Here is a 54,809-nt window from a genome sequence, read left to right on the forward strand (position 1 = left end):
GAGGGCTTCTGCGGAAGCGGTTGCGGTGCGGAGGTGTCCGGTTGCGGAGGCGGTTGCGGATGCGGTGCGGAGGTGTCCGCACGAGCGGAGCGAGTGCGGTTCACCGCTCGCGCGGTTTGCGAGCGGGAGTTTTTGATCCACCTTTTTGCAAGCGGGGGTTGCCGGAGGCAACCCCCCGCAGTAAAAAGGTGGGGCGGAAGGAATTTGGTGGTCGGCTTCACACCCCAACTCGAATGAGACTGTTCGGGTCGAGTGGGATACGGGGGACCGCGAACGAGGAGGTGACGCCGGAGTTCAGCCTCCGAGTCGCGATGGCGGTCGGCACGGTGGTCGGTGGGGAACGGGTGGCGCTCGGGCGGGACACACGCGCGAGCGGGCCGATGCTCGCGGATGCAGCAGCGAGCGGGCTGGTGAGCGTCGGCTGTGACGTCGAGCGGTTGGGCGCGTTGCCCACACCCGCCGTCCAGTGTTACGCCGAGCAGGAAGGGGTGCCGGCGGTGGTGATCACCGCCTCGCACAACCCGCCGACGGACAACGGGATCAAGCTCGTCGGCCCCGACGGGATCGAGTTCCCGATCGAGCGCCTCGAACGCGTCGAGGACGTGCTGGCGGCCGAGGAGTTCGAGCGCGTCCCGTGGAACGAGACCGGCGACTCGCGTCGGATCGAGGGTGCGCGGCGGCGCTACGTCGAGGAAGTCGTGGACGCCGTGGCCCGCGAGCGGATCGCGGCGGCGGACCTGACGGTGGCGCTCGACCCCGGCCACGGTGCGGGGGCGCTGACGAGCCCGGACATCTTCCGCGCGCTCGGCTGTCGGGTCGTCACCGTCAACGCCCAGCCCGAGGGCACGTTTCCGGGTCGGGATCCGGAACCGGTTCCCGAGAACCTCGGAGACCTGCGGCGATTGGTGCGCACCACGGATGCCGATATCGGGATCGCTCACGACGGCGACGCCGACCGTGCGGTGTTCGTCGACGAACACGGCGAGACGATCACCGGCGACGCAAGCCTCGCGGCGCTCGCGGCTGGCGCGCTCGGACCCGGCGACAGGACCGTCTCGGCGGTGACGGTCTCCCAGCGGCTCGTGGACGTGGCCGAACACGCCGAGGCCGACCTCGAACTCACGCCCGTCGGGAGCACCCGGATCATCTCGCGGATCCGCGACCTCCAGCACGAAGGGATTTCAGTACCCGTCGCCGGCGAGGGCAACGGCGGCGTGTTGTTCCCGGGATACCGTCTGGCGCGCGACGGCGCGTACACCGCCGCACGCTTTCTCGAGCTCGTGGCCGAGCGCCCCGCGAGCGCGGTGGTCGACGACGTCGGCGGCTACTACAACCGACGAACGGCGGTCGAGTACGACGGCGACACCGAACGCGAGACCCTACTGGATGCGGCGGCGACCTACGCCAACGACAGCGCCGGCGACCTCGATGTCACTGACGGCTACCGGTTGAGCTTCGGGGACGCGTGGGTACTCGTTCGCGAGAGCGGGACCGAGCCCAAGGTTCGGATCTACGCCGAGGCTAGTGAGGACGACCGGGCCGAGCAGCTCGCGACGGACGTTCGGGAGGCGCTCGAAACCGCGACGGCGAAGTGTTGAGTCAGGGGCCGGGGTGCGCCGCGAGCGCCTCGTCGAGCCGGTCGCGTTCGGCGCGGGCGGCCTCGAGGTCGCTTTCGACCGTACCCTCGGCGAGTCGGGTTCGTTCGGCCTGCGTGAGGCTTTCGCGGGCGGCGGCGGCGCGCCGAAGCCGTTCGTAGCGGTCCGTCTCGCTTGTCTCACGGAGCGAGCGGAGCCGTGCGACCGTCGATTCGGGGGCGAACCGACCGACGACGGCGACCAGTTCGCGGATCCGGTAGCGGAGCACCCCGGCGGTCGGCGGCGGCCACGACACCGTGAGCGGCTCGGCGTCGAGGCCGTCGAGGTAGCTCCGGTTGACGACGACGTGGCGTCGGAACTCGTCCGGGTTCTCGACGTAGTGGTCGAGCTTCGAGGCCGAGTAGTCCGCGTACTCGGTGAGGGTGGCGAGCGGTTCGGCTCCGACGGGACTCGATTCGACGTAGTCCCGGAGGTCGGTCGGCGGCGGGCGGAACGACACCAGCGGGTAGTGGCGGGTCGTGCCGACGAACTCGAGGAGCTGGCGGGCGCTCGCTTCGTGTCGAAACGCGTCGAAAGCCTCGCGAACGCGGTCGTTGTAGGCCTCGATCGGCTCACGGAGGTCGCCGGTCGGCGCGTCGAGGTCGACCGCCGCGAGGTCGGAGAGCCGTTTGAGGTCCGCGACCTCGCGTTCGAGTTCGTCGCGCCGGTTCGCCACCCGCCGTCGTGCCTCACGGTAGCGCTCGCGTTCGGCGTCGCGGTCGTCGAGCACGCCCACGAGCTCCTCGACCGGCGCGAGCGCGTCACGGGCGGCGGCGAAGTCGCCCGTCGAGAGTCGTCGTTTGTCGAAACGGTCGTTCGCGGTCTCGAACGCCTCGCGGCGCGGAAGGTCGTCGTCGAGACCCTCGACGAGCGAATCGAACGACTCCCGGAACTCGATGAAGCCCTCGAAGTCGCCGGTGCCCGTGGCCCGGTCCTCGTACTTGTCGAGCAGCGTCGTCGCACGGTCGTAGGCGTCGGCGACCGCCCGGAGGTCGGCCTCGCCGTGGTCGGTGACCCGCTCGACGGCCGCGTCGTACGCCTCGTGGGCCGCCGTCAGGGTCGCCGTCGGGTCGCGGTGGGTCGTCTCACTCATAGACGGCGTCGGGGTCGAAGACGCGTTCGGCGACCACCTCGCCGTCGAGCGTGCGATAGAAGCAGCTCTCGTAGCCCACGTGGCACGCCCCGCCCTCCTGGTCGACGAGGTAGAGCACGGCGTCGCCGTCGCAGTCGACGCGGATCTCCTCGATATGCTGGACGTGGCCGCTCGATTGGCCCTTCTGCCAGAGTTCGTCGCGGCTCCGCGAGTAGTAGTGACCCAGCCCCGTCTCGCGGGTGCGTTCGATCGCGTCCGCGGAGGCGTGAGCCACCATCAGGACCTCGCGGGTCTCGGCGTCCTGGGCGACCACCGTGAGGAGCCCGTCGGGGCCGAACTCGAGGTCGGGCGTGGTGACCGAATCCGTTCGGCTCATGCTCCGATCTTCGGTCTCGCGCTCATAGGCTTTTTGCGTTCGTGAACGCCGTTCAGCCGACCGACAAGGGTTTTCGTTCTCGGGTGTACCGGGTAGTACATGATATTTCGACGACCGGTCGTCGGTGCGAGACGGGACCCGCCGGGCGGCACGGGACGCGCGCAGTGCGGGGAACGAGGATGACCGTCGGGGTCGTCCTCCAGAGCTCGACGTCGCTGGCCGTGGTCGGGGTGGCGGTGCTCGCGAGCTTCGGGATGGCGTGGGCGCTCGGCGCGTCCTCGAACTCGCCGCCGTTCGCGCCGGCGGTGGGGGCGAACGCGCTCCCGACGATGCGCGCGGCCTTCTTCATCGGGGTGTTCGCGGCGCTCGGGGCGGTCGCCCAGGGTGGCAGCATCTCGCGAACGGTCGGACAGGACCTCATCGACGGCGTCTCGATCACGCCGCTCGCGGCCGCCGCGGCGCTGTTGACCGCGGCGGCGTTCATCGCGATAGGGGTGAGGACCGGCTACCCGATCCCGGCGGCGTTCGCCACCACCGGTGCGGTCGTCGGGGCGGGGCTGAGCCTCGGCGGTGCCCCGGCGTTCGACACCTACACGCGGCTGGCGTCGTTCTGGGTTGCGGTGCCGTTCGTCTCGGCGACGATCGCCTACGGTACCGCGACCCTCCTCCGGCGGGACGACGTTCCCGAGACGGTCAGCGTCCCGGCGCTCGCGGGCCTCGTGGGCGCGATCCTCGCCAACGTCCGGCTGGCGATCTTCCCCGGTCCCGACGGTCAAGGCACCCTCGCGGAGTTCGTCTCACGACGTGTGGGTAGCGGCCCGGAACTCGTCGCGGGCTACGACCTGGTCAGCGTGGTCGTGAGCCTCGCGTTCGGCGCGGTCGTCTTCCTAGCCCTCCGCCGCCGGATGCAGGCGTCGGTCGATGCCGGTATTCGAGGGTTCCTGGTCGGTCTCGGGGCGGTCGTGGCGTTCTCGAGCGGCGGGAGCCAGGTCGGGCTCGCGACGGGGCCGATCGAACCCCTGTTCGACTCGCTCGGCACGCCCGCGGTTCTGCTGCTCGGCCTCGGCGCGGTCGGCATCCTGCTCGGGGCGTGGATGGGCTCGCCGCGACTGCTCCAAGCCGTCGCCCGGGAGTACTCACAACTCGGCGTCCGGCGGTCGATCGCCGCGCTGATCCCGGGGTTCATCATCGCCCAGGTCGCCATCGCGCTCGGGATCCCGATCTCCTTCAACAACATCATCATCTCCAGCGTGATCGGGAGCGGGCTCGCCGCGGGCTCGGCGGGCACCTCGATGCGGAAGATCGGTTTCACCCTCGTCGCGTGGCTCGTCTCGCTCGTCGGCGCGGGGCTGGTGGGATACGGGCTCTATCAGCTACTGGCGTTCCTCACCGGCGCGTAGCGACACGGCGAGTTTCCGAGCGAACGACACGAAGGTCGAGAAGTGGGGATTGCACGCAAACAGTCGCGGAACAGAGCTAAGTCCGCGGGGTCGTGAATCCGAACGATGGCCACCGACGGCGACATTCGAGTCCTGGTCGCGATCGACCTCGTGCTCTCGGCGATATTCTCGACCCTCGTGGTCTGGGGGCTCTCGTTCGTCGGGAGTCTCACGTTCTCGTGGGTCACCGTCGGCCTCGCCACCCTCCTGCTCGCGCTCGTGACCTACCTCGCGGTGCTCCGGTAACCCATCCCGAAGGCGCGCCGGACGGGTGAATTTATACCCGCTCGGATGGCGCATCAATTCATGCCCATCGTCGAACGCGACTCCGCCTCGCTCATTACCCACGCGCTCGCGCGCGACACGCTCTCGCGCCTCCGGAGCGTCGAAACCGAACAGGTCGCCTTCCGCAAAGGATTGGTGAAACTCGGCCGGATCTGTGGCTACGAAGTCATCGACGGCGCGATGGAGACCGAGTACGTCTCGATCACCACACCCCTCGAAGAGACCACCGGCGAGCGCGTGAAGGGTCTCGACGACGTCGTGATCATCAACGTCCTCCGGGCGGCGACGCCGTTCGTCGAGGGCCTGCTGAAGGCGTTCCCGCGGGCGAAACAGGGCGTGATCTCCGCCGGTCGCGACGAAAGTGCCGGAATGAACGACGAGGGCGAGTTCCCGATCACCATCGACTACACCAAGCTCCCCGAGATCACCGAGAAGGACACCGTGATCGTCGCCGACCCGATGCTCGCCACGGGTTCGACGATGTGTACGGTCCTCGACCACGTCCTCTCCGACGCCGACCCCGAGCGCCTCATCGTGCTCTCGGCGGTCAGCGCACCGCCGGGCCTCCTCCGAGTGGGGGACGCCTACCCCGAGGCCGACCTCCTGACGGTGAGCATCGACGACCACCTCGACGAGAACGGGTTCATCGTTCCCGGCCTCGGCGACGCCGGCGACCGCGCCTTCCGCACCAAGTAATCCGCTTCGACGCACGTCGAACCCCTTGGTTTCGTCTGGAGATACGGCCCGAAGAGCGACTGCGTCGGGCGTTCTCGCCGGCCCGTGTCAGGCGTTTCCACGACAAATTCTGGGACGAATTCGACCGACGGCGCGGGGGTTGGGGTGCGGGTGCTGTGGCGCGTAGGCCGTGTGCTCGGATGGGTGATGGGCGGGTGCTGTGGCGCGTAGGCCGTGTGCTCGGATGGGTGATGTGGGTAGCGTGGATAGGGTCGAAGTCGTATCGGACCCACCCCTGCCATCGGGTTCGTCTCCGACGGTATCGAACGGTTTGAATCGATAGCGGTCGTCGTCCCCGTCGTGAACGTGGTCTTCCACCACTCGAACGACGACCCCGAGCTGCACGACCGCGTGACGAACAACGTCGCGAACCTCCTCGACGACGCCACGGTCGAGACGGACGAGGTCACACTGGTCGCCAACAGCGGCGGGCTCCAGTTGCTCGTCGCGGACTCGCCACAGCGCGAGGCGGTCGAAACCCTCCAAGAACGCGGTGTCGTCTTCAAGCAGTGTCGGAACACCTTCGCGGGAACCGAGGTCGGGGAGGCCGACCTCATCGACGGCGTCGAGGTGGTTCCCTCGGGCGTCGGCGAGCTCGCGCGCCTCCAGGAAGCGGGCTACACCTACCTCAAGCCCTGATCAGAGGAAGAGCGCCGGGACCGTCTTCCGGAGGATGTTGAGCGCGATCACGACGAGCAGCGCGACCACGAACCAGTTGAACTTGGTCTCGTCGACCTCCAATCGGCGGAGGTAGGTGCCGAGGAGGAGGCCGACGATGGTGACGACAGCGATGGCACAGCCGAGCCAGAGCCGATAGGGCGTCATCAGTCCATCGAAGAGCATCACGACGATCCGAACGGTGAAGATCGTCCCGAGCACCATCGAGAGACCCCCGATGTAGCGTTCGGTGTCGCGCTCGAAGGTGTGGAAGTAGGCGGGCAGGAGCGGGCCGAGGTTCGAGACGGCGAGCAGGAACCCCTCCAGCGCGCCGGCGGTCCCGAGCGCGACCGGGTGGTGGGCCTCCTCGACTCTGAGGAACCCGCCGAAGATCTCGAAGAGCGCGTAGCCGAGGATGACCAGCGCGATGACGAACGGGACGATCGGGCCGGCGCTGTAGGTGCTGAGGGCGACCACCCCGACGACCGCGCCGAGCACCGCGAGCACCATCAGCACCCACTCCTCGCGAACGAATTCGAGGCCGGTGTCGGTCTCGCCGACCTGGAAGACGTTGATCATCCACGGCGGGATGGCGAGCACGACGACCGCGAGGGTGGGGTCGACGACGCTCGCGAAAACGGGGGTCGCGATCAGCGCGTAGCCGAACCCGAGCATCCCCTTGATCGCGCCTGCAGCGATCGCGACCACGAGGAAGAGCACTAGGAGACCGGGCGAGACGTCCGCCTGGATCCCTTGGGTGACGTTCTCCATGCCGGGGAAGAACACGACCGCCCCGGCGAGAACCGCGAGGGTCGCGAGCGTCATCGTGACCTCACGGTACCGCAGCGCGGTTAGGTTCTTCAGGAACTGTTCGACGTCGACGGTTGATCCGGTGGTAGCCATTTGGTGAATCACTCAGGTGAACCGGCGACCGCCGCCGGCGTGCCGCACTGGTGTCCGATAGGGTTCGGAGAGGGATAATGCGGGCGTCGTCGGTGAGCCCTGCAGCTATGCGTTTCGTCGGCGATCGATGGTATCCAGTGGCTGCCGGTGGATTGGGGCCCGAAGCGGTCGTTCGGCCGGAACACACGCGTCGCAAAACGAGACAAAGATCGCCGGTTCGTGGTCGTCGCTCGCGACGTGAGTGGCTGAGAGGAGTACGCCCCCTTCTGTTCGTCCCGGCATTCGGCTGTGCGTCCGCGCCCCTGCCGGGCTACCGTGCGGCGTGTGCCGCGTGGCGCGGACTTGCACCGGCGAGGTTTCGCCGTTCCATCCGTTCTCCACCGTCGTCCCTCGATCGGTTAGCTCCCCGTTGCTTTCTCGGGTTTGAGCCCTTCTGCGCAGGGTTCGCGCGCTCGCTTCGGGGCGCGATGCGCCCCGTGCCGCTCGCGCCAAGGCGGTGGTGAAACCACCGCCCGCATCTCATCGGTCGGGTGGAGGGGTCTCGTTGCTGTTCCAGAGCCGACGGTCTCCCGCCCCGGGGTCGCCCCGGTCGCCTGCCCGGCGGTGGGGGGACGTTCCTCGCGTGTGGGCCGGCGCGACGAATCCGCGCCGGCCCGCCGCGGTGGCCGGGCTCTCTCTGCCAGTTGAAGATTCTCGGCGGGCGAATAAAACCGTTCGGACGCGGACTGCCAGCCGACCACTACCGGCCTACAGACACTTAGTTGATAACAAGTAGCGGTGAATCGATGAGGATGTCGGAAACGAGGTCGGGTCGTGGGCTGACGGGTCTGCGGGTCGTCGCCGCAGTTCTCGCGGTTCTAACGGTCCAGATCGGGCAGGTCAGCGGACGGCTGTTGACTTCACTCGTCGGCATCGTCGTTCTCGTCGCCGCCCTGCTCTCGCTTGCTGGCGTAATCACCGTCTCACGACGCCGCACGGTCCGGGTTGCCGTAGCTGTTCTGTTGGTCGTTTTGATGGGATACAACATCGTGTTCTCGACCGTCCCGATCGGTAATCCCCCAGGCAGATAGCCCCTCAGTCGTCGGTCCCGAAGTCCACGAGTTCCGCGTCCGCTCTCGCTCGTTCGGCCGCCGCGTCGAGGTCGAACTCCCGGATGACCTCACCGTCGCGGATCAGTGGCTCCAACAGTGGCTCGCCCTCGGCGTCGTGGTCGGCGAGCGCGACGTGGTGACCGCCCGTGGACGTTCGATAGACCTGCTTCCTTCCCGAGAGCTTCCCGCGTTTCGAGACGGGTTCGCCGTCGATCTCGACGATATCGAGCGCGAAGTCGACGGGGTCGGCGTTCGAGACGTAGCTCCCGACGCCGAAGCCGTCCGCGACGTCCCGGAGGTCCCGAAGCGTCTCGGGGCCGAGCCCGCCGCTGGCGAAGAGGCCGACGTCCTCGCGGCCCCGCGCGTCGAGCGCCCAGCGCACCTCGCGCAGGATGTGCCGGAAGTCCCCGCGGCGCGAGCCCGTGGTGTCGATCCGGACGCTGTCGAGGTCCTCGCCGAGCGCGTCGGCCGCCCGGAGGGTCTCGTCGACCTCGTCGGTGTAGGTGTCACACAGCGCGATCCGCGGGACGGACTCGGGCGCGGCCTCGTCGAAGGCGACCCACGCGTCCTCCTGGTTTCCCTTCCCGAAACAGATCACGAGCGCGTGGGGCATCGTGCCGCTGGCCTCCCGGTCGAGGAGGTCGCCCGCGGCGACGTGCGAGAAGCCGTCGAAACCCGCCACCAGCGCGCTCCGCTCGACGACCGCCGCGATCGAGGGGTGGACGTGGCGCGCGCCGAAGCTCAACAGCGATGAATCGGGGGCGGCCAGCCGCGCCCGGAGCGCGCTCGTCGCCATCCCGGAGGGGTGCGAGAGAAACCCCAAGAGCGCGGTTTCGAACCGAGCGAACTCGAGGTATCGTCCCTCGATCCGGAGCACCGGCCCGCCGTCGAACAGCTGTCCCTCGCGGAGGGCGTCGGCGTCGACATCTAGCCCACGAAGGAGGTGGGCGGCGTCCTCGATCCCGGCGAAGACCTCGAACTCCCCAGTCGAGAACTGGTCGGCGGTGACCTCGGCGACGACTCGTGGATTCTTCCCGACGTAGTCGAGCGTCTCGACGGTCCGTTCGAAGTAGGCGTCGGTGGCGCGGCCCTCGCGGATGACGGCGGGCGAGACGATATCGAACTCGGGGTCGGGCATGTACGACCTCCTCGGGGAGGGTGGAAAAGCGTGTTCGTCAGCCGCCCGCGTGGACGTCGTTCAGGTCGCCGGTCTCGGGTGCGTTGACGATGGTGACGGTGTTCCCATCCCGTGTGATCCGGAAGGCGTCGCTGTAGGGGCTGTCGTCACGGACCACCCAGACGTCCCCGCTTCCCGATTCGGGCTCGCCGCCCCAGTGCGAGAGGAGGTCGTGGTAGCCGTCGACGAACTCGCGGGCCTCGGCGGGCGAATCCCACGCGAGCTTCCAGACGTAGCCCGTCTCGTTGCCCTTCCGATAGACCGCCATCCGGTCGCCGTCCCAGCCGTTGGTGTAGTTGAAGCCGTAGTTGAACGGGTCGCTGGTGTTGACGCTCCCGGCTTCGAGGTTGAGGAACGCTCCCGGCGCGACGACCGAGGTGTCGTTGTAGTCGTCGTAGAGCGTCGCGCCGAAGGTCGCCGCGAGCGCCGACTGGCCGAGCACGGCGTAGTCGGGCCGGCCCGGCGGGCGCACCCGCTCCCAGCCGTTCGCGGTGCTGTTCGCGACCGTGAGGTTGGTGGGGGGGTCGGAGCCGTATTTCTCGGGGTGGATGACCTGCTCGGCGCTCGCCGGGAGGTCGTCGTAGGCCGCGTTCACCCGGTCCCAGCCGCCGTGCGAACGGAGATAGCTGACGAACGCGGGGCCGTCGGCGTACGGGAAGTACGAGAGGATGTAGACCCCGAGGTCGAGGCTACTGGTGCTGTCGCCGTCCCCGCCGCTGGCGGTGCCAGCGCTCCCGGCCGCGGCCTCGGTGCACTGCCACTCGGCCTCACAGGCCGCGTCGTACTGGTCCTCGATGTAGTTGGCGTCGCCCTCGACCAGCCCGTTCCGGGCGTTGTAAGCGTCGCGCGTCGCGGGGTTCGACGACGAGAGGTCGAAGTGCTGGTCCTGGAGCGCGTGGGTCAGCTCGTGGGCCAGCGTCGAGGGGTCGACGTCGGGGGTGGCCGTCGGCGAGACCACCACGATCGAGTCGTTCGCCGGGCTGTAGTAGCCGAGGACGTTCTGGCCGCGGTTCGACTGCTGAACCGCGAGCGAGTTGCGGTCCTCGCCGACCAGGAACATCCCTTCGAACTTCGCGTTGTCGAACGTCCGGAAGGCCGGCGACCGGCCCCCGCCGTCGCCGGTCGACCGGCTGTAGTCGGCACGGGAGATGACCTCCACCGGCACCGACTGCGTGAACTCGAGCCCCCGGATCCGCTCGACGCGCGCCATCGTGACGTTGACGAGCGCGGCGCGCTCGCTGGCGTTGTAGCCGTCGCCGGTCGTGACCGCTATCGATTCGTTGTACCAGTAGCCGCCCTCCCACCCGAGCGCGTCGTTCGCGGGGTCCGGGGGGATCGTGCCCGCACTGGCCGCGCCCGTGCCGTCACTAGAACCGCCCGTGTCCCCCTTGGCCGCTCCGCCTCCCTCCGTCGTCCCGCTCGAACCCGAGGTGGGAGCGGAGGCGTTGGGACCGCTACCGAGAAACGGGACGCTACAGCCGGCGAGAACCACCAGCGCGACCACGGAAAGAACGGCGACGGCTCGCATACGATGGCGATGTGACCCGCGGGCAAAAAACGTCCGACTGCGGCGACGGGCGGGAACACCCCGAACCGGCGCGAAAAGAGCTTTGCCCGCGTCGTGGGTAGCGGACACATGGAGTTCGACCCCGACCGGACCGCCGTCGTCGTCGTGGACATGCAAAACGGGTTCTGTCACCCGGAGGGGAGCCTCTCCGCCCCCGCCAGCGAGGACGTGATCGACCCTATCGCCGACCTCGTCACGGACGCCCGGGCGGCGGGTGTGAAGACGGTATTCACGCGCGATGTCCACCCGCCGGAGCAGTTCGCGGGGAACCACTACTACGACGAGTTCGAGCGCTGGGGCGAGCACGTCGTCGAGGGGTCGTGGGAAGCCGAAGTCGTCGACGAACTCGCTGGCAAGGCCGACCACGTCGTCGAGAAACACACCTACGACGCCTTCCACGACACCGAGCTGGAGGGGTGGCTGCGGGCGCGCGGGGTCGACGACCTCCTCATCTGTGGGACGCTCGCGAACGTCTGCGTGCTCCACACCGCGGGCAGCGCCGGCCTCCGGGATTTCAGACCCGTCCTCGTCCCGGACGCCATCGGAGCCATCGAGGACGCCCACCACGAGTACGCGCTCGACCACGCCGACTGGTTGTTCGGGGAAGTCACAGAACGCGCCAATATCACGTTCGGAAGCGAACAGTAGCGTCGGAAATCCGCCTCGAATTTCATAAACAAGCAGTTAACTACCGTACTCCGAAACGTATACGGTATTCGACGTCGGTTGTCGGGACGAATGTCCGTCGAGACCGCCGTCCACGACCCCACGGACCGTGTCGGGTTCGTACCCACGGATGCCGATGCCCGTTCGCGCGAGCGCACGACGTTGCTGGTTCGACCCCAATATTTCGGGGTGAGCTACCGTATCAACCCCTACATGCGTCCCGAGGCCGGAGCCGACGCCGCGCGGGCACGCGAGCAGTGGGACGACCTCCGTGGGGTCTACGACGACCTCCCGGCACGGACCACGGTGCTCGACCCGGACGAGGCCGTGGTGGGTGCACGCGACCGTCGCCCGGCGGTCCGAGGTCCGACGCAGCTTCCCGACATGGTGTTCTGTGCGAACCACGGGCTCGCGCTCCCCGACGAGCGTGGGGTCGTGCTCTCGCGGATGGCGACCAGCGAGCGCGCCGACGAGGTCGACTACTTCGCGGCGTGGTGTGAGGACCAGGACTACACCGTCCACACCGTCGAGAGCGGCCCGTTCGAGGGCACCGGCGACGCGATCTGGCATCCCGGTCGACGGCTGCTCTGGGGTGGCTACGGTATCCGAACCAGCAGAGCGGTCTACGACGAGCTCGCCGATCTCCTCGGGGTTCCTATCCTGGGACTCGAACTCGTCGACGAACGTTACTACCACCTCGACGTCTGTTTCGCGCCGCTCGACGAATCCACGGTCCTGGTCGAGCCGGCGGCGTTCACCGACGCGAGCCGCGAGCGTATCGAGGGCTGTTTCGATCGGGTGATCGAGGCCGGACCGGGCGAGTCCGAGCGCGGGCTGGCCTGCAACTGCCACCCTATCGACGGCGAGCACGTCGTGATGGGCGCGGGCAACCCCGAGACGGCCGCACGGGTCGAGAGTGCAGGATTCGAGGTCCACGAGGTTCCGACGGACGAGTTCCAGAAGGCGGGTGGGTCGGTGCGGTGTCTCACGCTCTCGCTCGGGTAGCGCTACCGAAACAGCCGGTAGGCACCCTGGCCCGTCGCCACGGGTTTGGACTCGCCGTCGGGGGCCTCGCTCTCGACCGTGACGGTGGAGACGCCGACGCTCGATCCTGCTCTGACGACCTCCGCGGTGGCGGTGAGGTCGCCGCCGGCAGGCCGGAGGTAGTTGACGTTGAGGTTGATGGTCGCCACGCCGCCGTTGAGCGGGTCGTCGAGGTGGGGCCGGAGCGCGATCCCACCCGCGGTGTCGATGAGGGTCGCGGCGATGCCGCCGTGGACCTGGGCCGGGTCGTCGCCGTCGCCCGGCCGGGAGTTCGAGAGCTTCTCGTCGAAGGGGACCGACAGCACGAGCGTGTCGTGGGTCATCGATTCGACGGTCGTCCCGAGCCACGAGAGGTAGCCGTGGTCGTCGATGAACTCCTGGAGCAGGTCGGTCATCCCGTCCGGAACGTCGGCGTCGCTCATACCGCCACATCACCGGCGAGCGGTTTGTAGCCACCGATGACCGCAAGCGACACCGTGAGGCGTGGTCGGTGCCGAGCGCGGGCATGTCCGATGGCCCGGAGTACGACATCGACTTTCGCGAGCACCCGGAGGAGTACGAGGTCGGCCGCGGCGAGGAGGGCGTGTTCAAGGTCGAACCGTACAAGAGCGAACTTCTCGACTACTGGGGCTACGCCGACCGCGAGACCGCCGACGAGGCCGGGGCGGCCATCTACGCGAAGTATCGGGAGTACCGCGACGAGGGCGACTTCCCGGGGATGGACATGGCGCGGAAATATTTGCAGATGGGCTACACCCGGGCGATGCGCTACGCGCGCTGTCCTGGTGGACAGAAGTACGTAGATGGGGAAGAACGCGACCCCGAGAAGTGGGTCGACCACGACAAACGCGAGGCCGCGCTGATTTATGAGGTCTGGTGGGAGCGAGTGGAGAACGACAAGGTGTATCAGCAGGCGAAATCGGCGCATCGAGAAGGTGGGTGAATCGATCGGTCTGAGCGGGAACCGATGGATGACGAGGTCGAATAGCGTCTGAGAACCGGACGCGCCTACCACTTCTCTGCGACCCGCAGTACACGTCGCGTCGAACAGCGGCTAAGAACCGCACTCACCCGATACAAGTGAGAACCGCAGACCGCCTCTCGACAGCCACGAGCCTCCCCAGCCGACTGCGCTCCTCGCTCGTTTCACTCGCTCCGGTGCTCATCCCTCGCACAATGTCCGCGGTCGGTGTTCGCTATCGCTCACACACGACCGCGAGCGCGCGCTACAGCATCCGAACCACCTCCGCATCGCGAACGGAACGCACCGCAGCCGGTGTCAGCCCAGCCGAATCGGGTCGTCCGTGGGGCGAAGGTCGACCTCGATACGGTCGTCGACGGCGAACGCGTGGCTGGGACAGACGAGCTTCGCGCCGAAGGCGGGGTCGCGAGCACAGCACAGCGATAGCCCGGTGATCGGCTCGTCGTTGGCGAGGATTTCGAGCGGTTCCCACGTCACGTTTCGGCCCGCAGTGGTTCCGATTCGCTGACCGAACAGCGAAACCGATTCTGCAGAGGTGCCGAGCGCGCCGCCGCCCGCGTAGTGGACGAGCCCCCCGTCGAGCACCCGTCCCTCGTCGCTCGCGATGCCAACGAATCGCTCGCCCGGCGCGGGGTTGGCGGGCGCGTCGAGGACCACGTAGGTCTCGCCCGTCTCGACCACACGGCCCGACCCGTTCCAGTCGAGCGCCTCGACCTCGACGTCGGGATCGAGCGCCAGCGACCCGCTCGCGCGGTAGGGGTTCTGATCGGGAGCCCGGAGTTCGAGGTGGACGTGGTTGTCGACCCACGGCGCGAAGAAGCCCGCGCGGACGAGGCTGCCGAGCGGGTCGCCGACGTCGATGGTGTCCCCGGGGTCGACGCCTGGGTCGACGTGGAGGATCCGAGCGACGTGCGGGCCGGTGTCGACGAGGATCAGATGATCGTGGTCGGGCGCGTAGGGTTTCGGCGGTGCGCGAACGGTTCGGGTTTCGAGCACCTCGCCCGCGACGGGCGACGGCGCGACGGACGACTCTTCGGCGGGCCCGAGCCCCGAATCGGGATAGAGATCCACCGCGTGGCCGCGGTCGTGGGAGGTGTACGGCGAGTTGTAGAGCGAGAAGCGCTGGTACCGAGAGAGGACGTCGGCACCGAGTGGGACGGCCATCGACGATCGGAGGACCCGCGGGCGTTTAGCCCTCCCGTCCGTAGGACCGACATGCGAATCGTCGAGGGCCGGGCCGAGGACATCGAGGCCGACAGGGCCCGAACCCGGGAGCTGTTCGAGCACACCGAGGAGACCGGCGAGCCGGCGGTCCGGGTCTGGACGCCCCACCGCCAGGTCGCCTTCGGGCGGCGCGACTCTCAGGAGAACGGCTACGAGGAGGCCAAACGCGCCGCCGAGGACCACGACTTCCCGGTCGTCGAACGGGAGGTCGGCGGTCGCGCGGTGGCCTACACCGGGACCACGGTGACCTTCGCGCGCGCCGAACCCGTCAATGAAGGAATCACCGAACGCTATGACCGTGCGACCGACGACCTCCTGACCGCATTCGAGGAACTCGGGGTCGACGCCCGCCCCGGCGAGCCGCCCGACTCGTTCTGTCCGGGATCGCACTCGCTCCAGGCGAACGGAAAGATCGCGGGCCTCGCCCAGCGCGTCACCGGCGAGGCCGCGCTCGTCGCGGGCATCGTCCTCACCCGCGACGCGGCGGAGATAGTGACCGCGCTTGACCCCGTCTACGCCGCGCTCGACGTGCCGTTCGACCCGGAATCGGTGGGGAGCGTCGAGCGGGCGGGCGGGGAGAGCGAGCCGGAAGCCGTCGTGCGGGCGGTCGAGACGGCGCTGGTCGAGGGCGACGATGAAGCGGCCGACGACCGGGAGGCTTAGGCCCGCGGACGCGGTGGCTGCGGTATGCTCATCACGAACGCGCGGCTCGCCGACGGCCGCCGGCGCGACGTCCGCGTCGACGGCGAGCGGATCGCCGCCGTCGAGGCCGACCTCGACCCGCACGCCGACGAACGCGTCCTCGACACCGACGACGACCTCCTCCTCCCAGGGATGATCGACACACACGTCCACTTCCGGGAGCCGGGGTTCCCCGAGAAGGAGACCTGGGCCACGGGCAGCCGGTCGGCGGCGGCGGGCGGGGTCACCACGGTCGTCGACCAGCCGAACACGGAGCCGCCAACGGTCACGGGCGACGCCTTCGACGACAAGGCCGACCTGGCGACCGACTCGATCGTGGATTTCGGGATCAACGGCGGCGTCACGCCCGAGTGGGACCCCGAGGAACTGTTCGACCGCCCGCTGTTCGCGCTCGGCGAGGTGTTCCTCGCGGACTCAACGGGCGAGATGGGTATCGACGCCGACCTGTTCGCGACGGCCGCCCGCGAGGCCGCCGACCACGGGGTCCCCGTGACCGTCCACGCCGAGGACGCGACGCTGTTCGACGAAGGTGCGAGAAACCGCGACGACGCGGACGCCTGGAGCGCCTACCGAACCGCCGAAGCCGAGGCCGTCGCCGTCGAGCGCGCGTGCGAGGTCGGTCGAGAGGTTGGGTCAGGGGTACACATCGCCCACACCAGCACGCCCGAGGGCGTCGATGCCGCGAACGAGGCAGGGATGACCTGCGAGGTCACGCCCCACCACCTCCTCCTCTCGCGCGACGATCTCGACGACCTGGGGACCCTCGGCCGGATGAATCCCCCACTCCGGAGCGAGGAACGGCGGGCCGCGGTCTACGACCGCGTCGCGAACGGAACGGTCGACGTGATCGCGACCGACCACGCGCCCCACACCCGCGCCGAGAAGGACGCGGGCATCTGGGACGCCCCGAGCGGCGTTCCGGGCGTCGAGACCGCGCTCCCGCTCCTGCTGGAGGAAGCGCGTCAGGGACGGCTGGGCTACGAGCGCGTCCGCGACCTCACGGCCGCGAACCCCGCCGCCGTCTTCGACCGCCCGCGGAAGGGCCGGGTCGAGGCGGGTCGGGACGCCGACCTCGTGCTGGTCGACCCCGACTCGCCGCGCGAGATCCGTGGCGAGGGGCTCCACTCGAAGGCGGGCTGGACGCCGTTCGAGGGCTGGAACGGCGTCTTCCCGGAACTGACGATGGTTCGCGGGGAGACGGTCTACGAACGGAACGAGGACGGCGAGCGCTTCGGCGAGGTGGGCGGCGAGAACGTTCGTCTCAGTCGGTGAGGGACGAGACGAGGAGCACCAGCCCGACGAGAACGAGGACGGCACCGTTGAGGCGCGCCGTCGCGGTGCCGAACGTGCCCGGCACCGACGCGCCGGCGAGCGAGCCAACGTCCCGGTGCCGGTCCCCGGTGGCGGGCCGAACGAGGAGCGCCACCCCGACGGCGACCGACACCACACCGGCACCGAGGAGTATCTGACGGCTCATCGGTCGAGGGAGGAACGCCCACCGGATAACGGTTCGTCGGGGCGGGTGTTCTGCTTACCCAATGGCGACCGTCGCCAGAACGACCCCGACCATCACGCCCGCACCGAACCCCAAAACCCGTGTCATGGCGCGCCGGGAGTCCGCCTCGGTCCAGTCGGTGCCGGCGTCGAGATACGTCTGAAGCGACTCGATACCGCGGCCCGCGAGCACCGACCCCGACCAACCGAGCACGCCGAAACCGAGCACGAGCGCGCCGACCGCGAACGTCTGCGTGCTGGCGAAGTCGAGGTTTCGGAGGACCGAGAGACCGAGCACAGCGAGGCCGCCGGCGACGACACCGACCGCCGCGGCGGTGCCGAGAAGGCGGGTTCGAACGAGGAGCCATTCCTGGGGGCCCATCCCTCAGTCGATGGCCTCGCGCATCCGGGGGTCGAGCGCGTCTCGCATCCCGTCCCCGAGCAGGTTGAACCCGAGCACCGTGAGCGCGAGCAGGAGGCCGGGGAAGAACGACCACCACCACTGCCCGGTGAGCAGCCCCTGGTCCACGCCGTTCGAGAGCATCAGCCCCCACGAGGGCGTGCCGGTGGCCGCGCCGAACCCGAGGAAGGAGAGCGCGGCGAGGTCGATGATCGCCAGCCCGAAGTTGAGGGTGCTCTGGACGGTGATGGGCGCGAGACAGTTCGGCAGGATGTGCCGGACGATGATCCGGGGGCTCGTCGCGCCGAGCGACTCGGTGGCGTCGACGTACTCGTCTTCGAGCACCGCGAGCGCCGCCCCGCGGATCACGCGGGCGAACCGCGGGGTGTAGACCAGCGTGAGCGCCGCGACCGCCCGCCAGAGCCCGAGGTCGTCGGGGAAGATGGCGACCAGCGCGAGCGCGAGCAGGAGCGAGGGGAACGCGAGCAGAACGTCCATCGTCCGCATCACGACGTTGTCGGTGACGTCACCGAAGTAGGCCGCGACGATCCCGAGTCCCACGCCGGCGACCGTCGAGATCCCCACCGTGATCGTGCCGTAGAGCATGGCGTACCACGCGCCGTAGAGCACGCGTGGGAAGATGTCGCGGGCCTGGCCGTCGGTGCCGAACGGGTAGTCCAGGAAACCGACGGGCTGGAGGGTCGCACTCGGATTTCCGAAGAGGTGGACCCACCAGCCGGGTGCCTGCCGCGGCGGGTTCTGACCGAACTGGGTGAGCGAGATGGCTTCGAGGTCGACGAACAGCTTGGCGTAGAGCGCGACCACGACCATCACGACGATGATGGTGAGCCCCGCGAGCGCCAGCCGGTTCGAGAGGAGGTCCGAGAGGAACGGCGACGCCCGAAGGCGGTCGAAGAGCCCCCGGGACCGGGTGGCCCCCATTTCGGTTTCGGTGCTCACCGCGTCGCCTCCGTTTCGGTGGGGACGTTCATTGCTGGATCCTCGGGTCGAGCACGGAGTAGGTGATGTCGACGCCGAGGTTCACGAGCGTGAAGAGGAACGCGAACACCAGCACCGTGCCCTGCACCACGGGGTAGTCGCCCACCTCGATCGCTCGCACGAGGAGGGTACCGATGCCGCCGATCCCGAACACCGTCTCGGTGAGCACCGCACCGCCGAGCAGCGAGCCGAACTGGATCCCGATCACGGTGATGACGGGGATCAGCGCGTTCCGGAGCCCGTGTTTCATGATCGTGATCTTCGCACCCTGGCCCTTCGCGCGAGCGGTACGCATGTAGTCCTGCCTGATGACTTCGAGCATCGAGGAGCGCATCATCCGCGAGATCAGCGCCATCGAGTAGATCCCGATGGTGAGCGCCGGCAGGATCATGTGATTGACCGCCGAGATAAACGGTGCGAAGTTCGCGGGGTCGAAGCCCGAGGTGAGGCTCTGTTGGATACCCTGGACGAACGTATCGAGTGTGATCAGCCCCGTGATGGGCTCGATCGAGTAGGCCTGGGAGTCGATCCGGCCGCTGGTCGGCACCCAGCCGAGTATCTGGGAGAACAGGAGGATCACGAGCGGTCCGCTCCAGAAGATCGGGACGCTGATCCCCGAGAGGGCACCGACTCGGGTGAGGTGGTCGGTGATGGTGTCCTGATTGACCGCGCTGATGATCCCGAGCGGGATCCCGAGAACGATCCCGATGAGCTGGCCGTAGAGGGCGAGCTCGATCGTCACCGGGAGCTTGTTGGCGAGGATCGTCGTCACCGGCGTGTTGCGCTGGATGGTGTAGGACTGGCCGAGGTCGAACCGGGCGACATCGGCGAGAAAGCGACCGTACTGCACCCATATCGGGTCGTCGAGCCCGAGTTGCTGTTCGACCTGATTCACGAACGCCTGCGAGGCGCGCTGACCCGCGATCACCCGTGCGGGGTTGCCCGGCGAGAGCTGGAGGATGGCGAAGACCACCGTCGCCACCCCGAACAGCACCGGGACGAGCAGCAACAGACGCTTGGCGATGAAGCGCACCGAGACCATCAGGCGGCCACCCTGTAGAGCGCGTGTGCACCGCGTGGCTCACCCATCGAGCGTGACGAGGTTGAGGTAGGGCCCGCTGATCGCGGCGGGGGTGTAGTTGTTCACGCGGTTGCCGACCCCGCGAAGCTCCTTCGCGTAGTCGAGGTAGACCCACGGTGCCTCGTCGTGGGCGATCTGGCTGGCCTGTTTGTACTTCTTCTTCCGGGTGGCCGTGTCGTAGGTGGACTGGGCGTCCCCGACGAGGGTCATGTACTGCCGGTTGGCCCAGCCCGAGGCGTTGGAGGTGTTGTAGCCCTCGGTGTCGAAGCTCACCCAGTCCTGACCCTGTGTGAGCTTGTCCTCCTCGACCTGGGGGTCCAGGAGAACGTACATGAAGTTGTCCGGGTCGGCGTTGTCGGTGTACCAGCCGAGGAAACACGCGTCGTGTTTGCCCTCCTGGGTGTAGGTCAGGAACGGATCGAACGACATCTGGTTGACCGAGACCTCGATCCCGACCTCCGAGAGGTTCGATTTCACGGTTTGGGCCGTCGGTAGCGGCGAGGGGTTGTAGCCCCGCGGGTTCTTGAACGTCGAAAGCTCGAAGCTGAAGCCGTCGCCGTAACCCGCCTCCTCCAGCAGCGACTGGGCCTTCTCGGTGTCGTAGGCGTAGGGGTCGATGCTCCCGTTGTGGCCCATCACGTTCGGCGGCAGCGGCTGGGAGGCCTGGCTCGCGAAGCCCGAGTAGATGTTCTCGACGATCGCCTTGGTGTTGATCGCGTAGCTGATCGCCTGGCGGACCTTCTTGTTCTGGAACGGCTTCACGCTCGCCATGTTGAACGCCATATAGCCGACGTTGATGCCGTCGATCTGGCGGAGCTCGGCCGCGTCGGCCGACTGGAGCTGCTGGGAGGACTGGGCCCCCAACCCGTCGACGATGTCGACCTCGCCTTCGGCCAGCGACTGCGCACGCGTCGAGTTCTGACCGATGGTCTCGAAGACCACGCCGTCGACGTTCGGGCCCTTCCCCCAGTACTGCTTGTGGGCCGACAGCCGGATGACCTCGTTCGCGTCGTCGAGGTTCTCGAGACTGAACGGCCCCGTCCCGACCGGTTTCTTCGCGAGGTCGCGCTCGGACTCGATGGCCTTCTTCGAGTGCACCGACGCCGCGAACATCGCGAGGTTCCGGAGGAACGGCGCGTACTTCTGGGTGAGCTCGATCGTGAGCTTGTTCTTCCCCTCCGTCGAGATGTCGTCGATCCAGTTACCGAGGGTGAACGGCCCGTAGCCCGAGACGTAGTCGTCGCCCGGGTAGTACTGGTAGTCGGGGTCCGTAAAGCGCCGGTAGGTGGCCACGAAGTCGTCGGCGGTGAACGTCTCGCCGTTGTCGAAGACCGCGTCCTCGCGGAGGGTGAGGGTCGCGGTCGTCCCCTCGAGGTTCCAGTCGGTCGCCAACCCCTTCGTGAGCGTCGACTTCCCGGGCTTGAAGTTGATCAGGGTGTCGTAGATCTGTTCGGTGACCTTCGCGACCTCGCCGCTGGTGGAGTTCTGCGGGTCGAGCGTCGCGGAGTGACTCCCGCGGGCGTACGCGAGCGTGTTGGAGCCGCTCCCGCCACCGCCGCCGCTGCTCCCGTTCCCCGCACTGGAGCCGGTTCCACTCGAACCGCCACTTCCGGAGCCGTTACTCCCGTTTCCGCCACCGGAGTCATCGGTTCCGCCGAGACAGCCCGCGACCGCCGCTGCGGCCGCCGCACCGCCGGCTATCTTGAGGAAGGAACGTCTATTCCGTTCGCTATCGTCTGGCATACGCCTACTGATGACAGGGGGCTAATAAGGATACCGGTAAATGTTGCGCCTCGCCGAGGTTCGGCCCGGTGGTTCAGTCGTCGTGGAGGTGGCACGCCGCGGGGTGGGCGCCCTCGCCGAGGGTCGGCCGCTCGCGCTCGCAGACGCTCTCGAAACGCTCGCGGAGGAGCTCGCTCGCCCCCTGGAAGTCGCCGTCGGCCACGCGCTCGAAGGACGCCTCGACGACCGACCGCGACTCGGCGTCGAGCCCGTCGGCGTGGTCGAACAGCTCGTCCCAGAGCGCCCGTGTTGGCACGCCACCGTCGGTCGCGACCTCCCCGCTCGCCGCCGCCTCCGCCCGGACGTCGGCCACCGATAGCGACTCGTCCGCGACGCGCTGGCGGTAGTCCATCACCTCGCGGTAGCTCTCCTGGGAGACGTCGAGGCCCTCGGGCGGGATCACGGACGGACACCGGGTGTGGAACCGACAGCCCGAGGGCGGGGTGATGGGGCTCGGAACGTCGCCTTCGAGCACCGTCCGGTCGGTGTCGGTCGTCGGGTCGGGTTCGGGGATCGACGAGAGCAGCGCTCTGGTGTAGGGGTGCTTCGGGTCGTCGAACAGGTCGCGGGTCTTGGCTACCTCGACGACCTCGCCGAGGTACATCACGGCGATCCGGTCGCAGATGTGGCGCACGACGGACAGATCGTGGGCGATGAAGAGGAAGGTGAGGCCGAACTCCTCTTGGAGGTCTTCGAGAAGGTTCAGGATCTGGGCCTGCACGCTCACGTCGAGTGCGCTCACCGGCTCGTCACAGACGATGAACTCGGGGTCGACCGCGAGCGCACGGGCGATGCCGACCCGCTGGCGCTGGCCGCCCGAGAGCTCGTGGGGATACCGGTCGTACTGGCTGACGTCGAGGCCGACCGCCTCGATGAGCTCCTCGACGCGGTCGCGGCGGGCCTCGCGTTCCGAGCGGTCGTCGCCGGGGTCGGTCTCGGGGAGGTCGTGGATCGTGAGCGGCTCGGCGATCGTCGCGCCGACGTTCATCCGGGGGTCGAGACTCGACAGCGGGTCCTGGAAGATCATCTGCATCTCGCGGCGTTTCTCCCGGAGGTCGTCGCCGTCGAGCCCCGCGAGGTCCTCACCCGCGAACACCACTTTCCCATCGGTGGGTTCGAGGAGTCTGAGAACGGTGCGCCCGGTCGTGGACTTCCCACAGCCGGATTCACCAACGAGACCGAGGGTTTCGCCCTCGTAGACGTCGAGGTCGACACCGTCGACCGCCCGCACGGGTTTGGTGTCGCGCGCGAGCCAGCTATCGAGGAGGCCGTCGGTCTGCGAGAAGTGTTTCTTCATCCCCTCGACCGAGACCAGGGGCTCGGCCGTCCGGTCGGGGGCGGCGGTCGGTTCGTCCGTCGCCGTCACCCCCTCGTCGGTGCCGTACTCGCTGGTGTCGAACTCCTGGAGGACGCACTTCGAGCGGTGGTTCACGTCCTCGGGGCCGTGCTGGAGGTACGGGATCGGGTCCTCGCGACACTCGGCGTGCGCCCACGGACAGCGGGGCGCGAACCGGCAGCCCTCGGGGAGGTCGATGAGGTCGGGCACGTTGCCCTCGATCGGGGTCAGGCGGTCGGCGTCCTCGCGCGGGATCGATTCGAGCAGGGTGTAGGTGTAGGGGTGCGAGGGGTTCGCGAAGATCTCCTCGACCGGGCCCTCCTCGACGATCTCGCCGGCGTACATCACCGCGACGCGGTCGCAGGTCTCGGCCACGACGCCGAGGTCGTGGGTGATGAAGAGAACGGACATCCCGAACTCGTCCTGGAGGTCGTTGATCAGGTCGAGGATCTGCGCCTGGATCGTGACGTCGAGCGCGGTCGTTGGCTCGTCGGCGATCAGGAGTTGGGGTCGACACGCCAGCGCGATGGCGATCAGCACCCGCTGGCGCATCCCGCCCGAGAACTCGTGGGGGAACTCCTCGACCCGCGCGGCGGGTTCGGGGATCCCGACCGCCGAGAGCATCTCGATGGTGTCTTCGAGGACTCGGTCGTCGAGCCCCGACCCGACCCGCGGTACGACCTCCCGAACGGCATTGAACCAGGAGTCCTTCCGTCGACCGCCGTACTGGTGGAGGCGGAGGCTCTCGGCGACCTGCTCGCCCACCGGCACGGCGGGATTGAGCGAGGTCATCGGGTCTTGGAAGATCATGCTCATCTCGCCGCCGCGGACCCGACGCATCGCGTCGTCGGGCGCGCGGGTGAGGTCGACGGTGCCCGCGTTAGGGTCGGCGAAGTCCCCGCGGTACTCGTCGGCGAACGACCGCGCGAGGTCGGCGTCGTGGAACTCGACGCTGCCGTCGACGACCCGCCCGGGAGAGTCGACGAGGCCCATCGTCGAGAGCGCCGTCACGGACTTTCCCGACCCGGACTCGCCAACGAGGCCGACGGTTTCACCCTGTTCGACCGTGAGGTCGAGCCCGTCGACGGCCTTCACCGTCCCCCGATCGGTGGCGAACTGGGTCCGCAGACCGGAAAGCGAGAGGAGGTCTGTCACGCCGCCCCGTTCGAAACGGGTGTATATACGTCTGGCGCACCCCGGCGACCGGATCGACAGTCGAACCCCGGATCGGGTGTCGTTTCTCACGATCGGACGGGGGTAACGCGGCGCTTCGGGCGCAGGAACAACGCTTTTGTCGACGAGTGACCCAGGAGAGGTGTGACCGAGGACAACCCGTTCGAGCGCGTCGTGGAACCCTGGGAAGCGGTGATGGAGGACATGGCGGCCACCGCCACGGGCTACCGCGAGGCGGGATACTCGGTGCTCGAACTCCACCCCGGCGACGTCGCCGTCGAGAACGACGAACGCTACGGCCTCGACGTCCTCGTCCCCGGCAAGGAGTACGACGAACTCGAACGCGTCACCGCGGCGGCGACCTTCGATTCCTACGAGGTCTACCACGCGCGGGAGGCGGGGATGACGTTCCTTCTACTCGTGCTCACCGACCCCGAAGCCGAGCAGGCGGTCTGCTGTCCGGCCTACTACGACGACCGGGACGCCGAGTCTCTCGAACGTCGGAGCCACGCGGAGGGCGCGATGCACACCCACGTCCGCCCGCTCGACGACGAGACGTGGGTGACGTTCACCCACGACGAGCCGGACCTGTTCTTTCCCGACGCCGAGTAAGAACGCGAATTCCGTCGTCGCAAGCGCCCAGCACCGCCGCCGCTACCACACCGCCCGCAGAAGCCCTCGGCCGCGTCACTCACGGGTCACTGCGCTCACGGCTTCCTGCGGTCGCCGTTCGTCTCGTGGTCGTTCGAGAGAGCAAAGCTCTCTCGTGATCGTCAAAAGAGTCGGAGACTCTTTTGGACCTCGCGGAGCTTCGCTCCGCTCAGTGACGAAAATCGGAAATTTTCGAACCACCTCTCGGTGGTCGGCCACGCCCCGTTCACCGTTCGCGTCGAGGGGCTCGCGGTGCTCGCACCTCGCTTCGCGGCCTCGCCCTTCATCCACCAGGGGGACCGCACCGCGACTGCCCCGCGAACCACACCGCAACCGCCGGCGGTGCCGCCGAGCGGCTCACTCGACGGGATCGGCGGGCGCTTCGTCGCCGTCGCTGGATGAGGGGTCGTCAGTTGCGTGGTCGTCGCTCTCGCCCGGTTCGAACCGTTCGCCGCAGTGGGGACAGGTGAGGTCGTCGTGGCGGAGCGCGGCGCTCTGGGTTCGCACCTCGCGCATCGTCGAGGAGATCCGTTCCTCGGCGGCGAGTTCGTCGTCGAAGGCGAGGTCCACGCCCTCGACTTCGAGCAGGAACTTCGCCACCTCGGTAGCCTCGTACATCACGTCGTCGAGGTCCTCGGCGGTGAAGAAATCGCACATCGCGCCGTAGAGGAACGTCGCGCCGGCTTTTCGGACCTTGCCCTCGAACGCCGAGCGGGCCTGGTTGACGGCCTGTGGCGTGTAGGTGTCGGTCATGAAGGGGACGAGCTCGGGGAGGTGCTCGCCGATCTTGGTCATCTCGACGCCGGTCTCGGTTCGGAAGTCGGCGCAGAGCCGGGCGATCGCCCACTCGCGGGCGGTGATGTACGTTCGATCCCGCAGGAACTCGTTGGCGCGCTCGTAGCGCGCGCCGTCCATCTTCGAGAAGCGGTCGTACGTGCGGACGTCCTCGGGGACGGTCGTCTCGGGGGTCGGTTCATCGCCGGTCTCGTCCGCCGGTGCGGGGTTCTGTGGGGCGTCGTCGGTCATCGTGGTGGGTTGCGGACGGGGGTGAAAAAGCGTTCGGGAGCCACGAGCGCCACAACGGTTTTCCTCCGAGGCCGCCAGCATCCAGCATGAACGTGCTGCTCGGTATCGACGGAACGGACCGGGCGTTCGACGCGCTCGAACGGACCATCGCGCGGGTGCGCGAGACCGGCGACGACCTCACGGTGGCGGTGGTCGAGAGCGACGTCACGGACCCCGAAGCGGTCGAACGGCGGATCCGAACGATGCTCGACGACGTCGGCATCGACGCCGGGATCGAACAGGTCGAGGGCCACGCCGGCGGCGCGCTGGTCGAGCTCGCCGAGGCCGGCGGGTTCGACCGGCTGGTGCTCGACGGCGGCGAGCGCACCCCGACCGGGAAGATCCGGCTCGATCCCACCACCGAGTTCGTCCTCCTGAACGCCGAGACCTCGGTGACACTCGCCCGATGAGGGACTACCCCGAGGACCACGCCCGGACGTTCGACCCGCCGCCCACCACGTTCACCGACGCCCACGGCCGCGAGATCCGGATCCAGGAGTACGACGACGAACGCGAGGCGCTGACCGCGATGTACGTCGCGTTCGACCCCGCCGACCGCGCCCAGGGCATCCCGCCGGCCGACGAGGCCGCCGTCGAGAACTGGCTCGAAGTGATCCTCGCGGGGAGCTACAACGTCGTCGCCGTCCACGGCGAGGAGTGCGTCGGCCACGCGACCCTCGTGCCCGACGGCGAGGAGGCCTACGAACTCGCGATCTTCGTTCTCGACACCCACCAGCAGGCCGGGATCGGCTCACAACTCCTCGAAGGGCTGCTCGGAACCGCCCAGGCTGACGGCGCGGAGCACGTCTGGCTCACCGTCGAGCGCTGGAATCAGGCGGCGATCGCGCTCTATCACAAGTTCGGCTTCGAGACCTGTGGCTCCGAGAGCTTCGAGATGGAGATGGCGCTTCGACTCTGAGTCGGGAACGTTCTCGTCGAGTCAGGAGCTATCCACTTCGCTCGTCCGGTCGGCGGAGGGTTTCGTACGGTTCGAATACCACATCGAGAGAGCCCCGAGGCTGGCGAGGAGTATCCCGAGGTCGGCGAGCGCTCGCACTGTGGCGGCGTACCCGAACGCGGGGCCGAGCCCGGTGAGTCGGATCGACTGCAGGACGAGCGCGACGCTAACGAGACCGTGGCCGACGGCGGCCAGGCCAGGTCGGTCGTGCCATCGGTCATGGGCTGCCCGAACGAGTTCGAATGCGAGACAACAGACCGCGACGACAGCGAGGGTGATCTCGAGGATGGTCCGGGGCGCGTCGACGAAAACCACGATGCCGACCGCGCAGAGAGCGACTCCGGTGCGAAGAACGCTCGCTAGCTGCGTGCGTTCCCAGATCGGTGTTGCCATCGCGGTGGGAGGGAAACGCTACCGCCGGACATAAGATCGGGGGAGCTGGCGGACTGTAGCTACCGATGGTCGGGATCGGGGGTTTCTTCGGTACCGGAACTGAGAGGTCGGTATGAACGACGAACTCATCGACAGCGAAACCCTCCCGCTCGCGAGGAAGTCCCTCCTGCCGGGCGCGGGCTTTTTCTACCCCGACTCGTTCGACGAGGAGCGCGCCGAACGCGAGACCCGCGAGGCGCTCGACGGGGCCCAGCGGGTGGTTCTCGCCGACCCCGACGCGGACGGACTGGGCTGTGTCGCACTGCTCCGCGAGGCGTTCGGCGAGGTGACGCTGATCCCCACGGGCCCGCACGACCTCAGCAACACCATCGACCGGGTGGCCGACTACGTCGAGACGGGTGCGCAGGTGTTCGTCTGCGACCTCTCGGTCGACGACTTCTACTACATCTCCGGCCAGTTCGACCGCCTCACGACCCGCGCGGCGTCGGTCGAGTGGTTCGACCACCACCAGTGGGAGGCCGAAGATGTGGAGAAGGTCCGCGACCACGGTGCGCGGCTCGTGGTCGGGGATAGCGAGGAGGTCTGTTCGACCGACGTCACCCTCGACGCGCTCGACCACGAGTTCGATCCTCGGTACACCGAACTCGCGGCCGTCACCCGCGACCACGACCTCTGGCTGCGCGAGGACCCTCGTAGCGACGACCTCGCCGACTACGCCCACTGGGCCGAGCCAGAGGAGTACATCACCACTGTTCGCGAGCACGGCGCGGACCTTCCATCCGAAGTCGAGACCTTCCTCGCCGACCAGCGGATCGAGAAAGAGGCGCTGATCGAGCGGGCGGTCGAGCGCGCGGAGCTGAAGCAGGTCGGGCCGTGGACGGTCGGCGTGACCTACGGCCGGTGTTCACAGAACGAGGTCTGTGAGGCGCTCCGGGAGGCGGGCGCCGACGCGGCGGTCGTCGTGAAACCCGCCGGAAGCGCGAGCATCCGCGGGACCGAGAACTTCGAGCGGTGTCACGAGGTCGCGGGCCAGGTCAACGGCGGCGGTCACCCGAAGGCCGCGGGCTGCAAACCCGACATTTACGACGATATGCTTGATTACGCCCACCACTGGACGACACAAGGAGCGGTGACGAAACGGGTGATCCTCGCGGCGTTCGAGCGGTTGCTGGAGATGGACGACGACGATGAACTGGACGCGTAGAACGGGTTAGGGGAGCGAGTCGCTATTCGTCGACGACCCACCGGTCGGAGTAGGCCGTCCCGCACTCACAGACCGCGTAGGCGTGGATCACGTCGCCCTCGGCGTAGAGGTCTCCGACCTCCTCGTTCTGCTCCTCCGCGAACGCGAAGACGAACCGCGGAGCGTGGTCGTCCGCACCGTCGCCCTCCGGACACTCGCCCTCGAACGATTCGAGATCGAGAGACCCCTCGGCCTGCATCGCGGAGCTCGCGAGCGCCATCGGGTCGACGCCCGTCGCGCCCTCGAACGCGCTCCGGCCGCGTTCGGCTTCGAGCACGAGCACCACACCACGGGAGACCTGTTCGCCGTGCTGTGAGAGGGTTCCGAGGTCCGAGACGGCCGATTCGGCGAAGAAGACCAGGACCTCGTCGGGTTCGTCGCCCGCGAGGAACGCGCGTCGTTCTGGGTTCATGCGGGCCATAGTCGATACGCGGAGAAAAGCCCGGGGGATTCAGCCGTCGAGGTCACGCGCGATCGATGCGAGGCTCTCGTTCGGCGACTCGACGGCCTCGTAGACCGCGCGCTCGCCCGGCTTTCGGATCCCGTAGAGAAAACCCGATTCGACGATGTCGACGGCGACCCGGCGACCGTGGTCGAGGCCCACCGCGCGTCGCCAGGCTTCGAGTCGGTCCTCGCCGTCGTGCTCGCGTGCGAGGCGGGCGTTGTCGTAGGCACCCTTGACCTCGCGGCCGTCGTCGGTGGTCTCGATGGTCGCGTGACGAGTGACGTCGTCGATGACGAACCGTACGGCTCCGGGAGGAAAGCGGTCGTCGGCGGGAAGCGAGAGACGGGACCGGGTCCGACCCCACGAGTCGAGCGTCACGTCTACTGTTTCGACCGAAGGGTGGTCGCTCGGGAGGCGTTCCGGCACTACTCGTCGGATTCGTCGCCGCCCTCACCGAAGAGTTCGTCGACCGACTGGTCGCCGCGTCCGGTGATGGTGGCGTTGATCTGGCGGGTCTCGTCGCCGACCTCGCGGCCGCGGACGGTGACGCGCTTTCGCTCGCCGTCGCTGGTGGGGTGAAAGCCCGTCCCGCCCGAGAGGAGCACCGACGAGAGCGCCGAGCCCGCGACGTCCTCGCGCATCGGTCGGCCGGCGGTGTCAGATCCACCAGTCAGTTCGACGGTGTAGCCGTCGAGCCCCACCGCGCCGCCATCGACCTCGTCGCCGATGGACCGCCCGATGAATCGGTTCGCGTCCTGTCCCTCGACCGCGCGCTGGTAGGCCGCCCCGTCCTCGGGGTCGGCGACGACGACCGTGAAATCAGCCATGGCGGAAGGAAGCCGGTCGCCCCTCAAAAGCGTATTGAAAGCCGGTCGACCCGGACGACGCCCGCAGGACTCCGAGGCGGACGACCAGTAGATTCATACCAGCACCCGTTTCAAAAAACACATGGTACGACGAACGGCTCTCATCCTCGTCGTCATCGCGCTCGTCGCGCTCGCCGGCTGCAGCGGTCTCTCGAACAGCGGCGACTCGACCGCCGTGCCCACCGAGAACGGCTCCGAGCCCGGACCGACGGCTACGGCCGTCGAGGCGACGGCGACCGGAACGTCGGGGGCGACGGCAGGACCGACTACGGGCGCGTCGACCGCGACCGCCACGTCGAGCGAGACGACCGCCGGGGCAGCGACGGCCACCGGGACACGAACTTCGGCCGCGACGGCTACGGCAACCGAAACGTCGACACCGACCGAGACGCCGACGACAACGGCGACACCGACAGCGACCACCACAGCGAACGGAACCGAGACCGCCACACCGACGGACACCGCCACGCCAACCGAGACGGCGACCGACACCCCGACCCCGACGGCGACCGAAACAGCAACGTCGACCGAAACCGCGACACCGACGACCGAAGCCGCCATCGGTCCGGAGCCGCCGCTCGACGCCAGGTCGATCGCCGACGCGCACGAGAGCGCGTTGCAGTCGGCCGGGAGCTTCACCGTCAACGCGAGTTCGACGCTCCGCGACCCGACCGCGGACGGTCCCGAGACCGAGACGAGCGGTGCGCGCGTCGACCTCGATGCCGATACCGCCTACCAGGTCTCCCGACCGACCGACGAGGCCACCCGGTACACCTACGCCGAGGGCGCGACGGCTTACAAGCGGAACGTGCTCTCGGGCGACTCCCAGTACGAGACCGAGGAGCTCGGCAAGCCACTGGCGGGGAGCCTCACCGGCAGCAACCGGGTCTACGAGACCGTCCGGGCGGTCGACTACGAGCGCTCGGGTACCGTCACCCGCGGCGGCACCCGACTCGCGGTCTACGTCGCCAACGGCACCGACAGCGTCGACACCTCGGGCGCGCTCTACCGCGGCGAGGACGTCACGGCCTTTAGTTCGACGCTTGTGATGAACCCCGAGACCGGCGTGGTTCGAAGCCTCGAGACCACCCGGACCACCGACTACCTCAGCTCCGGCGAACCCGTCACCATCGAGACCACCCGCCGGTTCTCGGGCGTCGGCTCGACCGACGTCGGCCAGCCGGGCTGGGTCGACGAACTGAAGAACGACTGAGCGCGGGACCGACGGGTCGAAACCCGTCGGGTCAGTAGCGCCCACAATGGAACTCCGTTTCTGCGGCGGGGCACGCGAGGTCGGCCGGAGTGCGGTTCTCCTCGACGACTCGCTGCTCCTCGATTACGGCATGAAGTCCGGGACCCCGCCCGGGTTTCCCGTCGGCAGCGTCGACCCAGAGGCGGTCGTGGTCTCGCACGGCCACCTCGACCACGTCGGCACCGTCCCCGCGCTCCTCTCGGGCGACGCCCGCCCGCCGGTCCACTGGACGCCGCCGACGCGCGACCTCGGGCTGTTGCTCGCGCGCGACACCCTGAAACTCCGCGGCGGCACCCCGCAGTGTCCGTTCACCGAAACCGACGTCGCCCGGCTCACCCAGGTCTCGGAACTCCACGACTACCGCGAGCGGTTCGAGGCCGCGGGTCACGACGTCACGCTCTTCGACGCGGGTCACATCCCGGGCAGCGCTCACGTGCTCGTCGAGCGCGGCGGGACCCGGATCCTCTATACGGGCGACTTCCACACCGCCGACCAGCGTATCGTCGGCGGGTCGACGGCACGGCCCGAAGCCGACGTCGTGGTGTGTGAGTCGACCTACTCCGACGTCGAGCACGAGGCGCGCCCGGCGGTCGAGGAACGGTTCGTCGAGAGCCTCCGAACCACGCTCTGGGAGGGCGGCACCGTCGTGGTGCCGGCGTTCGCCATCGGTCGTACCCAGGAGGTGATGGCGATCTGTGCCCGTCACGACATCGAGTGCTACGTCGACGGGATGGGGAAACGCGTCACCGAACTCCTCCGGCGCACGTCGGGCTTCGTTCGCGAGGACGCGCTCAAACGGGCGAACGCACACGCCCGGTTCGTCTCGAACCACGGCCAGCGCGAGCGGATCGCCGACGGGAACACGGTGATAATCACCACCAGCGGGATGCTCTCGGGCGGGCCGGCGATGACCTACATCCCGCTCATCCGGGGGAACCCGGTGAACAAGGTCGCCTTCGTGGGCTATCAGGTCGCCGGCACGCCGGGTCGGGAGCTGCTCGACACCGGACGCGCCGAGATCGACGGTCGGGTGATGCCCGTCAGCGCCCAGGTCGAGCGCTACGATCTCTCGGCGCACGCCGACCACGACGGGCTCAGAGCCTTCCTCAACTCCTATCACGATTCGCGAATCCTCGTCAACCACGGGGATAGATGTGCCGCGTTCGCCGACGAGCTTCGGGAGGACGGGTTCGAGGCGAGCGCACCGGAACGCGGTGACGTCGTCGAGGTGTGAGGTCGAGGCTCGGAGCTGCCGACAGGCTTAGGACGGTGGCTCTGTAACATACGATCGTGTGAGATCGTGAATTTCGAATACCGGGCCAGAGTAGACGCATCGACGACCGACGTCTTCTCGTTCGTCGCCGACCCCCGGAACGACCGCCAGTGGAACGACCGGGTCGTATCCGTGGACGGGTTCGACGGCGGGATGGCGGTCGGCGACCGGTGGACGCGCGTGGTCCGAACGGGTGGCGGTCGCTCGGAGAACGTCGAGGAGTGTACCAGGTACGAGGCACCGACGACGTTCGGCTATCGGACGGTCGCCGGACGAACGCCCGTCGAGGTCACGTGCACACTGGCGACGTGCGATGGTGAAACCGCGATCGTCTACACGGGGAGCGTGGCGTTTCGCGGGGTGATGCGGGTGCTCGCGCCGTTCGTTCAGGGACGCATCGAACGCGGGATCGAATCGAGCGTGGATCGGTTGGTCGAACGGTTCGACACCGCCACCGCCGACCGGACCGACGCAGGGGTGGCGAGCGAGCCGGCGATATAGAACCTCGAACCGAGTCAGACCGTCCGCGCGGGTGCGATGTCGTACTCGACGCCGGTGAGTTGCTCCGACACCGCCCAGAGCCGGCGGGCGGTTTCCTCGTCGTACGACCGGTCGCTCGACGACTGCTCCTCGGGGTAGCCACGCATGTTCTGCAATCCACCGGGGCCGACGTACTCGCCGCCCTCGATGTCGGGCGCGGTCGCGGCGTAGAGCAACGGGAGCGCTCCGGTGGCAGCGTCCTGGGCGACCAGCGCGTTCGCGGCCTGCATCCCCCACAGTCGGAGCCGCGAGCCGGACTGTTCGGGGCCGCGCCGCTGGAGGTCGGTCGCGGCGTAGCCGGGGTGACAGACCACGCTGGTGACGTCGTCGATGCCCGCCCCGCGGAGACGACGGTGGAGCTCGTAGCCGAACAGGACGTTCGCGAGCTTGCTCTGGCCGTAGGCAGCCCACTCGTCGTATTCGTCCTCGCCCTGGAGGTCCTCGAAGTCGATCTCGCCGTTCTCGTGGAGCCCGCTGCTCTGGGTAACGACGCGCGTCTCGCCCTCGGTCTCGCGGAGGTGGCCCAGCAGCGTGGCCGTGAGCGCGAAGTGACCGAGGTGGTTCACCCCGAATTGCGTCTCGAAGCCGTCGACCGTCTCGCGCCGGGGGATCGCCATCACGCCGGCGTTGTTGCAGAGCACGTGGAGTTCGTCGTGGGTGTCCGCGAACGCCGCGGCGAACGCCCCCACCGACGAGAGGTCAGCCAGGTCGAGTTCGATCACCGTGAGGCGGGTGTCGGGTGCTTCCTCGCGGATCCGTTCGCCCGCCTCGGTGCCCCGCTCCACGCTCCGACATGCGAGCACGACGTCGGCCCCGTGGAGCGCGAACTCGCGGGCGGCCTCGTAGCCGAGCCCGCTGTTCGCACCCGTGACGACGACCGTCTTCCCACTCAGGTCCCCCATCTCGTCCGCGGTCCAGTCGCTGGCGGTCATGGGCGAAATTCGGAGTGGAGGACGGAAAGCGGTTGGCGTTCGATTCGATGACGATGACCGAACCCGAAATCGCACGACAGAGACCGGATCGGTTCACGACCACTGTCAGAGTTTTCGGATTCTCTTGCCGCTAAACGGGAGTCAGGGTAGGGCTTACGGGTGGACGCGCGTTTATACAGGAAGCTACCGTACAACGTTTCGATGAAAGGAATCACTGCCGAGAGGGCACGACGGTCGCGGAGCCGCGTCCCGGGCGGCGTGCGGAGGACGAGCCGGTGAGCGACGCGAAAACCGACGAGGAGTCCTCCTCGAACTACCTCGACGATATCGAGGACGGTGCGGGCTGTACCGAGATCTGGGAGCACCTCTCGAACCGGCGGGAGGCCGAGAGCGACGACGACGAAGAGGACGACTGACCGGGTGGTCCGGGACTGTGGGGGCGGGGTGTTTTTGGTCGTTGCGACCGCCGATCACCTATGAGCCCGGACGAGCCGACCACCGACCGCGAGTCACCGATCGGCGAGCCCGTCGTCCGGGGAGACCCGAGTTTCGCCGGCGAGCGCGCCGAGGAGGCCGTCCAGTTCGACCCCGACGACCCGGAGAGCCTCGCGACCGCCGCCGAGGTGGTCGAGGCGTTCGCCGACGACACCGTCGAGAGCGCCGACAGCGTCTACATGCTCCGCGGCGCGGCGGCGTGCGCGGCGCTCGTTCGTGGTGAGGGCTCCTACAAGGCCGCCGCCGCCCGCACCGGCGACGCCGTCACCATCTCGTTCATCCGGAAGTGGGCCCGCGTACACGACCTTCCTCGATCCATCCGCCAGTACGTCGCCGCCGGCGAGATCGCGCCCACGGCGGCCAAACACATCGCACGGGTCTCCGACCACGCACGCTTCCAGCTCGCGTGGGCGGTGCTCGACAGCGACCTCACCGTTCGCGAGGTCCGCGCGGTCGCGAGCGCGATCAACGCCGGCACCTCGCCCGCCGAGGCCCTCGCTTCCCACGACGTGACGCTCGGCGAGCTCCGGCTTCGACTCCCGGTCGAGACCTACACCGAACTCAGACGTCGCGCCGCCCTCCGGCGGGTCGACCCCGCCGAGGTGGTCGCCAACGCGCTCGAAAGCCCCGACGACGCCGCCGGCGAGCGGTACTGATTTACGCACGACCTACAACGTGAGAACGAGGGCTGGTAGCTCAGTTAGGCAGAGCGTCTGGCTTTTAACCAGACGGTCGGGGGTTCGAATCCCTCCCAGCCCGCTTCTGCGCCGGTTTCACGGATGGAGCGAGTGAAACGTCGCGCGACGAGCCGAGCGAAGTCGCGGAAAGCGGACGCGAGAAGCGAAGCGAAGACGAGGGATTCGAAGCAGGGAGTGGAGCGAACGGAGTGAGCGGAACGACCGTGGTTCGAATCCCTCCCAGCCCGTTGTTCCTCGGAACGACAGTGAAGAGCGAATAGCGAACGCTGGAGGGTTCGAAGGATCGAAGAAAGTCGGGAACGGAGCCGTGGCTCGGAGACGGTCGACGAGTCGAAAACCCCAGTCGCTAGCCCCGAACCGGCAGATACGCCAGTGCGAGGACCAGGATGGCGGCGAACAGGCTGATGATGACGACCCCCCAGAGTCCGAGCATGCGGTCGTTGAAGTGGTCGAGGGCTTCCTGCTCGGCCTGATAGCCCGAGACGTTCTGTGAGAGCACGACGCTGTCGTTCTGGGGGAACTGGGCGACGTAGGTCGTCCCGCCGAGGGTGACGTTCTCCCCGGCGGCGAGCTCCTGTGAGCGCGTCAGGTTCGCCCGCCAGGCGAGCGTCACGCCGCTGGTGTTGATGGACTCGACCCGCGAGGAGTTGTTCTGATAGGGGAATCGGTCGCCGACGGAGACGTTCCGGGTCGTCGGTTCCGGGAGGTAAGCGTCGAGCGGCTGGGTCGTGCCGTTGCGGTACCGGACGTACTCCGTGTCGTTCGCACCGCTCAGCGTGGTGTCCGCGACCGCCGGGTCGGCCCGCAGGCGGGCGGCGGTGTCGAACTCCTGGCGGAGGGTGAACGACGAGACGTTCGCGGCCGACGCGTTTCCACCCGAAGCGTTGCCCGCCGACTCGTTGGGGATGACGACGCGGAACTCGGTGCCTGGGGTGCTCGAGGACGCGCCGTTCGTTGCGCCGCCGCTCGTCGTGGCGCCCGTTGACGGCCCGCTCGTGCTGGTGCCGGTCGTTCCGGCGCCGCTCGTGGTGCCGGTCGACGCCGTGCCGGCACCCTCACCGGAACCGTTCGGTGCCGGTCGGTACATCCCGTTCTGGAAGGCGAGCGAGGTGTTGTTCGAGAACGAGGTCGTGAACCGTGCCGAGTCGTTGGTCGAGGAGACGTTGCCGCTCCCGTCCGCGACGTTGACGGTCCACTGCGTACCGCTGGCGTTGATGGGATCGCCCTGTGAGTAGCTCTCGCCCTCGACCGAGACCGACGGCTTCTCCGCGACCGTCGTCAGGGAGTACGCCGCGATCGCGACCACCACGAAGAAAACGACGTAGATCGCCGCAGCCCGTCGTTGCATACACCCCAAGATAGGTCCCTCCGGTATAATCGTTGCTTTTCATGAGGATTCATCCGGGCCGATCGCCGTGCAACCGCCCGGTGATATTGATGTGATCGTTATCGTTGGATGGAAGAACGGGTCGCTGTAGCTACGGTAAGAGTGTGTGCGAGGGGGTGGGTTCGAAAGGAAGCCAAGGGCCGGATTTGAACCGGCGATGGGCGGCTCTGCAGGCCGCTGCGTTAGGCCGGACTCTGCCACCTTGGCACGGTTGGCACTACTCGTGGTGCCTGTATAATGGTAGCGATCACCGCCGAGCGTTTCCACTCCGCGGTGGTGAATGATGGTTCGACACACGCAAAGCGTGTGCCGAGATATGAATGGGAGGCGGCGAACCACCAGTTGCGAGCCGTTGTAACGGAACGGTCTCGGGTTCCACCGGGACGGACCCTGCGTGTACTACCGATTGCGTTCCTGGGCTCGTACTTGGCCCCTCTTGCGAGGCAATTTTCCCAGAGGCTCGCGCACTCCAGTACTCGTTGGAACGCTGGCGGGCTTATCTGCCGTGTTCGGGATGGGTACGGGAGTCGCCCCGCCGCTGTGGCCGCCTTAATGCCGATCCGTGGACTCGAACCACGTGAAGCCGACGATCGGTGGCCGATGCGTTCGGGCTGTGATGTGTGTAATACGTGCGATCCAGTTTGCGCCTGGACCCGTCCAGCCGGACGGATTCCAATGCGATATGACTAGTGTGGCTTGGTCTGTTAGTGCTCGCGGGCTAAACGCCTCGTTGCCTCGGCGCGTACACCCCGAGTCTATCGAACTCGTCTTCTACGAGTGACCTCGGTGGGACCTCTTTTCCGGGTGGGTTTCGAGCTTAGATGCGTTCAGCTCTTACCCCATGTCGCGTGGCTGCCCGGCACGTGCCCTCTCGGACAACCGGTACACCAGTGGCGACCAATCGTAGTTCCTCTCGTACTATACGATCGTTCCCGTCAGGTACCATAACACCCCCAATAGATAGCAGCCGACCTGTCTCACGACGGTCTAAACCCAGCTCACGACCTCCTTTAATAGGCGAACAACCTCACCCTTGCCCGCTGCTGCACGGGCAGGATGGAGGGAACCGACATCGAGGTAGCAAGCCACCGGGTCGATATGTGCTCTTGCCGGTGACGACTCTGTTATCCCTAAGGTAGCTTTTCTGTCGTAAATGGCCCGCATCAAGCAGGCTCATCCGTTCGTTAGACCACGCTTTCGCGTCAGCGTTCCCGTGTTAGAGAGAACACTGTCAGACCATCTTTTGCTCTTACGCTCTTTTCCGGGTCTCCGACCCGGATGAGATGATCTTCGGGCGGGCTCGATATCTTTTCAAGCCCGTACCGCCCCAGTCAAACTGCCCAGCTACCGGTGTCCTCCTCCCGGAGTAAGGGTCACAGTCACTAGTGGGTAGTATTTCAGTGATGTCTCGGCGGCCCGCTGGCGCGGGTGCCTGCGTAACGACTCCTACCTATCCTGCACACTAGCGACCGTGTCCCAGCGACAGCTTGCAGTAAAGCTCTATAGGGTCTTCGCTTCCCCTTGGGGGTCTCCAGACTCCGCACTGGAACGTACAGTTCACCGGGCCCAACGTTGGGACAGTGACGCTCTCATTCATCCATTCATGCAAGCCGCTACTGAAGCGGCAAGGTACTACGCTACCTTAAGAGGGTCATAGTTACCCCCGCCGTTAACGGGTCCTTCGTCCTCTTGTACGAGGTGTTCAGATACCCGCACTGGGCAGGATTCAGTGACCGTACGAGTCCTTGCGGATTTGCGGTCACCTATGTTGTTATTAGACAGTTGGAGCGTCCGAGTCGCTGCGACCTGCTCCATTCCGGAGCAGGCATCCCTTATTGCGAACGTACGGGACTAATTTGCCGAATTCCCTAACGTCGGTTGTCCCCGACAGGCCTTGGCTTTCGCCGCCACGGACACCTGTGTCGGATCTGGGTACGGTCAGCGTGCGCCTTTTCACGGGCTCTGGGTTGGATCGAGTTTCCCTATCTCAACGTTCGCCCGCTTCGTGCCATTACGGCTTCCACGAGTTTCGATGATTCGACCGGGCGAGTGCCCGGCTCGATCGACCCCAAAGCGTCGGCATGATTGCACGCAGGCACTGGAATATTAACCAGTTTCCCGGTTCGTCCCACTCGAATTGCGGTGGGACTAAGGACCGGCTAACCCTCGGTTGACGAACATTGCCGAGGAACCCTTGTCCGTTTGGCCGTCGGGATTCTTACCCGACTACCGCTGCTACTGTGGCCAGGATTATCGTCACTGCTCGGTCCATACGAGTTCTCACCCGTACTTCCACCCGAACAGAGCGCCGACCTACGGAATCACACGTATGTGTGTCGTCAGGTCTCGGTGGTGGACTTGAGCCCCGATCATTTTCGGCGCTCCAAACCTCGGCCGGTAAGCTGTTACGCTATTCTTAGCGGGTAGCTGCTTCTAAGCTCACCTCCCGGCTGTCTATGGCTCGGAACCACCTTCGATCGCACTTAGTCCACACTTGGGGACCTCAACCAAACTCTGGGTTGTCTCCCTCACGGTGCACAGGCTTACCCCGCACACCGGACTCCCTGCGTCTACGGCGTTCGTAGGTTCGGAGTTCGACAGGAGGGCTGACTCCTCTCGGAGTCAGACCCTCCAATCGGTCGCTCTACCCCACGAACTACCTCAGCAGAGGTCATGCTTCGACATGTTTCGGTCGGAACCAGCTGTTGCCGGACTCGATGGGCCTTTCACCCCTACACGGCGGTCACGGGAGGGTATTGTAGGACACCATCCCTAGCAGGCCTCCACGCGGCTTTCGCCACGCTTCACCTTGCCGACGCGTAGATCGTCCGGATTCGGGTCGTGTCCGCTCGACTCCCCGCGCTTGAACACGGCGGCCCTCGCATCAAAGATGCTGCGGCCATGTCGGTTTCCCTGTGCCTTCCCCGATACTCGGGTTAGACTCGTCAAGCAGACACACTCCCTGGCTCGTTTTTCAAAACGCACGACGGAACATCGGCTCGCAACGAATCCTACTGCGGGGTCGCCCCCGGGTCGTTGTTCGTTGCGCCTTGTATGCCCCGTCGCTCGATCGCCAACTGAGTTCAAGCCCTATTGCACCTCCCTTCTTGGGGTGCTTTTCAGCGTTCGCTCACGCTACTTGTTCACTATCGGTCTCGAGTTGTGTTTAGTCTTAGCCGTCGATGCCGGCTATATTCACGAGGGATATCCAACCCCCGATACTCTGGAGCTGACGCACACCGTACTGACCTGTATTACGGGGTTTTCACCCTGTTTCACGCTCCATTCCAGGAGACTTCATACAGGCGATCCGGTGATGAGAGTCAGTCCGTACACCACATTGCTCGTAGGAGCTTCGGTTTGGACTGTGTCGTGTTCACTCGCGGTTAGTAACGACATCCCGTTCGGTTTCTCTTCCTGCCGGTACTGAGATGTTTCAGTTCCCGGCGTTCCCCATTGCGCGAAGCAATTGTTGTAGGGATTCCCATTCGGAAATCTCAGGTTCTAAGCCTCCGTGCGGCTCCCCTGAGCTTATCGCAGCTTGGCACGTCCTTCATCGGCACTCGAGCCGAGCTATCCACCAGTTGGCATAGTAGCCACGGTCTTCAATCAGAATCCATGAACCCGCTGAACGGGTCCAGTGGACGCCTGGATCGCACGTACACACGGTCTCATCCACACGCCTGAGTGTTGGCAGGCGTGTCTCAACCCTTCCCACCCGCGCTTGCACGGGGTGGTGCATCGGTTCGGTCGGATTCAAGCATATCCCCGAGACCCACATAAGGGACTCGGTTCGCTTCAACCCGACATATGGACCCACTGGGATTCGAACCCAGGGCATCCTCCTTGCAAAGGAGGCACTCTCCCACTGAGCTATGGGCCCGCCTTCCGCGTTCGCGTCCGCCATCCGGCGGACACGACGCCGGAAGGCAGTCGCGTTCTGTTCGATAGCCCTTGGTAGTTCAAAGGTGCCCGGTCGGCACCGTGTGTCGCTGAGCGCGAACGCGAGTGGGCCGGGCCGTCAGCCCGGTCCCGTTCGTTAGGAGGTGATCCAGCCGCAGATTCCCCTACGGCTACCTTGTTACGACTTAATCCCCCTTGCGAAGCCCAGATTCGACCGACGTTGCGTCGGCCTCATCCCGACCTCACTCGGGTGATTTGACGGGCGGTGTGTGCAAGGAGCAGGGACGTATTCACCGCGCTCTTCTGAAACGCGATTACTACCGAATCCAGCTTCATGCGGATGAGTTTCAATCCGCAATCCGAACTACGACCAGGGTTAGGAGATTAGCGTCCCCTCTCGGGGTAGCGTCCCACTGTCCTGGCCATTGTAGCCCGCGTGTCGCCCGGCACATTCGGGGCATACTGACCTACCGTTGCCCGTTCCTTCCTCCGTCTTAGCGACGGCAGTCTCCATAATGTACCCAGCCACCACAAGGGTGCTGCTGGCAATTATGGACGCGGGTCTCGCTCGTTGCCTGACTTAACAGGACGCCTCACGGTACGAGCTGACGGCGGCCATGCACCTCCTCTCAACGGCTCAGGTAAGCTCATCAAACTGACCGTCACTGCACGTTGTCGGTGCCGGTGAGATGTCCGGCGTTGAGTCCAATTAAACCGCAGGCTCCTCCGGTTGTAGTGCTCCCCCGCCAATTCCTTTAAGTTTCATCCTTGCGGACGTACTTCCCAGGCGGCTCGCTTCTCGGCTTCCCTACGGCGCAACGCAGGCTCGTAGCCTGCGTCACACCTAGCGAGCATCGTTTACGGCTAGGACTACCCGGGTATCTAATCCGGTTCGAGACCCTAGCTTTCGTCCCTCACTGTCGGGTCCGTTCTCCAAAGGCGCTTTCGCAACCGGTGGTCCGTCCAGGATTACGGGATTTCACTCCTACCCCGGACGTACCCCTTTGGTCTCCCGGCCCCAAGCCGACTGGTTTCCGCCGGACGCCCACCCGTTAAGCGGGTGGATTTCCCGACGGACCTGTTCGGCCAGCTACGGACGCTTTAGGCCCAATAAAATTGGCTATCACTCGGGCTGCCGGTATTACCGCGGCGGCTGGCACCGGTCTTGCCCAGCCCTTATTCTGTGACCACCTTACGGTCACGAAAAGCGAGGACTGTATGCCCTCGCACTCGGGATCCCCTTATCGCACTGTCGTGCAGTGTAAAGGTTTCGCGGCTGCTGCGCCCCGTAGGGCCCGGAATCTTGTCTCAGATTCCGTCTCCGGGCTCTTGCTCTCACAACCCGTACTGATTATTGGCACGGTGGGCCGTTACCCCACCGTCTACCTAATCAGCCGCAGTCACGTCCTCCGGCGGCGGACCGTTTCCAGCTTTCCGTTTTTCCAACGTGAAAGCAGTATCCGAGATTGACCTCAGTTTCCCGAGGGTATCTCAGTCCAGAGGGTGGTTTGACCACGTGTTACTGAGCTATACGCCACGAGTATGAACTCGTACGACTAGCATGCCTGAATCGGATCCCGATAGCAATAGCCTCCGGCAGGATCAACCGGAATGTTCCCGAGCACAAGGCTCGGGGGGTATAGGCGGGAACACAAGGGTGTGTTCACCTATCGGGTTCGCGTTCAGCGACACCACGGACCGAACCGGGTGTCACCGAACTACCAAGGGCTACCATCAGATCCCGTCTTGACGGCGGACCGCAGGGGCGGAATCCTCATCTCCTTCGGACTTCCTCGTACATCGCTCGAAGGGATAAACCCTCCGAAGCGGATGTCATCCAGAGCGAGTCGAGCTCGCCCTCGGAAGTCCGCTGCAAAGACCGGCGTTGCCGGCCTCGGTTTCGCTTGCTTCGGATTCCATCGTACATCGCTCGAAGGGATAAACCCTCCGAAGCGATGTCGTCGAAGGCGAGCCGAACTCGCCTCCGGGAATCCATCCCGAGGGCCGAATTGAACGGCCCTCGACTTCGCTTGCTTTCTGCATTCCATCCGAGTGCCCTGTACCACTTAAGGGCGTCGGATTCCTGCTTCGTCGGTCGTTTCCAACCGACCTTCGCATTTCACTCCAAATCGCGACTGACTCATAAGGTCGTCGGATTAGACGCCGTGTGCGGCCCGTTGGCTTGCTTCGCGAAGTCGCCTCACATGGACGATCCTTCATCGAGGACCGACTGAAATGTTGCCGGTACCAAAACGAACTACCCTCAAAACGGTCCGACGGCCGTGGTCGTCGAGGGACTCGGAGGAGTATCGCGCGGCTGGAGGCCGGCCGGTCATCCCACGCGTGCGCGTCGGGTCTGGTCGGGTGTCTGGCCGCGCAGCCGTGGCTCGTCGCGCGGCGGCAAAGTAAGTGGGGGTTCGGCGGGCTACAGTTCCTCTAGGTGTTCGATGCCCTGTTTCGAGACGTTCGCCTCGGTGATCGTCGAGGGCATCCAGTCGGGCTTGTCGTCGGGCGCATCCTCACGCCACGCCCACCCCTCGTAGATGTGGACCTTGTGGGTCCCCTTCTCGCGAAGCCGGAGGTCCTCTCGAGTCGCGTTCGACTCGCCGTCGGCCGGTTCGAGCCGTCGAGCGGCCTTCAGCGCAGCCTGCCGCGGGGTGCGCCCCGAGAAGACGCTGGTCTCGCCGTTCGCGTCGCGCAGTGCGAAGTTCCGCTTGCCATCCGTATCACGTGCCATGGTTTCACCACTCCATGCCAACCCAACACAGGCCAGAGTATAAACATATCCCTCATATCGGGTGACGGAAGCCGGGAGATGGTACTCGATGGGCCGGAGTCCGTCGGGCCGACGAACGGACCGTAAGGTTAAGAGTATCCAACCGCGAAGTCCCGAGTCAGACGCCGCGATGGTACGGAAAAAGAAGCTCAGTCCGAGCGGGGCAAAAGACAACGAGGGCGAGTACCACAACGTACACGTCAACCTCCACGAAGACGAACTCTCCGTTGCGGGGATGGCGATCGGCGACGAGGTGTTCGTTCGCGTTCGCGAGGACAAGATCATCATCCAGAAGGCCGACCAGGACGAGGTCGAACACGACTTCTGAGGGTTCGACGTGACCGTCGGACCACCGAACCGCATGACAGGCTATGACGCGCTGAAACCGCTGTTGTTTCGTCTCCCGGCCGAATCGGTCCACGGAGTCGCGAAGACGCTTCTCGGACGCCTCCAGCACACCCCAGCCGAGCGCGCGCTCGACGCACGGTACCGGGTCGAGGACGACCGGCTCCGAACGACCGCGTTCGGGCTCGACTTCCCGAACCCCGTCGGGATGGCGGCCGGCTTCGACAAGAACGCCGAGATCCCGCGGGTCCTCGGCGCGTTCGGCTTCGGCCACGTCGAGGTCGGTGGCGTCACCGCCGAAGCGCAGGACGGCAACCCGCGCCCGCGGCTGTTCCGGCTGCCGGACGACCGCGCGCTCGTCAACCGGATGGGGTTCAACAACCACGGGGCCGACCGGGTCGGTGACCGCCTCGCGCACGCACGCGTGGACGTTCCAGTTGGTGTCAACATCGGGAAGTCGAAGTCCACCCCGCTCGACGACGCGGCCGCCGATTACGTCTACACCTACGAGCGCTGCTCGACGGGCGATTACTTCGTGGTCAACGTATCGAGCCCCAACACGCCGGGGCTCCGCGACCTCCAGAACCGCGCACACCTCGAACGGATCCTCGGAGCCCTCCGCGAGGCGGGCGCGAGCCCGCTGCTCGTCAAGCTCTCGCCCGACCTCACCGACGACGCGGTCGCCGAGGCCGTCGCCGTGGCCGAGGACGAGGGACTCGACGGGATCATCGCGACGAACACCACCACCGAACGGCCCCCCTCGCTTCGGGGAACACACCGAGACGAAAACGGAGGCCTATCTGGGAAGCCGTTGGACGCGCGCGCGACACGTGCGGTCCGGTTCGTCGCCGAGCGCACCGACCTCCCCGTCGTCGGGGTCGGTGGCGTGTCGAGCGCGGCGGGTGCCTACCGGAAGATCCGGGCGGGCGCGTCGCTGGTGCAGCTCTATACGGGGTTCGTCTACGAGGGGCCGGCCATCGCGCGCGACATCAACCGAGGACTCCTCGAAATGCTCGACCGCGACGGGTTCGACTCCATCGCGGACGCGGTCGGTGCGGACCTCTACTGACTATCGAAGCGCGTCGGCCCGGAACTCGAAGCCCACGACGGGGAGTTCGAGGCCGTGCTCGACGAGGACTTCGGGGCGGAGTTCGCCGACGATCCCTCCCTTTTCTCCGTCGAGCACCACGCTCGCGACGCGTCCCTCGATGAACGATGGATGCTCGGTCGCGGGCGTTTCGAGTTCGACGTCGAACGCGCGTGCGAGCGACGACAGTCGGCCCTTCGCGTCCTCGAACGAGGCGTCGGTTCGTGCGAGGACGGCGGCAACGTGGCGCTCCTCGGCGACGTTCGTTGGCTCGTTAGGGTCGATGTGTGCTGCGAGTCCGACCTCCGCAAGGTCTTGCGGATAACGCCGATGGGTGTTGTTTTCGAGCACCATCAGCAGCGAGGGCAGCGCCCAGGTCCGAACGACCTCGTAGTCGCGGCTGTAGGGCTCGGCGATCCGGGCGGGGTCGGCCGCCCCGAGGGCGTCGTCCGACGGGTCGAGGCTCATCCGGTCGAAGTTCTCGGTCTCGCCGATGAGGTGGAAGTTCAACAGGTCCTCGAAGCCGAGCCCGGTGAGGGTCTCGCGGACCGCGCGTTCGTGGCGCGAGCGCTCGTGGCGGCCCCCGACGGTGGAGACGTCGGGATACTCCGGTTTGAGGTCGTTGAAGCCGTAGGCCCGCCCGATGTCGTCGATCACGTCGACCGGGTGGAGCACGTCCGTCCGGTAGGGCGGTATCGAGACAGTGTAGACCGCGTCGTCGGTGGGGTCGGACTCGGCGTCGAGACCCGAGCGTTCGAGGAGGTCCACCACCTCGCGTTCGTCGAGCGCGACCCCGAGCGCGCGCTCGATCCGGTCGTGCGGCACGGTCTGTTCGGTCACCTCGAAGTCGGGCCGGTCGAGGTCGCCGTCGGGGTACTCGACGGTCACGCGTTCGACCGTCGCGCCGCGGGCGTCGAGCGCGTAGCAGATGATGGCGCACATCCGGTCGATGGTCCATTGGTCCGTGCCGGTGAGTTCGACGAGGAGGTCGCGGCTCCCGGTGTCGACCTCCGTCCGCCGACCGTTGATGACGGGCGGGAACGAGAACAGCCCGATGTCGTCGTAGATCGCGGGATAGCGCTCGTAGTCGTCGAGGAGGTCGGCGTAGGTCTCGCCGGTCGGGTGGTCGGTGAGGATCTCCCCGGGGGTTCGTTCGGCGTCGTCGTCGAGCGCGACGAAGCTATCGCCATCGGGTTCGACCCCGCGATACGTTATCGAGTTCTGACTGCCCTCGACCCGGGCCTGGCCTTTGACCATCGTGAGGTCGTGGATCCCGATGGCCCCCTTCGCGCGCCCGCGACCCATCGTGGCGTGGAGTTTCTCCTGTAACTGGATCAGCGAGTCGAGCCCCGCCTCGTCGAGATCCACACCTCGAACCACCGCGCCCGTGACGTAGGGCCGTTCGTCGGGCACCGATTCGTCGACCTCGATGGTCCAGTCGGGCGCGTTCGTGTTCGGGATGTAGATCCCCCTATCGTCGCCGTACTGATAGCGAAGCGAGCGCGCGACGCCCTCGACGGAGAGTCTGTCGAGCCTATCCGCCTCGAATTCGAGCTGGAACAGCCCGTCCTCGGTCTCGCCCTCGAACTCGAGCCCGAGTTCGAAGAGGTCCGCGAGGAGTTCGTCGTCCTCGGTCTCGTGGCCGGTGAACCGCCGGAGTTCGTCGGGGTCGACGTCGACGACGGGCATCAGTAGACCACCTCCGCGTTCCGGAGGAAGTCGAGGTCGACGAGCGTCCCGTGGACGTCGCGAATGTCCTCGAAGCCGTGGGTGAGCATCAGGAGGCGTTCGAGCGCGAGTCCCCACGCCATCACGTCACAGTCGACGCCCAACGGGTCGAGCATCTCGGGGCGAAAGAGCCCGGAGTTGCCGATCTCGACGAGTTCCCCCGTCGTGGGATGTTCGCCGAAGAGCTCGAAGCTCGGCTCGGTGTAGGGGTTGTAGGTCGGCTTGAACTGGAGATCCGTGATCCCGAACTGTTCGTAGAACTCGGTGAAGGTGCCCATCAGGTCCCGAACCGAGAGGTCCTCGGCCATCACCCAGCCCTCGATCTGGAAGAACTCGAGGAGGTGCGTCGCGTCGAGCGTGTCGTTGCGGTAGACCTTCTCGACGCTGAAGAACCGCTGTGGCGGTTCGAGGTCGCCGACCGCCTCACCCGAGAGGTAGCGGGCCGACAGCGAGGTGGTGTGTCCACGCAGTGTGAGGCCGCGCGCGACGTCCTCGGCCCACGGCGAGTGATAGCCCTCGCCGTCGTCGACTCCCTCCAAGTGCGCGCGCTTGACCCCCTCGACGAGGTCGGCGGGAAGGTCGTCGATCTCCGGCGGGTCCGCGAGCGTGAACTGGTCCCAGTGGGTTCTCGCGGGGTGGTCCTGGGGCATGAACAGCGCGTCGTTGATCCAGAACTCCGCGTCGGCGTGCGGGCCGTCCATCTCCTCGAAGCCCATCCCGACTAGGACGTCTTTCACTCGTTCAGCTGTTTGTCGGAGCGGGTGGATCCGCCCGCCGTCGACCCGCTCGGCGTCGGCCGCGACGTTGTACTCGGCAAACTCGACGTCGCGCCACTCGCCGGTCGTGAGAAGGTCGGGGGTGAGCTGGCCGACAGTGTCGGCGGTCTCGACGCCCTCCATCAGCGCCGTCACGCCGTCGTCGGTGAGTCGGACCTCGCGCACGACGGTCTCCTCGCGCTGGACGAGACCCCGGCTCGCGAGGCGGTCGAGGAGCTCTTCGTCGGCTATCGACGCACCGTCGGCGAGCGAGACGAGCGCCGCGTGTTCGGGGTCGTCGTTGGGGTCGGCCTCGGGGTCGGTGCTGACGGTTCCCGATTCGATCTCGCCGTAGCCCTTCCGGGCGAAGTTCGAGAGCGCGATGTCGACCGCCGGGCCGTCGAGCCCGGACGCACTGATGACGGGTCCCATCTCGGCGTCGCCGTCCATCCCGTCGGCGGCCTCGTAGAGCCGGGTCTCGGGGAGGCCGGAATCCGCGTATTCGCGGCCCTCCTCGGTGAGGGTCGCCGTCGTCCGGCTGTGTTCGACGACGTCGAGGAGCCCCTCGTCTTCGAGCGCGAAGGCCGCGCCGGTGACGGTCGTGGGATTCGTGCCTGTCTCGGTCGCGATCTCGTCGATCGGTCGTGCCTCGGTCGCGCTCGCGGCTTCGAGCACCGCGAGCTGTGCTTCGGGGAGTCTCATGTGCTGTGTACTGGGAGTCGTTCAACTAACGGTTCCGACTCGGGTGTGAGGGTTTCGGCCGCCGCGGCGTCCACGCTCGTCAGAGTCGTCCGAAAAAGCGAAAGCCGAACCCGGGGCTGGTCGAGGGTCGAATCGCGCGACGCCCATGGCGGTGTTCGGCTGCCATGTGCTCCCGTGGTCCGCTCGCCGACAAAACTCTTCTGGCGCGGCGCGCGTCGAGCGTTGTTTGCAGCTAGCCACACGAGACTGGGCGACCGGGGCCGAGCCGTGGCTGTTTCCGGATGAGGTGGAGCCCGCGTTCTCGTGCGTCCGCACAGTCGAGTGGCCCCTGGTACTCACAGACGCCGAGCCACTTGCCCGCGTCGAGGAACGGTGCGTACGCGTCGACCTCGTCGTACTCGTAGGCCTGTTCGGCGAGACAGCCGTCGAAGGCGGGTTCGAGCGCTGCGGCTTGCCCGGCGTCGTTCTTGAGGATAGCGGCGAGCCCGTGGTCGTGGGCGATCCGCGCGAGCAGCCGGTTGTACGCGAGCTGGTCCGTCGCGGAGACCGAGACCCCGGTGTTCGGGTTGGCGTAGACGTCGACGTTGTCCCACTCGATGGCGTCGAAGCCCTTCGCGCGTGCGAGGCGCGCACGCTCGCGCATGATCGGTTCGAGCACGTCGTGGCGAGTCACGTCGAGCCACCGCTCGCCGGGCCAGCCGTCGAGCCCGGTCCCCAACACCGACTCGGGGAAGTCGTCCGCGTCGGGTCGCCACCGTTCGTACGAGCCACCCGAGAAGTAGGCCACGAGGTAGCGCCCGTCGGCGGCGAGCGAGTCGAGGACCGACCGCGGCGTCTCGAACCCGTCGACATCGTAGAGCGCGACGTCGTAGCCGGTGTTCACGGTCCCGGAGAGCTGCCACTGCCAGTCGGCACTGGCCGGCGGCGGCGTCCATCCACCGTCGACGGGTCCGGTCGAAGCGGCGTCGGCCCCGCCGGTCGTGCGGCGAGCGAGTGTGTAGCCGACCCCCGCCACGCCGGAGAGCGCGAGCGCGCCGAGAACGGCGCGTCGCGGTGTCGGCGATCGGGTGGCTACGGTGGGACGGACGGACATCAGTCGTCGAGAAGGGTCGGTGACGAGCGAGGATAAGCGCAGCCCATCGACGCGCAAGAACTAACGACGACGAGCGAGAGTGGATAGACAACAAATGTCCAAACGCCGTGCCCAAGAGCTGGCCGACGAGGCCGGGATCGAGAACCAGCACGCGGTGGTGACCCGCGCGGAACCGATGGACCGCGACCGCATCGACGAGATCGAGACGGTGCTCGACGACGACCGCGAGACCCTCGTCGAGCGGCTCGACATCGATTCGCCGCCCGGACCGATAACCGAGGACGCCGAGGGATGGGAGGAGGCGATCGACGCGCTCCGCGAGTCGGGCGCGAAGTCGGTGGCGACGGCGATGCGCTCGCGCGTCGACACCCTCCGCGAACGCGCCGAGCGCTCGTATCCCTCGTTGCTTCAACTGGGATTCCGGCCCGAGCGACCCTTCGAGTTCGTGCCGGGCCAGTTCGCCCGGATCAGCTACGAAGAGGAGGAGCCGCGGGTCTACTCGATCGCGAGTTCGCCGAACGCCGACGACATGGAGCTCTGCATCCGGCGGGTGCCCGGCGGCCACCTCACCCCCGACCTCTGTGACCGCACCAAGGAGGGAGACGACCTCTTCCTGCGTGGCCCCTACGGCGACGAGTTCATGCTCCAGGACCCGACCGATCGAGATCTGGTGTTCGTCGCCACCGGGACCGGCGCGGCCCCGTTCAAGAGCATGATCGATTACACCTTCGAGGAGGACCTCGACGAGTACGACGGGACCGAACGCGACGTCTGGCTGTTCGTGGGATCGTCGTGGAAGGACGACCTGCCCTACCGCGAGGAGTTCCTGAAACTCGCCGACGAGCACGACAACTTCCACCCCGTGATGACCTGCAGCCGGGAGAAGCACCTCTCGAACTGGGAGGGCGAGACCGAGTACGTCCAGCACACCCTCCTGAAGTACGTCGACCCCGAGAAGGCCGAGACGGACTCGCTCCCGCCCGAGACCGAGGAGTTCGTCGGCAGCGACCCGGCCAACGAGATCGACGCGCGGATCGACCCCGGCAACAGCGAGGTCTACGTCTGTGGCATCGGCGCGATGTGCGAGAGCGTCCGGAACGTCGTCGAACCGCTCGGGATCTCGGATCTCTACTACGAGGAGGAGAGCTACGGGTAAACGAACGACCCCGCTTCAGACACCGCTGCGGAAGGCGGTGGCGCGCGATGAATCCGGCCGCAGGCCGGAGAACGCGCGAGGGATGAGTGAGCGACCGACGGGAGCGAACGAATCGGCTGGGGAGGCTCGTGGCTGTCGCGGGGCGGGGCGGTTTGCGGTTCTCGTTTGCGTCGGGATACTGCGGTAAATCGACTGTCGACACTCGAACAAACCTTGAGACGCTGTCAGAAAGCTCGATGCGATTCTGAGACGCGGAAAGAAATTACGTCGCGCGCGGGCTGTCGAGGTCGATGTCGAGGTCCGCAAGAAGGTCCTCGGCCTCCGCGCGTTTCTCCTGGTGCTCTTCGAGGAACTCGCGCATCAACTCCGCGGCCTGCTCCTTGCAGCCACCACACAACCGTTCGCCGCCGGTGCACTCCTCATAGACCGTCGTCGCGAACTCGTCGTCGTCCGCGGCGAGGAGGTAGGCATAGAGTTCGTAGACGGGGCACTCGTCGGCCTTCCCGCCGAGTTCACGCTGTTTCTCGGCGGTCTCGCGCCCGCCGGTCGTGGCCGATTTCACTTTGTTGTACCCATCCTCGGGGTCGTCGAGCAGGCTGATGTGGCTCGCCGGGATGGACGAGGACATCTTGCCGCCCGTGAGGCCGGTCATGAAGCGATGGTAGATCGAGGACGGCGCGACGAAGCCGTAGCCGCCGTGGTCGAGTTCGACTTCGCTGGCGAGCGATTCGGCCTCGTCCCGCGAGAGATCGAAGCTGTCGATGTGGCCCTCGTAGACCCGTTTCTCGCCCTCGACGGCTTCGATGAGCGCCGAAAAGGCATCATCGGTCGCGTTGCGGTCGAGAAAGCGGGTTCGCGGGCGAAGGGGCTCCTTGCCGGCGGCCCGGAGCTTCTCGACCGTGTTATCGTGGACCGGGGAGCCGTCGGCGCGCTCGGCCAGCCAGTCGGCGGCCGCGATACACCGGACGGGGTCGTCCTCGTCGGATGTGGAGAGCGCCTCGAACGCCTCGGCGAGCAGCGCGCGTTCGGCGGGGTCGGCCTCAAAGCTCGCGTAGGCCTCCGTCACCCCGAAGTACCCCATTCGGGCCGCGAGGTCGCGCGAGAGCCGGACGTGTGGGTCCTGGTCCGGTCCCACAGGGATCACCGTTGGTTTCGGCTCGTCGAGTTGGGGATAGAGGATGTCCGCCATCTGGGTCACGACCGACTGCATGTGTGAGACGTCGGTCTCGCCGCCGAAACCGTAGATGCTTTCGAGCTCCGAGAAGTTGGTCTCGATGCCGAGCTCGAACGCGAGGTCCTGGAGCGGACGGTTGTCCGACTGCCGGTAGAGTTCGCCCGCCTCGGGGTCGAAGCCGAGCGCGATCAGGCTCAGGAGGTAGTCCCGCGCGTGCTCGTCGATCTCCGCCCACGAGAGCCCGCGGGCGCTGTGGGCTTCGAGGTCGGCGATGAGTCCATAGGTATCCGCGCCGCGCTCCTGATGCCAGATGAGTTCGTCGAAGACGAGTTTGTGGCCGATGTGCGGGTCGCCGGTCGGCATGAACCCCGAGAGCGCCGCGGCGGGGTCGTCGTTCCGCAACGCGTCGAGCACCCGTCCGTAGCCCCGATGGCCGAAGATGACCCCGCGACGCATCAGGTAGTGCGGGGCGGGGACGCCGGGCAGCACGTCGTCGAAGGCCTCGATCCCGAACTCCTCGAAGAGGTTGCGGTAGTCCTCGACCGTCGAGGAGCCCCACGGGTCGAGCGTCGTTCCGTCGGCTCCTGTGGCGGTTCCTCCATCGGGCCGAGGCCGGTCCGGCGCTCGTGCGTCGTGGTCTGGGTCTGTCATGGGCGGATTCGCTCGACGGCGAGCCAGTCGATAGTATCGTTCGAGCCCGTCAGCGCAAAAACCGTTCGCTTGTGGACCCCACCCGCGAGCCGGGCGTCGAGCGAGAGTTCGCGCGGCCCGAACGCGTAGCCCGCCGGAAGCACCCGAACCAGGTTCTCGGAGTGCCCGAGGTTCTCGACCGTTTCGACCGTCGAGTAGGTTCGGAAGTCCGCCCCGAACTTGAAGCCTGTCTTGGGAACCAACCCCTTCGAACGAAGCGCCGCGTAGACCGCGAGCCGACGGTCGAACCGTTCGCCCTCGACCTCGCGCCCGCGCTCGACGACCGCGGCGGGCTCGACGTCGAGATCGAGGACTCCCTCGCGGGCGAGATAGGCGGCTTCGACCAGCGAGAGCTGGAGCGGCCCGCCCTCGGCCCCGCGACCCGCGAGGCGCTGGCCAAAGAAGCCGCGCTCGTAGAGGTCCTCCGGCGGGTCCCAGAGCACGACCCGGTCGGCGAGGATCTCGCCCGACGCACGCGAGGGATCGTAGTCGGTGCTCCCCTCGATGGTCGGACGACTCGTTTCGAGGTAGGTAATCTCGCTCTCCTCGTCGACGACCGCGAGAACGACGTCACCGAGGTCGGTCGCCGGAACCGATTCGCGCTCGCCCGCCACCCGGATCCGATAGCGAACCTCGTCGTCCCACGGCCCCTTTCCCTGCGGGTAGACCACGAGGTCCGCGGCCGAACTGGGGTTCTCGACCCAGCCGTCGCGCGCGGGCGAGAGGTAGAACCCGCGCTCGCGGAAGTCCTTGTAGACCAGAAACCTGACCACGAGCCGGTCGTCCGTGGTGAGAAATTCCCGGAGTCCCATGCCATCGACCGTATCGAGGTCGTCGCGGTAGAGGAGGTGGGCGGCCTCGACCGGCGCGAGCGCGACCCCGGACCCGGTGGGCCGGCCGTAGCCCCGCGAGTCGTAGAACCGCTGGCGGGCGTCGCCGCCGGCGCGAACGACGTCGCCATCGAGCGTGGCGTCCATGGCCGAAACGGGCCGCGAGGCGACAAGTGGCCTGCGGTCGGGCGCGGCGGGAGGGGACGAACGTCAGCCGGCGCGCTCACAGGTCGCGTCGAGACACCGCCGGCCGCTGGCGGTCTCGAACGCCGGCAGCCCGCAGTCGCACTCGCCGTCGACGACACCCGTCGGGAAGGCGAACGCCGTCTCGCAGTCGGGGTAGTTCTCACAGCCGGCGAGAAGGTTGCCGTTCCGGATGATCCGGAGGCTCCCGTCACAGTCCGGACAATCCCAGGTCCGATCGAACGCCGCCGTGACCGCCGCGTCGAGCGACTGACACTCACGGTCGATACAGAGTGTGAGTTCCCGGCCGCGTTCGACGCGCATCGTCGGCAGGCCGCACGACGGACAGGTTTCGTCGAGGATCTCGGCACCCGCGGGCAGCCCGTAGCGTGCCGCACAGTCGAGACACGTCACGGCACCGTTCGCGCGGGTGAGTACGCCGTCGCAATCGGGGCAGGTTCCCACGGGCGTCCCCGCGCGGGAGGCGGGATACCGCCCGAGGCCGTACTCCTCGTTCGCAGTGATGTCGAGCCGCGAGTCGTCGTCGACGGCGGTGAGCGAGAACGCTCCGTCAGCGGTTCCGTCGTAGACCAGGCTCTCGGGGCGCGTGAGCCACGCGACGGGCTGGTAGCCGTCGCGGTCGTGGACCAGCACGGTGTTGTCGGGTTTGAGGAGGACGACGACCTCGCCACGGAGGTCGCTCTCCCGGGAGCCCGTCGTGGTGACGGTGCAGTCGCCGGCGAAGACCCGGATAGCGTGGGGCATACGAGGGGTGGTCGCGTTCCCGTACTTAAACTCGAACCCGCTCGATCACGCCGGCGAAGCGCGTCAACCAGCGCTCGGGGTCGTCGCCGACGCCGCCGACGAGGACGTGGTCGACCCCCTTCGATTCGAGGTTGCGGAAGTACTCGACGAACCACTCGCGCCCGGCGCGAAAGCCCTGATTGACGGGTTCGGGACCCGCTTCGGGGTCGTCGGCGATCTCGGCCGTGACGACCATCACGAACGGCTTTTGTCCACCCTGCTCGCGCCAGGTTTCGAGGTAGCTTTCGAGGGTGGCCTCGGGGAGGTGATAGAACAGCCAGCCGTCGCCGTGCGCACCGATCCACTCGACGGACTGGCGCGCGTTGCCGGTCGGGAGCAGCGGTATCGACCCCGCGACGGGCTTCGGCGTCACGTCGAGGTCGCCGTCGAGCACTCCCCACCGGGTCTCGCGTTCGGGGAACGACTCGCCCCACGCGGCGCGGAGGAGGTCGGTACCCTCCTGAAACAGCGCCGCGCGGTCGTCCGTGTCGACGTCGAAGGCGGCGAATTCGGGTGGGCGGTCACCGGTCGCGACGCCGAGCACCAGCCGTCCATCGGAAAGCCGGTCGACCGTCGCGGCGGACTTCGCGACGTGAAGCGGGTGTCTGAGGGTGAGGACGACGCTCGCGGTGCCGAGCGCGATGTCGTCCGTTCGGGCGGCGACCTGCCCGAGCCAGACCCACGGGTCGTAGGTCTGGCCCGCGTCGCGGAATTTCGGCCAATAGGTCGGGACGTCGCGCACCCAGAGCCCGTCGAAACCGAGCGCCTCGGCGCGTTCGGCGAGCGCGAGTTCGTCCGCGACCGGCGGAGCGGACTCGTTGACCCCGGTCAACGGAAAGCCGGTGCCGAAAGTGAGCCCGTCACCGGCGAAGAGCCGACGGAAGCCCGCGTTCTCGTGGGTGGCCATCCGTCGAGGCTCGGTGCGCGACCGGGAAGACCCTTGTCGACACCGGAACCCACTTTCCGGCCGGCCACCTCCGGCCGGTCGATGACCGAACTCCGCGCGGTGCTGTTCGACATGGACGGCGTCATCGTCGACTCCGAACGCTACTGGGCCGAGTACGAGGAGGAGCGGATCCTTCCCGCGGCGGAGGTCTCGGGGCTCGATCCCGGCGAGATCACCGGGATGAACTATAAGGAGATCGCCGAGTACCTCACCGAGAACTACGACGCGGCGGTCGGCACGGACGAACTCCAGGAGATCTACGAGGAGTGCGCCGCGGAGCTCTACACCGAACGCGCCGACCTCATGGACGGCTTTCGCGACCTCTGTGGCACGCTCCGGGACCGCGGGGTTCGGACCGCGATCGTGACCTCCTCGCCGCCCGAGTGGATCGAGATGGTCCGCGAGCGCTTCGACCTCGCGGGCTTCGACGCGACGGTCTCGGCCGAGGTGATCGACGGCCCCGGCAAACCCGAGCCCCACATCTACCGCCACGCTGCCGAGGCGGTGGGCGTCGACCCCGCCGACTGTGTCGCGGTCGAGGACTCGACCAACGGGGTCGCCTCGGCCACGGCCGCCGGGACGACCTGCATCGGCTATCG

At 67.1% G+C, this 54,809-nt stretch carries 52 protein-coding genes, 3 tRNA genes, 3 rRNA genes and 1 other RNA gene (1 of these 59 only partly in view); 25 read left to right on the forward strand and 34 right to left on the reverse strand.

Annotated elements, in window-relative coordinates; all coding sequences use genetic code 11:
• The first annotated feature begins 233 nt into the window (after positions 1 to 233).
• On the forward strand, positions 234 to 1,598 hold the full coding sequence (glmM, locus tag GT355_RS09195) for a phosphoglucosamine mutase (protein WP_160134363.1): 1,365 nt from the start codon (positions 234 to 236) through the stop codon (positions 1,596 to 1,598).
• 1 nt (position 1,599) lies between these two features.
• Here glmM and GT355_RS09200 read toward each other — a convergent pair whose 3' ends face one another.
• Entirely contained in the window at positions 1,600 to 2,727 is a 1,128-nt protein-coding gene (locus GT355_RS09200) for a DUF7118 family protein (protein ID WP_160134364.1), read from the reverse strand.
• Complete coding sequence (gene hisI / locus GT355_RS09205) at positions 2,720 to 3,103, reverse strand: phosphoribosyl-AMP cyclohydrolase (RefSeq protein WP_120074932.1); 384 nt, start codon at positions 3,101 to 3,103, stop codon at positions 2,720 to 2,722. The genes GT355_RS09200 and hisI overlap by 8 nt, the downstream gene beginning before the upstream one ends.
• A gap of 179 nt (positions 3,104 to 3,282) precedes the next feature.
• Between hisI and GT355_RS09210 the strand changes: the two genes are divergently transcribed.
• The 4 genes from GT355_RS09210 to GT355_RS09225 all read left to right on the forward strand — a co-directional run bounded on the left by GT355_RS09210 (position 3,283) and on the right by GT355_RS09225 (position 6,201).
• Positions 3,283 to 4,503, forward strand: coding sequence for an inorganic phosphate transporter (locus GT355_RS09210; RefSeq protein WP_192927992.1), 1,221 nt, complete (start codon positions 3,283 to 3,285; stop codon positions 4,501 to 4,503).
• Positions 4,504 to 4,608: 105 nt separating this feature from the next.
• Positions 4,609 to 4,788 carry a DUF8107 family protein gene (locus tag GT355_RS09215; protein ID WP_160134365.1) on the forward strand — a complete coding sequence of 60 codons (180 nt, stop codon included), beginning with the start codon at positions 4,609 to 4,611 and terminating at the stop codon, positions 4,786 to 4,788.
• A gap of 60 nt (positions 4,789 to 4,848) precedes the next feature.
• Positions 4,849 to 5,523: a uracil phosphoribosyltransferase gene (upp, locus tag GT355_RS09220; RefSeq protein ID WP_120074936.1), complete on the forward strand. Its 675-nt coding sequence runs from the start codon at positions 4,849 to 4,851 to the stop codon at positions 5,521 to 5,523.
• A gap of 339 nt (positions 5,524 to 5,862) precedes the next feature.
• Entirely contained in the window at positions 5,863 to 6,201 is a 339-nt protein-coding gene (locus GT355_RS09225) for a DsrE family protein (protein WP_160134366.1), read from the forward strand.
• Here GT355_RS09225 and GT355_RS09230 read toward each other — a convergent pair whose 3' ends face one another.
• Together GT355_RS09230 and rnpB are read right to left on the reverse strand one after the other, a co-directional pair.
• Positions 6,202 to 7,122 carry a TSUP family transporter gene (locus tag GT355_RS09230; RefSeq protein ID WP_160134367.1) on the reverse strand — a complete coding sequence of 307 codons (921 nt, stop codon included), beginning with the start codon at positions 7,120 to 7,122 and terminating at the stop codon, positions 6,202 to 6,204.
• A 243-nt stretch (positions 7,123 to 7,365) separates the two neighbouring features.
• Positions 7,366 to 7,803, reverse strand: an RNA gene (gene rnpB / locus GT355_RS09235) — RNase P RNA component.
• A gap of 104 nt (positions 7,804 to 7,907) precedes the next feature.
• Here rnpB and GT355_RS09240 point away from each other — a divergent pair.
• Positions 7,908 to 8,192, forward strand: coding sequence for a hypothetical protein (locus tag GT355_RS09240; protein ID WP_160134368.1), 285 nt, complete (start codon positions 7,908 to 7,910; stop codon positions 8,190 to 8,192).
• Positions 8,193 to 8,196: 4 nt separating this feature from the next.
• Here the strand turns inward: GT355_RS09240 and GT355_RS09245 are convergent, their stop codons facing one another.
• Together GT355_RS09245 and GT355_RS09250 are read right to left on the reverse strand one after the other, a co-directional pair.
• On the reverse strand, positions 8,197 to 9,351 hold the full coding sequence (locus GT355_RS09245; RefSeq protein WP_160134369.1) for a nicotinate phosphoribosyltransferase: 1,155 nt from the start codon (positions 9,349 to 9,351) through the stop codon (positions 8,197 to 8,199).
• A 37-nt stretch (positions 9,352 to 9,388) separates the two neighbouring features.
• Positions 9,389 to 10,918 carry an Hvo_1808 family surface protein gene (locus GT355_RS09250; protein ID WP_160134370.1) on the reverse strand — a complete coding sequence of 510 codons (1,530 nt, stop codon included), beginning with the start codon at positions 10,916 to 10,918 and terminating at the stop codon, positions 9,389 to 9,391.
• 108 nt (positions 10,919 to 11,026) lie between these two features.
• Here GT355_RS09250 and GT355_RS09255 point away from each other — a divergent pair, with 108 nt between their 5' ends.
• Complete coding sequence (locus tag GT355_RS09255) at positions 11,027 to 11,605, forward strand: cysteine hydrolase family protein (protein WP_160134371.1); 579 nt, start codon at positions 11,027 to 11,029, stop codon at positions 11,603 to 11,605.
• 90 nt (positions 11,606 to 11,695) lie between these two features.
• Positions 11,696 to 12,628: a dimethylarginine dimethylaminohydrolase family protein gene (locus GT355_RS09260; RefSeq protein WP_160134372.1), complete on the forward strand. Its 933-nt coding sequence runs from the start codon at positions 11,696 to 11,698 to the stop codon at positions 12,626 to 12,628.
• Between the two features lie 2 nt (positions 12,629 to 12,630).
• On the opposite strand, the gene GT355_RS09265 is transcribed toward GT355_RS09260, so the two are convergent.
• Positions 12,631 to 13,089, reverse strand: coding sequence for a PaaI family thioesterase (locus GT355_RS09265; RefSeq protein ID WP_160134373.1), 459 nt, complete (start codon positions 13,087 to 13,089; stop codon positions 12,631 to 12,633).
• 83 nt (positions 13,090 to 13,172) lie between these two features.
• On the opposite strand from GT355_RS09265, the gene GT355_RS09270 reads away from it, so the two are divergent.
• Complete coding sequence (locus tag GT355_RS09270; RefSeq protein WP_160134374.1) at positions 13,173 to 13,610, forward strand: DUF4385 domain-containing protein; 438 nt, start codon at positions 13,173 to 13,175, stop codon at positions 13,608 to 13,610.
• 336 nt (positions 13,611 to 13,946) lie between these two features.
• On the opposite strand, the gene GT355_RS09275 is transcribed toward GT355_RS09270, so the two are convergent.
• On the reverse strand, positions 13,947 to 14,813 hold the full coding sequence (locus tag GT355_RS09275) for a DUF8155 domain-containing protein (protein WP_160134375.1): 867 nt from the start codon (positions 14,811 to 14,813) through the stop codon (positions 13,947 to 13,949).
• A 51-nt stretch (positions 14,814 to 14,864) separates the two neighbouring features.
• Between GT355_RS09275 and GT355_RS09280 the strand changes: the two genes are divergently transcribed.
• Both GT355_RS09280 and GT355_RS09285 read left to right on the forward strand, forming a co-directional pair.
• Complete coding sequence (locus GT355_RS09280; RefSeq protein WP_160134376.1) at positions 14,865 to 15,536, forward strand: lipoate--protein ligase family protein; 672 nt, start codon at positions 14,865 to 14,867, stop codon at positions 15,534 to 15,536.
• 24 nt (positions 15,537 to 15,560) lie between these two features.
• A complete protein-coding gene (locus tag GT355_RS09285) occupies positions 15,561 to 16,847 on the forward strand; it encodes a dihydroorotase (RefSeq protein ID WP_160134377.1) in 1,287 nt (428 codons plus the stop codon).
• Here the strand turns inward: GT355_RS09285 and GT355_RS09290 are convergent.
• From GT355_RS09290 to GT355_RS09315, 6 genes are all read right to left on the reverse strand, one after another.
• Positions 16,837 to 17,052 carry a hypothetical protein gene (locus tag GT355_RS09290; RefSeq protein ID WP_160134378.1) on the reverse strand — a complete coding sequence of 72 codons (216 nt, stop codon included), beginning with the start codon at positions 17,050 to 17,052 and terminating at the stop codon, positions 16,837 to 16,839. The genes GT355_RS09285 and GT355_RS09290 overlap by 11 nt on opposite strands.
• Positions 17,053 to 17,106: 54 nt before the next feature.
• Positions 17,107 to 17,451, reverse strand: coding sequence for a DUF7268 family protein (locus GT355_RS09295; protein ID WP_160134379.1), 345 nt, complete (start codon positions 17,449 to 17,451; stop codon positions 17,107 to 17,109).
• Between the two features lie 3 nt (positions 17,452 to 17,454).
• Positions 17,455 to 18,429 carry an ABC transporter permease gene (locus GT355_RS09300; protein WP_160134380.1) on the reverse strand — a complete coding sequence of 325 codons (975 nt, stop codon included), beginning with the start codon at positions 18,427 to 18,429 and terminating at the stop codon, positions 17,455 to 17,457.
• 28 nt (positions 18,430 to 18,457) lie between these two features.
• On the reverse strand, positions 18,458 to 19,510 hold the full coding sequence (locus GT355_RS09305; protein WP_160134381.1) for an ABC transporter permease: 1,053 nt from the start codon (positions 19,508 to 19,510) through the stop codon (positions 18,458 to 18,460).
• Positions 19,511 to 19,549: 39 nt separating this feature from the next.
• Positions 19,550 to 21,292: an ABC transporter substrate-binding protein gene (locus tag GT355_RS09310; RefSeq protein WP_160134382.1), complete on the reverse strand. Its 1,743-nt coding sequence runs from the start codon at positions 21,290 to 21,292 to the stop codon at positions 19,550 to 19,552.
• Positions 21,293 to 21,365: 73 nt separating this feature from the next.
• Positions 21,366 to 23,822, reverse strand: a complete 2,457-nt coding sequence (locus GT355_RS09315; RefSeq protein WP_160134383.1) for a dipeptide ABC transporter ATP-binding protein — start codon at positions 23,820 to 23,822, stop codon at positions 21,366 to 21,368.
• Positions 23,823 to 23,984: 162 nt separating this feature from the next.
• On the opposite strand from GT355_RS09315, the gene GT355_RS09320 reads away from it, so the two are divergent.
• A complete protein-coding gene (locus tag GT355_RS09320; protein WP_160134384.1) occupies positions 23,985 to 24,452 on the forward strand; it encodes a DUF7529 family protein in 468 nt (155 codons plus the stop codon).
• Between the two features lie 396 nt (positions 24,453 to 24,848).
• Here GT355_RS09320 and GT355_RS09325 read toward each other — a convergent pair whose 3' ends face one another.
• Positions 24,849 to 25,517, reverse strand: a complete 669-nt coding sequence (locus GT355_RS09325) for a DUF5806 family protein (protein WP_160134385.1) — start codon at positions 25,515 to 25,517, stop codon at positions 24,849 to 24,851.
• Between the two features lie 86 nt (positions 25,518 to 25,603).
• Here GT355_RS09325 and GT355_RS09330 point away from each other — a divergent pair, with 86 nt between their 5' ends.
• Both GT355_RS09330 and GT355_RS09335 read left to right on the forward strand, forming a co-directional pair.
• Positions 25,604 to 25,966, forward strand: a complete 363-nt coding sequence (locus tag GT355_RS09330) for a universal stress protein (RefSeq protein WP_160134386.1) — start codon at positions 25,604 to 25,606, stop codon at positions 25,964 to 25,966.
• A complete protein-coding gene (locus GT355_RS09335; RefSeq protein WP_160134387.1) occupies positions 25,963 to 26,475 on the forward strand; it encodes a GNAT family N-acetyltransferase in 513 nt (170 codons plus the stop codon). Before GT355_RS09330 ends, GT355_RS09335 begins: the two co-directional genes overlap by 4 nt.
• 21 nt (positions 26,476 to 26,496) lie before the next feature.
• On the opposite strand, the gene GT355_RS09340 is transcribed toward GT355_RS09335, so the two are convergent.
• Positions 26,497 to 26,829 (reverse strand): hypothetical protein, encoded by a 333-nt coding sequence (locus GT355_RS09340; RefSeq protein ID WP_240145765.1) that lies wholly within the window; start codon positions 26,827 to 26,829, stop codon positions 26,497 to 26,499.
• Between the two features lie 190 nt (positions 26,830 to 27,019).
• On the opposite strand from GT355_RS09340, the gene GT355_RS09345 reads away from it, so the two are divergent.
• On the forward strand, positions 27,020 to 28,111 hold the full coding sequence (locus tag GT355_RS09345; protein WP_160134389.1) for a DHH family phosphoesterase: 1,092 nt from the start codon (positions 27,020 to 27,022) through the stop codon (positions 28,109 to 28,111).
• 22 nt (positions 28,112 to 28,133) lie between these two features.
• On the opposite strand, the gene GT355_RS09350 is transcribed toward GT355_RS09345, so the two are convergent.
• The 3 genes from GT355_RS09350 to GT355_RS09360 are packed head-to-tail and all read right to left on the reverse strand — an operon-like array spanning position 28,134 to position 29,422.
• Positions 28,134 to 28,562 (reverse strand): DUF5807 family protein, encoded by a 429-nt coding sequence (locus GT355_RS09350; RefSeq protein WP_160134390.1) that lies wholly within the window; start codon positions 28,560 to 28,562, stop codon positions 28,134 to 28,136.
• A gap of 39 nt (positions 28,563 to 28,601) precedes the next feature.
• Positions 28,602 to 29,021 carry a DUF7112 family protein gene (locus GT355_RS09355; RefSeq protein ID WP_160134391.1) on the reverse strand — a complete coding sequence of 140 codons (420 nt, stop codon included), beginning with the start codon at positions 29,019 to 29,021 and terminating at the stop codon, positions 28,602 to 28,604.
• Positions 29,021 to 29,422 carry a 30S ribosomal protein S6e gene (locus GT355_RS09360; protein WP_160134392.1) on the reverse strand — a complete coding sequence of 134 codons (402 nt, stop codon included), beginning with the start codon at positions 29,420 to 29,422 and terminating at the stop codon, positions 29,021 to 29,023. Before GT355_RS09360 ends, GT355_RS09355 begins: the two co-directional genes overlap by 1 nt.
• A gap of 121 nt (positions 29,423 to 29,543) precedes the next feature.
• Here GT355_RS09360 and GT355_RS09365 point away from each other — a divergent pair, with 121 nt between their 5' ends.
• The 3 genes from GT355_RS09365 to GT355_RS09375 all read left to right on the forward strand — a co-directional run bounded on the left by GT355_RS09365 (position 29,544) and on the right by GT355_RS09375 (position 32,487).
• Positions 29,544 to 30,674 (forward strand): DUF7537 family lipoprotein, encoded by a 1,131-nt coding sequence (locus GT355_RS09365; RefSeq protein WP_160134393.1) that lies wholly within the window; start codon positions 29,544 to 29,546, stop codon positions 30,672 to 30,674.
• 46 nt (positions 30,675 to 30,720) lie between these two features.
• On the forward strand, positions 30,721 to 31,947 hold the full coding sequence (locus GT355_RS09370; RefSeq protein WP_160134394.1) for an MBL fold metallo-hydrolase: 1,227 nt from the start codon (positions 30,721 to 30,723) through the stop codon (positions 31,945 to 31,947).
• 66 nt (positions 31,948 to 32,013) lie between these two features.
• A complete protein-coding gene (locus GT355_RS09375) occupies positions 32,014 to 32,487 on the forward strand; it encodes an SRPBCC family protein (protein WP_160134395.1) in 474 nt (157 codons plus the stop codon).
• 14 nt (positions 32,488 to 32,501) lie between these two features.
• Here GT355_RS09375 and GT355_RS09380 read toward each other — a convergent pair whose 3' ends face one another.
• Positions 32,502 to 33,458 (reverse strand): oxidoreductase, encoded by a 957-nt coding sequence (locus GT355_RS09380; RefSeq protein WP_160134396.1) that lies wholly within the window; start codon positions 33,456 to 33,458, stop codon positions 32,502 to 32,504.
• A 275-nt stretch (positions 33,459 to 33,733) separates the two neighbouring features.
• Here GT355_RS09380 and GT355_RS18030 point away from each other — a divergent pair, with 275 nt between their 5' ends.
• The 3 genes from GT355_RS18030 (at position 33,734) to GT355_RS09390 (ending at position 34,712) form a co-directional block, all read left to right on the forward strand.
• On the forward strand, positions 33,734 to 33,874 hold the full coding sequence (locus GT355_RS18030; protein WP_192927993.1) for a hypothetical protein: 141 nt from the start codon (positions 33,734 to 33,736) through the stop codon (positions 33,872 to 33,874).
• Between the two features lie 60 nt (positions 33,875 to 33,934).
• On the forward strand, positions 33,935 to 34,609 hold the full coding sequence (locus GT355_RS09385) for a DUF7119 family protein (RefSeq protein ID WP_160134397.1): 675 nt from the start codon (positions 33,935 to 33,937) through the stop codon (positions 34,607 to 34,609).
• Between the two features lie 29 nt (positions 34,610 to 34,638).
• A tRNA-Lys gene (locus GT355_RS09390) sits at positions 34,639 to 34,712 on the forward strand.
• Between the two features lie 285 nt (positions 34,713 to 34,997).
• Here the strand turns inward: GT355_RS09390 and GT355_RS09395 are convergent.
• From GT355_RS09395 to GT355_RS09425, 7 genes are all read right to left on the reverse strand, one after another.
• Positions 34,998 to 35,999: a hypothetical protein gene (locus GT355_RS09395; RefSeq protein ID WP_160134398.1), complete on the reverse strand. Its 1,002-nt coding sequence runs from the start codon at positions 35,997 to 35,999 to the stop codon at positions 34,998 to 35,000.
• A 170-nt stretch (positions 36,000 to 36,169) separates the two neighbouring features.
• Positions 36,170 to 36,245, reverse strand: a tRNA-Cys gene (locus GT355_RS09400).
• A gap of 226 nt (positions 36,246 to 36,471) precedes the next feature.
• A 5S ribosomal RNA gene (gene rrf / locus GT355_RS09405) occupies positions 36,472 to 36,590 on the reverse strand.
• Positions 36,591 to 36,724: 134 nt separating this feature from the next.
• Positions 36,725 to 39,643: ribosomal RNA gene (locus GT355_RS09410) — 23S ribosomal RNA — on the reverse strand.
• A 206-nt stretch (positions 39,644 to 39,849) separates the two neighbouring features.
• Positions 39,850 to 39,921: transfer RNA gene (locus tag GT355_RS09415), tRNA-Ala, on the reverse strand.
• Positions 39,922 to 40,079: 158 nt separating this feature from the next.
• A 16S ribosomal RNA gene (locus GT355_RS09420) occupies positions 40,080 to 41,554 on the reverse strand.
• The 16S, 23S and 5S rRNA genes sit together here with 2 tRNA genes alongside, the layout of an rRNA operon.
• Positions 41,555 to 42,366: 812 nt before the next feature.
• Positions 42,367 to 42,678: a non-histone chromosomal MC1 family protein gene (locus GT355_RS09425; RefSeq protein ID WP_120074291.1), complete on the reverse strand. Its 312-nt coding sequence runs from the start codon at positions 42,676 to 42,678 to the stop codon at positions 42,367 to 42,369.
• Between the two features lie 169 nt (positions 42,679 to 42,847).
• Here GT355_RS09425 and GT355_RS09430 point away from each other — a divergent pair, with 169 nt between their 5' ends.
• Together GT355_RS09430 and GT355_RS09435 are read left to right on the forward strand one after the other, a co-directional pair.
• Positions 42,848 to 43,045 (forward strand): hypothetical protein, encoded by a 198-nt coding sequence (locus GT355_RS09430; protein ID WP_007691301.1) that lies wholly within the window; start codon positions 42,848 to 42,850, stop codon positions 43,043 to 43,045.
• A gap of 33 nt (positions 43,046 to 43,078) precedes the next feature.
• The gene (locus GT355_RS09435; protein ID WP_160134399.1) at positions 43,079 to 44,131 is read left to right on the forward strand and encodes a quinone-dependent dihydroorotate dehydrogenase; all 1,053 of its coding nucleotides are present in this window, start codon (positions 43,079 to 43,081) and stop codon (positions 44,129 to 44,131) included.
• On the opposite strand, the gene pheT is transcribed toward GT355_RS09435, so the two are convergent.
• The 3 genes from pheT to GT355_RS09450 all read right to left on the reverse strand — a co-directional run bounded on the left by pheT (position 44,132) and on the right by GT355_RS09450 (position 48,427).
• Positions 44,132 to 45,838 carry a phenylalanine--tRNA ligase subunit beta gene (gene pheT, locus GT355_RS09440; RefSeq protein WP_160134400.1) on the reverse strand — a complete coding sequence of 569 codons (1,707 nt, stop codon included), beginning with the start codon at positions 45,836 to 45,838 and terminating at the stop codon, positions 44,132 to 44,134.
• Positions 45,838 to 47,334 (reverse strand): phenylalanine--tRNA ligase subunit alpha, encoded by a 1,497-nt coding sequence (gene pheS, locus GT355_RS09445; protein ID WP_160134401.1) that lies wholly within the window; start codon positions 47,332 to 47,334, stop codon positions 45,838 to 45,840. Before pheS ends, pheT begins: the two co-directional genes overlap by 1 nt.
• A gap of 232 nt (positions 47,335 to 47,566) precedes the next feature.
• On the reverse strand, positions 47,567 to 48,427 hold the full coding sequence (locus GT355_RS09450; protein WP_160134402.1) for an endo alpha-1,4 polygalactosaminidase: 861 nt from the start codon (positions 48,425 to 48,427) through the stop codon (positions 47,567 to 47,569).
• A 94-nt stretch (positions 48,428 to 48,521) separates the two neighbouring features.
• Between GT355_RS09450 and GT355_RS09455 the strand changes: the two genes are divergently transcribed.
• Entirely contained in the window at positions 48,522 to 49,583 is a 1,062-nt protein-coding gene (locus GT355_RS09455) for an FAD-binding oxidoreductase (RefSeq protein ID WP_160134418.1), read from the forward strand.
• A 262-nt stretch (positions 49,584 to 49,845) separates the two neighbouring features.
• Here the strand turns inward: GT355_RS09455 and GT355_RS09460 are convergent, their stop codons facing one another.
• From GT355_RS09460 to GT355_RS09475, 4 genes are all read right to left on the reverse strand, one after another.
• Positions 49,846 to 51,408 carry a tryptophan--tRNA ligase gene (locus tag GT355_RS09460; protein ID WP_160134403.1) on the reverse strand — a complete coding sequence of 521 codons (1,563 nt, stop codon included), beginning with the start codon at positions 51,406 to 51,408 and terminating at the stop codon, positions 49,846 to 49,848.
• On the reverse strand, positions 51,405 to 52,424 hold the full coding sequence (gene endA / locus GT355_RS09465) for a tRNA-intron lyase (RefSeq protein WP_160134404.1): 1,020 nt from the start codon (positions 52,422 to 52,424) through the stop codon (positions 51,405 to 51,407). Before endA ends, GT355_RS09460 begins: the two co-directional genes overlap by 4 nt.
• A gap of 63 nt (positions 52,425 to 52,487) precedes the next feature.
• On the reverse strand, positions 52,488 to 53,225 hold the full coding sequence (locus GT355_RS09470; protein WP_160134405.1) for a topoisomerase DNA-binding C4 zinc finger domain-containing protein: 738 nt from the start codon (positions 53,223 to 53,225) through the stop codon (positions 52,488 to 52,490).
• A gap of 25 nt (positions 53,226 to 53,250) precedes the next feature.
• Positions 53,251 to 54,171 (reverse strand): TIGR03571 family LLM class oxidoreductase, encoded by a 921-nt coding sequence (locus tag GT355_RS09475; RefSeq protein ID WP_160134406.1) that lies wholly within the window; start codon positions 54,169 to 54,171, stop codon positions 53,251 to 53,253.
• A gap of 81 nt (positions 54,172 to 54,252) precedes the next feature.
• Between GT355_RS09475 and GT355_RS09480 the strand changes: the two genes are divergently transcribed.
• Positions 54,253 to 54,809 carry the 5' portion of an HAD family hydrolase gene (locus tag GT355_RS09480; protein ID WP_192927994.1) on the forward strand. The gene runs 91 nt beyond the window's last position, so 557 of the gene's 648 nt are visible here — the first part of the coding sequence; it begins with the start codon at positions 54,253 to 54,255; its stop codon lies beyond the right edge, outside the window.

Source organism: Halococcus salsus (assembly GCF_009900715.1).
GTDB lineage: Archaea > Halobacteriota > Halobacteria > Halobacteriales > Halococcaceae > Halococcus > Halococcus salsus.

What these genes read in the sequence shown, in the direction of transcription:
- glmM (WP_160134363.1), top strand. Translation starts at nt 234, where the DNA reads ATGAGACTGTTCGGGTCGAGTGGGATACGGGGGACCGCGAACGAGGAG.
- GT355_RS09200 (WP_160134364.1), bottom strand. Translation starts at nt 2,727, where the DNA reads ATGAGTGAGACGACCCACCGCGACCCGACGGCGACCCTGACGGCGGCC.
- hisI (WP_120074932.1), bottom strand. Translation starts at nt 3,103, where the DNA reads ATGAGCCGAACGGATTCGGTCACCACGCCCGACCTCGAGTTCGGCCCC.
- GT355_RS09210 (WP_192927992.1), top strand. Translation starts at nt 3,283, where the DNA reads ATGACCGTCGGGGTCGTCCTCCAGAGCTCGACGTCGCTGGCCGTGGTC.
- GT355_RS09215 (WP_160134365.1), top strand. Translation starts at nt 4,609, where the DNA reads ATGGCCACCGACGGCGACATTCGAGTCCTGGTCGCGATCGACCTCGTG.
- upp (WP_120074936.1), top strand. Translation starts at nt 4,849, where the DNA reads ATGCCCATCGTCGAACGCGACTCCGCCTCGCTCATTACCCACGCGCTC.
- GT355_RS09230 (WP_160134367.1), bottom strand. Translation starts at nt 7,122, where the DNA reads ATGGCTACCACCGGATCAACCGTCGACGTCGAACAGTTCCTGAAGAAC.
- GT355_RS09240 (WP_160134368.1), top strand. Translation starts at nt 7,908, where the DNA reads ATGAGGATGTCGGAAACGAGGTCGGGTCGTGGGCTGACGGGTCTGCGG.
- GT355_RS09245 (WP_160134369.1), bottom strand. Translation starts at nt 9,351, where the DNA reads ATGCCCGACCCCGAGTTCGATATCGTCTCGCCCGCCGTCATCCGCGAG.
- GT355_RS09250 (WP_160134370.1), bottom strand. Translation starts at nt 10,918, where the DNA reads ATGCGAGCCGTCGCCGTTCTTTCCGTGGTCGCGCTGGTGGTTCTCGCC.
- GT355_RS09255 (WP_160134371.1), top strand. Translation starts at nt 11,027, where the DNA reads ATGGAGTTCGACCCCGACCGGACCGCCGTCGTCGTCGTGGACATGCAA.
- GT355_RS09260 (WP_160134372.1), top strand. Translation starts at nt 11,696, where the DNA reads ATGTCCGTCGAGACCGCCGTCCACGACCCCACGGACCGTGTCGGGTTC.
- GT355_RS09265 (WP_160134373.1), bottom strand. Translation starts at nt 13,089, where the DNA reads ATGAGCGACGCCGACGTTCCGGACGGGATGACCGACCTGCTCCAGGAG.
- GT355_RS09270 (WP_160134374.1), top strand. Translation starts at nt 13,173, where the DNA reads ATGTCCGATGGCCCGGAGTACGACATCGACTTTCGCGAGCACCCGGAG.
- GT355_RS09275 (WP_160134375.1), bottom strand. Translation starts at nt 14,813, where the DNA reads ATGGCCGTCCCACTCGGTGCCGACGTCCTCTCTCGGTACCAGCGCTTC.
- GT355_RS09280 (WP_160134376.1), top strand. Translation starts at nt 14,865, where the DNA reads ATGCGAATCGTCGAGGGCCGGGCCGAGGACATCGAGGCCGACAGGGCC.
- GT355_RS09285 (WP_160134377.1), top strand. Translation starts at nt 15,561, where the DNA reads ATGCTCATCACGAACGCGCGGCTCGCCGACGGCCGCCGGCGCGACGTC.
- GT355_RS09290 (WP_160134378.1), bottom strand. Translation starts at nt 17,052, where the DNA reads ATGAGCCGTCAGATACTCCTCGGTGCCGGTGTGGTGTCGGTCGCCGTC.
- GT355_RS09295 (WP_160134379.1), bottom strand. Translation starts at nt 17,451, where the DNA reads ATGGGCCCCCAGGAATGGCTCCTCGTTCGAACCCGCCTTCTCGGCACC.
- GT355_RS09305 (WP_160134381.1), bottom strand. Translation starts at nt 19,510, where the DNA reads ATGGTCTCGGTGCGCTTCATCGCCAAGCGTCTGTTGCTGCTCGTCCCG.
- GT355_RS09310 (WP_160134382.1), bottom strand. Translation starts at nt 21,292, where the DNA reads ATGCCAGACGATAGCGAACGGAATAGACGTTCCTTCCTCAAGATAGCC.
- GT355_RS09325 (WP_160134385.1), bottom strand. Translation starts at nt 25,517, where the DNA reads ATGACCGACGACGCCCCACAGAACCCCGCACCGGCGGACGAGACCGGC.
- GT355_RS09330 (WP_160134386.1), top strand. Translation starts at nt 25,604, where the DNA reads ATGAACGTGCTGCTCGGTATCGACGGAACGGACCGGGCGTTCGACGCG.
- GT355_RS09335 (WP_160134387.1), top strand. Translation starts at nt 25,963, where the DNA reads ATGAGGGACTACCCCGAGGACCACGCCCGGACGTTCGACCCGCCGCCC.
- GT355_RS09345 (WP_160134389.1), top strand. Translation starts at nt 27,020, where the DNA reads ATGAACGACGAACTCATCGACAGCGAAACCCTCCCGCTCGCGAGGAAG.
- GT355_RS09350 (WP_160134390.1), bottom strand. Translation starts at nt 28,562, where the DNA reads ATGAACCCAGAACGACGCGCGTTCCTCGCGGGCGACGAACCCGACGAG.
- GT355_RS09360 (WP_160134392.1), bottom strand. Translation starts at nt 29,422, where the DNA reads ATGGCTGATTTCACGGTCGTCGTCGCCGACCCCGAGGACGGGGCGGCC.
- GT355_RS09365 (WP_160134393.1), top strand. Translation starts at nt 29,544, where the DNA reads ATGGTACGACGAACGGCTCTCATCCTCGTCGTCATCGCGCTCGTCGCG.
- GT355_RS09370 (WP_160134394.1), top strand. Translation starts at nt 30,721, where the DNA reads ATGGAACTCCGTTTCTGCGGCGGGGCACGCGAGGTCGGCCGGAGTGCG.
- GT355_RS09380 (WP_160134396.1), bottom strand. Translation starts at nt 33,458, where the DNA reads ATGACCGCCAGCGACTGGACCGCGGACGAGATGGGGGACCTGAGTGGG.
- GT355_RS09385 (WP_160134397.1), top strand. Translation starts at nt 33,935, where the DNA reads ATGAGCCCGGACGAGCCGACCACCGACCGCGAGTCACCGATCGGCGAG.
- GT355_RS09395 (WP_160134398.1), bottom strand. Translation starts at nt 35,999, where the DNA reads ATGCAACGACGGGCTGCGGCGATCTACGTCGTTTTCTTCGTGGTGGTC.
- GT355_RS09425 (WP_120074291.1), bottom strand. Translation starts at nt 42,678, where the DNA reads ATGGCACGTGATACGGATGGCAAGCGGAACTTCGCACTGCGCGACGCG.
- GT355_RS09430 (WP_007691301.1), top strand. Translation starts at nt 42,848, where the DNA reads ATGGTACGGAAAAAGAAGCTCAGTCCGAGCGGGGCAAAAGACAACGAG.
- GT355_RS09435 (WP_160134399.1), top strand. Translation starts at nt 43,079, where the DNA reads ATGACAGGCTATGACGCGCTGAAACCGCTGTTGTTTCGTCTCCCGGCC.
- pheT (WP_160134400.1), bottom strand. Translation starts at nt 45,838, where the DNA reads ATGCCCGTCGTCGACGTCGACCCCGACGAACTCCGGCGGTTCACCGGC.
- pheS (WP_160134401.1), bottom strand. Translation starts at nt 47,334, where the DNA reads ATGAGACTCCCCGAAGCACAGCTCGCGGTGCTCGAAGCCGCGAGCGCG.
- GT355_RS09450 (WP_160134402.1), bottom strand. Translation starts at nt 48,427, where the DNA reads ATGTCCGTCCGTCCCACCGTAGCCACCCGATCGCCGACACCGCGACGC.
- GT355_RS09455 (WP_160134418.1), top strand. Translation starts at nt 48,522, where the DNA reads ATGTCCAAACGCCGTGCCCAAGAGCTGGCCGACGAGGCCGGGATCGAG.
- GT355_RS09460 (WP_160134403.1), bottom strand. Translation starts at nt 51,408, where the DNA reads ATGACAGACCCAGACCACGACGCACGAGCGCCGGACCGGCCTCGGCCC.
- endA (WP_160134404.1), bottom strand. Translation starts at nt 52,424, where the DNA reads ATGGACGCCACGCTCGATGGCGACGTCGTTCGCGCCGGCGGCGACGCC.
- GT355_RS09470 (WP_160134405.1), bottom strand. Translation starts at nt 53,225, where the DNA reads ATGCCCCACGCTATCCGGGTCTTCGCCGGCGACTGCACCGTCACCACG.
- GT355_RS09475 (WP_160134406.1), bottom strand. Translation starts at nt 54,171, where the DNA reads ATGGCCACCCACGAGAACGCGGGCTTCCGTCGGCTCTTCGCCGGTGAC.